The 40806-nt window shown below is 50.8% G+C and carries 46 protein-coding genes and 1 pseudogene; 42 read left to right on the top strand and 5 right to left on the bottom strand.

Annotation, left to right across the window (positions count from 1 at the left end; translation table 11 throughout):
* Positions 1 to 53 precede the first annotated feature (53 nt).
* Positions 54 to 242: a 50S ribosomal protein L28 gene (gene rpmB / locus JG50_RS0103765; RefSeq protein WP_033099779.1), complete on the bottom strand. Its 189-nt coding sequence runs from the start codon at positions 240 to 242 to the stop codon at positions 54 to 56.
* Positions 243 to 504: 262 nt separating this feature from the next.
* Between rpmB and JG50_RS0103760 the strand changes: the two genes are divergently transcribed.
* From JG50_RS0103760 to recG, 6 genes are all read left to right on the top strand, one after another.
* Positions 505 to 870 (top strand): Asp23/Gls24 family envelope stress response protein, encoded by a 366-nt coding sequence (locus tag JG50_RS0103760; RefSeq protein ID WP_033099778.1) that lies wholly within the window; start codon positions 505 to 507, stop codon positions 868 to 870.
* Between the two features lie 9 nt (positions 871 to 879).
* Positions 880 to 2571, top strand: a complete 1692-nt coding sequence (locus JG50_RS0103755; RefSeq protein WP_374057990.1) for a DAK2 domain-containing protein — start codon at positions 880 to 882, stop codon at positions 2569 to 2571.
* A 17-nt stretch (positions 2572 to 2588) separates the two neighbouring features.
* Positions 2589 to 3458, top strand: coding sequence for a DegV family protein (locus JG50_RS0103750; protein ID WP_033099777.1), 870 nt, complete (start codon positions 2589 to 2591; stop codon positions 3456 to 3458).
* Between the two features lie 35 nt (positions 3459 to 3493).
* Positions 3494 to 4150, top strand: coding sequence for an L-serine ammonia-lyase, iron-sulfur-dependent subunit beta (sdaAB, locus tag JG50_RS0103745; RefSeq protein ID WP_033099776.1), 657 nt, complete (start codon positions 3494 to 3496; stop codon positions 4148 to 4150).
* A gap of 69 nt (positions 4151 to 4219) precedes the next feature.
* Positions 4220 to 5104: an L-serine ammonia-lyase, iron-sulfur-dependent, subunit alpha gene (sdaAA, locus tag JG50_RS0103740; RefSeq protein WP_033099775.1), complete on the top strand. Its 885-nt coding sequence runs from the start codon at positions 4220 to 4222 to the stop codon at positions 5102 to 5104.
* 6 nt (positions 5105 to 5110) lie between these two features.
* On the top strand, positions 5111 to 7159 hold the full coding sequence (gene recG / locus JG50_RS0103735; RefSeq protein ID WP_033099774.1) for an ATP-dependent DNA helicase RecG: 2049 nt from the start codon (positions 5111 to 5113) through the stop codon (positions 7157 to 7159).
* Between the two features lie 82 nt (positions 7160 to 7241).
* Here recG and JG50_RS0103730 read toward each other — a convergent pair whose 3' ends face one another.
* Positions 7242 to 8228 carry a hypothetical protein gene (locus JG50_RS0103730; protein WP_033099773.1) on the bottom strand — a complete coding sequence of 329 codons (987 nt, stop codon included), beginning with the start codon at positions 8226 to 8228 and terminating at the stop codon, positions 7242 to 7244.
* A gap of 76 nt (positions 8229 to 8304) precedes the next feature.
* Positions 8305 to 8958 (bottom strand): YiiX/YebB-like N1pC/P60 family cysteine hydrolase, encoded by a 654-nt coding sequence (locus JG50_RS18625; protein WP_052153972.1) that lies wholly within the window; start codon positions 8956 to 8958, stop codon positions 8305 to 8307.
* A 191-nt stretch (positions 8959 to 9149) separates the two neighbouring features.
* Between JG50_RS18625 and JG50_RS0103720 the strand changes: the two genes are divergently transcribed.
* From JG50_RS0103720 to coaD, 4 genes are all read left to right on the top strand, one after another.
* Positions 9150 to 9497 carry a hypothetical protein gene (locus JG50_RS0103720; RefSeq protein ID WP_033099772.1) on the top strand — a complete coding sequence of 116 codons (348 nt, stop codon included), beginning with the start codon at positions 9150 to 9152 and terminating at the stop codon, positions 9495 to 9497.
* A gap of 88 nt (positions 9498 to 9585) precedes the next feature.
* Complete coding sequence (locus JG50_RS0103715) at positions 9586 to 10173, top strand: hypothetical protein (RefSeq protein WP_152568473.1); 588 nt, start codon at positions 9586 to 9588, stop codon at positions 10171 to 10173.
* A 298-nt stretch (positions 10174 to 10471) separates the two neighbouring features.
* Complete coding sequence (gene rsmD, locus JG50_RS0103710; protein ID WP_033099770.1) at positions 10472 to 11029, top strand: 16S rRNA (guanine(966)-N(2))-methyltransferase RsmD; 558 nt, start codon at positions 10472 to 10474, stop codon at positions 11027 to 11029.
* Between the two features lie 15 nt (positions 11030 to 11044).
* Positions 11045 to 11524 (top strand): pantetheine-phosphate adenylyltransferase, encoded by a 480-nt coding sequence (coaD, locus tag JG50_RS0103705; protein ID WP_033099769.1) that lies wholly within the window; start codon positions 11045 to 11047, stop codon positions 11522 to 11524.
* A 75-nt stretch (positions 11525 to 11599) separates the two neighbouring features.
* On the opposite strand, the gene ylbJ is transcribed toward coaD, so the two are convergent.
* The gene (gene ylbJ / locus JG50_RS0103700) at positions 11600 to 12841 is read right to left on the bottom strand and encodes a sporulation integral membrane protein YlbJ (RefSeq protein WP_052153971.1); all 1242 of its coding nucleotides are present in this window, start codon (positions 12839 to 12841) and stop codon (positions 11600 to 11602) included.
* Between the two features lie 105 nt (positions 12842 to 12946).
* Between ylbJ and JG50_RS0103695 the strand changes: the two genes are divergently transcribed.
* The 29 genes from JG50_RS0103695 (at position 12947) to JG50_RS0103560 (ending at position 36052) form a co-directional block, all read left to right on the top strand.
* Positions 12947 to 13744 (top strand): patatin-like phospholipase family protein, encoded by a 798-nt coding sequence (locus JG50_RS0103695; protein ID WP_033099768.1) that lies wholly within the window; start codon positions 12947 to 12949, stop codon positions 13742 to 13744.
* Positions 13734 to 14786: a SepM family pheromone-processing serine protease gene (locus tag JG50_RS0103690; RefSeq protein WP_052153970.1), complete on the top strand. Its 1053-nt coding sequence runs from the start codon at positions 13734 to 13736 to the stop codon at positions 14784 to 14786. Before JG50_RS0103695 ends, JG50_RS0103690 begins: the two co-directional genes overlap by 11 nt.
* A 77-nt stretch (positions 14787 to 14863) precedes the next feature.
* Positions 14864 to 15382, top strand: coding sequence for a YceD family protein (locus JG50_RS18620; RefSeq protein ID WP_052153969.1), 519 nt, complete (start codon positions 14864 to 14866; stop codon positions 15380 to 15382).
* A gap of 53 nt (positions 15383 to 15435) precedes the next feature.
* A complete protein-coding gene (gene rpmF / locus JG50_RS0103680; protein ID WP_033099767.1) occupies positions 15436 to 15618 on the top strand; it encodes a 50S ribosomal protein L32 in 183 nt (60 codons plus the stop codon).
* A 149-nt stretch (positions 15619 to 15767) separates the two neighbouring features.
* Complete coding sequence (gene fapR, locus JG50_RS0103675) at positions 15768 to 16349, top strand: transcription factor FapR (protein WP_033099783.1); 582 nt, start codon at positions 15768 to 15770, stop codon at positions 16347 to 16349.
* Positions 16349 to 17326 carry a phosphate acyltransferase PlsX gene (gene plsX / locus JG50_RS0103670; RefSeq protein WP_033099766.1) on the top strand — a complete coding sequence of 326 codons (978 nt, stop codon included), beginning with the start codon at positions 16349 to 16351 and terminating at the stop codon, positions 17324 to 17326. The genes fapR and plsX overlap by 1 nt, the downstream gene beginning before the upstream one ends.
* 15 nt (positions 17327 to 17341) lie before the next feature.
* Positions 17342 to 18331, top strand: a complete 990-nt coding sequence (locus tag JG50_RS0103665; RefSeq protein WP_033099765.1) for a beta-ketoacyl-ACP synthase III — start codon at positions 17342 to 17344, stop codon at positions 18329 to 18331.
* Between the two features lie 23 nt (positions 18332 to 18354).
* Positions 18355 to 19302 (top strand): ACP S-malonyltransferase, encoded by a 948-nt coding sequence (gene fabD / locus JG50_RS0103660; RefSeq protein ID WP_033099764.1) that lies wholly within the window; start codon positions 18355 to 18357, stop codon positions 19300 to 19302.
* 18 nt (positions 19303 to 19320) lie between these two features.
* The gene (gene fabG / locus JG50_RS0103655; RefSeq protein WP_033099763.1) at positions 19321 to 20064 is read left to right on the top strand and encodes a 3-oxoacyl-ACP reductase FabG; all 744 of its coding nucleotides are present in this window, start codon (positions 19321 to 19323) and stop codon (positions 20062 to 20064) included.
* A 64-nt stretch (positions 20065 to 20128) separates the two neighbouring features.
* Positions 20129 to 20362, top strand: a complete 234-nt coding sequence (acpP, locus tag JG50_RS0103650) for an acyl carrier protein (protein WP_033099762.1) — start codon at positions 20129 to 20131, stop codon at positions 20360 to 20362.
* Positions 20363 to 20457: 95 nt separating this feature from the next.
* Positions 20458 to 21702 (top strand): beta-ketoacyl-ACP synthase II, encoded by a 1245-nt coding sequence (gene fabF, locus JG50_RS0103645; RefSeq protein WP_033099761.1) that lies wholly within the window; start codon positions 20458 to 20460, stop codon positions 21700 to 21702.
* Entirely contained in the window at positions 21689 to 22414 is a 726-nt protein-coding gene (gene rnc / locus JG50_RS0103640; protein WP_033099760.1) for a ribonuclease III, read from the top strand. The genes fabF and rnc overlap by 14 nt, the downstream gene beginning before the upstream one ends.
* Positions 22415 to 22642: 228 nt before the next feature.
* Entirely contained in the window at positions 22643 to 22849 is a 207-nt protein-coding gene (locus JG50_RS0103635) for a hypothetical protein (RefSeq protein ID WP_033099759.1), read from the top strand.
* Positions 22850 to 23182: 333 nt separating this feature from the next.
* A complete protein-coding gene (locus JG50_RS0103630) occupies positions 23183 to 23521 on the top strand; it encodes a tRNA-binding protein (RefSeq protein ID WP_033099758.1) in 339 nt (112 codons plus the stop codon).
* A gap of 193 nt (positions 23522 to 23714) precedes the next feature.
* Positions 23715 to 27305 (top strand): chromosome segregation protein SMC, encoded by a 3591-nt coding sequence (gene smc / locus JG50_RS0103625; protein WP_033099757.1) that lies wholly within the window; start codon positions 23715 to 23717, stop codon positions 27303 to 27305.
* Positions 27306 to 27315: 10 nt separating this feature from the next.
* Positions 27316 to 28308, top strand: coding sequence for a signal recognition particle-docking protein FtsY (gene ftsY, locus JG50_RS0103620; protein ID WP_033099756.1), 993 nt, complete (start codon positions 27316 to 27318; stop codon positions 28306 to 28308).
* 177 nt (positions 28309 to 28485) lie between these two features.
* On the top strand, positions 28486 to 28818 hold the full coding sequence (ylxM, locus tag JG50_RS0103615) for a YlxM family DNA-binding protein (RefSeq protein WP_033099755.1): 333 nt from the start codon (positions 28486 to 28488) through the stop codon (positions 28816 to 28818).
* A gap of 24 nt (positions 28819 to 28842) precedes the next feature.
* A complete protein-coding gene (ffh, locus tag JG50_RS0103610; RefSeq protein ID WP_033099754.1) occupies positions 28843 to 30192 on the top strand; it encodes a signal recognition particle protein in 1350 nt (449 codons plus the stop codon).
* Positions 30193 to 30221: 29 nt separating this feature from the next.
* Complete coding sequence (gene rpsP, locus JG50_RS0103605) at positions 30222 to 30494, top strand: 30S ribosomal protein S16 (RefSeq protein ID WP_033099753.1); 273 nt, start codon at positions 30222 to 30224, stop codon at positions 30492 to 30494.
* A 33-nt stretch (positions 30495 to 30527) separates the two neighbouring features.
* Positions 30528 to 30755 (top strand): KH domain-containing protein, encoded by a 228-nt coding sequence (locus tag JG50_RS0103600; protein ID WP_033099752.1) that lies wholly within the window; start codon positions 30528 to 30530, stop codon positions 30753 to 30755.
* Positions 30737 to 31303, top strand: a complete 567-nt coding sequence (gene rimM, locus JG50_RS0103595) for a ribosome maturation factor RimM (protein WP_052153968.1) — start codon at positions 30737 to 30739, stop codon at positions 31301 to 31303. Before JG50_RS0103600 ends, rimM begins: the two co-directional genes overlap by 19 nt.
* Positions 31304 to 31313: 10 nt before the next feature.
* The gene (trmD, locus tag JG50_RS0103590) at positions 31314 to 32060 is read left to right on the top strand and encodes a tRNA (guanosine(37)-N1)-methyltransferase TrmD (RefSeq protein ID WP_033099781.1); all 747 of its coding nucleotides are present in this window, start codon (positions 31314 to 31316) and stop codon (positions 32058 to 32060) included.
* Positions 32061 to 32167: 107 nt separating this feature from the next.
* A complete protein-coding gene (gene rplS, locus JG50_RS0103585) occupies positions 32168 to 32512 on the top strand; it encodes a 50S ribosomal protein L19 (protein WP_033099751.1) in 345 nt (114 codons plus the stop codon).
* 84 nt (positions 32513 to 32596) lie between these two features.
* Positions 32597 to 32785, top strand: a complete 189-nt coding sequence (locus JG50_RS20615; RefSeq protein ID WP_235281602.1) for a hypothetical protein — start codon at positions 32597 to 32599, stop codon at positions 32783 to 32785.
* A complete protein-coding gene (gene lepB, locus JG50_RS18065; protein ID WP_235281599.1) occupies positions 32785 to 33147 on the top strand; it encodes a signal peptidase I in 363 nt (120 codons plus the stop codon). Before JG50_RS20615 ends, lepB begins: the two co-directional genes overlap by 1 nt.
* 140 nt (positions 33148 to 33287) lie before the next feature.
* Positions 33288 to 34184 carry a ribosome biogenesis GTPase YlqF gene (gene ylqF / locus JG50_RS0103575; protein WP_033099750.1) on the top strand — a complete coding sequence of 299 codons (897 nt, stop codon included), beginning with the start codon at positions 33288 to 33290 and terminating at the stop codon, positions 34182 to 34184.
* Positions 34159 to 34968, top strand: coding sequence for a ribonuclease HII (locus JG50_RS0103570; protein WP_033099749.1), 810 nt, complete (start codon positions 34159 to 34161; stop codon positions 34966 to 34968). The genes ylqF and JG50_RS0103570 overlap by 26 nt, the downstream gene beginning before the upstream one ends.
* Entirely contained in the window at positions 34965 to 35327 is a 363-nt protein-coding gene (locus JG50_RS0103565; RefSeq protein ID WP_033099748.1) for a YraN family protein, read from the top strand. The genes JG50_RS0103570 and JG50_RS0103565 overlap by 4 nt, the downstream gene beginning before the upstream one ends.
* Before the next feature lie 251 nt (positions 35328 to 35578).
* Entirely contained in the window at positions 35579 to 36052 is a 474-nt protein-coding gene (locus tag JG50_RS0103560) for an Hsp20/alpha crystallin family protein (protein ID WP_052153967.1), read from the top strand.
* A gap of 161 nt (positions 36053 to 36213) precedes the next feature.
* Here JG50_RS0103560 and ilvA read toward each other — a convergent pair whose 3' ends face one another.
* Positions 36214 to 37461: a threonine ammonia-lyase IlvA gene (gene ilvA, locus JG50_RS0103555; RefSeq protein ID WP_033099747.1), complete on the bottom strand. Its 1248-nt coding sequence runs from the start codon at positions 37459 to 37461 to the stop codon at positions 36214 to 36216.
* A gap of 169 nt (positions 37462 to 37630) precedes the next feature.
* On the opposite strand from ilvA, the pseudogene JG50_RS18060 reads away from it, so the two are divergent.
* From JG50_RS18060 to JG50_RS0103540, 3 genes and pseudogenes are all read left to right on the top strand, one after another.
* Positions 37631 to 39156, top strand: a pseudogene (locus tag JG50_RS18060) (YifB family Mg chelatase-like AAA ATPase).
* A gap of 511 nt (positions 39157 to 39667) precedes the next feature.
* Positions 39668 to 40552, top strand: a complete 885-nt coding sequence (locus JG50_RS0103545) for a hypothetical protein (RefSeq protein ID WP_152568471.1) — start codon at positions 39668 to 39670, stop codon at positions 40550 to 40552.
* Positions 40553 to 40563: 11 nt separating this feature from the next.
* Positions 40564 to 40800 carry a hypothetical protein gene (locus tag JG50_RS0103540; protein WP_033099745.1) on the top strand — a complete coding sequence of 79 codons (237 nt, stop codon included), beginning with the start codon at positions 40564 to 40566 and terminating at the stop codon, positions 40798 to 40800.
* Positions 40801 to 40806: the final 6 nt, after the last annotated feature.

The following is a 40806-nucleotide window of genomic DNA, read 5'->3' as shown; positions in this document are numbered from 1 at the left end:
GGGGTTTGTCATCAATCTCAAAGCACCCCAATCGGTGCTTTTTTCTTTTTCGGTTATACGCGAGTCACTTTACCGGATTTGAGGGCACGAGTGCTCACATATACGCGTTTCGGTTTGCCGTCAACGAGAATGCGCACTTTTTGTACGTTGGCACCCCATTTTTTTCTCGTTTTGCGGTTGGAGTGGCTTACCTTGTTTCCGGTGTGGCCTTGTTTTCCAGTGATAAAGCAACGACGAGCCATTCTTACACCTCCTCTTCGTTCCATACCATCATCCCCTGCCGAAAGTATCTTCCGTCAGGGTACATTTCAGGCAAGAGAGGACTCTTCTCTTTACGGTAACGGAATAAGGACTAAACACCAGCACATTTTAGCATACCTGAACTTTACTTGCAAGGAGAGAGCGAGTCCAGTATGATGAATGTTGTTAAGCTTTTATTCATTTAGGTATTATTGTACAATTGTCCTAGCAAAGCATGGAAAACCTCATCTGGGAGGAATTGGAATGAGCTTGGAAGTTTCGACGGAACTCGGTCAAATCCAAGTGGCCAATGAAGTGATTGCAACGGTTGCCGGAATTGCGGCCATGGACTGCTACGGCTTGGTTGGGATGGCTTCGCGCAGCCAGTTAAAAGACGGAATTACGGAACTTTTGGGCAGGGAGAATTTAAGCAAAGGGATCGAAGTGCGCACGGAGAGCGGAGAAGTCGTGATCGATCTGTACATCATCGTGGGCTATGGAACCAAAATTTCCGAAGTGGCACACAATGTGCAATCCAAGGTGAAGTATACGCTGGATCAGATGATCGGATTGAAAGTAAGTCAGGTGAACATCTATGTGCAGGGAGTTCGCCTGGTCAATGAAGAGTAAGGAGGAACACTGTTGACACAGCAAATCCATGCAGCTCTGTTTTTACAAATGATGCGTTCCGGTGCCGGGAATCTGAATAAACACGTGGAATCGGTCAATGCTTTGAACGTTTTTCCCGTACCGGACGGGGATACCGGAACCAATATGAATTTGACGCTGGCATCCGGTGTGAAAGAGATGGAAAAACAGGCGGCATCCGGCACGGTGGGAAAACTGGCGGAGGCGCTTTCAAAAGGATTGCTGATGGGTGCACGCGGTAATTCCGGTGTGATTTTGTCCCAGCTGTTTCGCGGATTTGCCAAGGCTGTTTCCGATAAAAAGGAGATCAACGCTCATCAATTGGCTGATGCCTTTCAGCGGGGAGTTGAAACTGCGTACAAGGCAGTGATCAAACCGGTGGAGGGCACAGTTTTGACAGTGGCGCGCGAAGCGGCTGACGCCGGTATGAAAAAAGCGTGGACGACGGAAGACACCGCTGTGATCATGGAGACGGTGTTGAATGAAGCACGGCGGACGCTTGCCCGCACCCCGGAAATGCTCCCCGTTTTGAAGCAGACGGGAGTAGTGGATGCCGGAGGACAAGGCCTGGTTTATATCTATGAGGGAATGCTGGCTGCCTTGAAGGGTGAAGAGATTGCCCCCGATGCTCCGCAAGCGAAACTCGACACGGAATCGCTCGCTTCCCTTGCTCACGATAACGCCCAGTCGAAAATGGATGCTTCGCAAATCGAACACGGGTATTGCACCGAATTTATTATCAATTTGAAAACGACGCGACGCAAAACCGAAGCGTTTGATGAAGCCAAATTCCGCAAAAGCATGGAGCAATTCGGGGATTCGCTGTTGGTCGTAGCTGATGATGAATTGGTTAAAGTACATATCCATGCCGAATACCCGGGGGATGCACTCAATTTTGCCATGAAATTCGGCGATTTGATCCGCATCAAGATCGACAACATGCGCGAACAATACGCCAGCGTGACGGAAGGAAAAAGCGCTGCCTCCACCCCTGTGCAGACCGGTGGGGAGCAGAAGGCGGAAAAGAAAAAGTACGGCATTGTGGCAGTGGCGGCCGGAAAAGGAATTGTCGACATTTTCCGTTCATTGGGCGTCGATCAGGTGGTGGAAGGCGGCCAGACGATGAACCCGAGTACGGAAGAACTGGTCGATGCAGTGAGAAAAATTGAAGCTGAAAATATTGTGATCTTGCCGAATAATAAGAATATCGTTTTGACGGCAAAGCAGGTGAGCCAAATTGTTGATACACCCGTCACGGTGATCGCTACCCGCAGCATCCCGCAAGGCTTGGCTGCACTGCTCGCTTTCAGTGCGGAGCGAAGCCACGAGGAGAACGAGCAGAACATGACGACGGCTTCTGGGGCGGTGCGCTCGGGGGAACTCACTTATGCGATCCGCGATTCACAAGTGGATGGGCAGGAAATCAGGAAAGGGGATTTCCTCGGCATTCAAGAGGGCAAAATCGAAATCGTCGGCCAGGACATGGTGCAAACGGCCAAAGCCCTGCTGCAAAAAATGATCGGCGAGGAAGCGGATGTGGTGACAGTGATCTACGGCCGGGATGTGACCGAAGAACAGGCGCATGCACTGGTTGAGTCACTTTCGCAAATCTATCCCGAGATCGAATTTGAAGTGCATCAGGGAGGACAACCGGTTTATTATTACCTGTTTGCCGTTGAGTAAAGAAAGGAGGGTGTTTGATGGGGCAGGTGAAAATCATAACCGACAGTACTGCCGATATTCCCAAAGATCTGGCGGAAGCCTTGGACATTTCCGTTGTCCCGATCAAAGTTCATCTGGCGGGGCAATCTTATTTGGACGGGGTTGATTTGTTTCCGTCGCAATTTTATCAAAAAATGAGAGAGATTACCGAGTTGCCAACCACTTCCCAACCTTCGCCGCTGGAGATTGCCGAGTTTTATCGCAAAGCGATTCAAAGCGGGGCAAAGCAAATCTTTTCCCTTCATATTTCTTCGAAAATGAGCGGCACTTACCAATCCTGCATGCTGGCCAAAGCGATAGTCCAGGAAGAGTATCCCGATGCGGAGATTATGGTATATGACTCCAAATCGGTTGCCTATGCTCTCGGGGTGATTGTCGTGCTGGTCGCCCGGGCCGCAAAAGAGGGAAAAACACTGGATGAACTGGTGCAGCTGGCAGATCGGGTTCGCGAAAAGCAGGGCCTGGTGGCGCTGGTCGATACGCTTGAATACTTGCAGAAGGGCGGCCGGATCGGGAAAGCGGCCGCGCTGGTCGGTTCGCTTCTCAGTATCAAGCCGATCATCTCCATCAGCGAAGATGGTGAGGTAACGGCGATTGACAAGGCGCGCGGCAAAAACAAGGCCTTCAGCAAAGTGTTTGAACTTTTGCAGCAGAAAGTTCCGGTCGGCCCGGTCTATGCGGCGATTCTGCATGCGGATCAGGAAGAAGATGCCAAGACCTGGCTGAACAAGGTAAAAATGATGTATGATGTAAGAGAAGAGATTGTGGTTGACATCGGACCGGCGGTTGGAACCCACGCGGGTCCGGGGACAGTCGGATGCCTGTTGGTGCCGCTGGAGCAGCTTTAATCTGGGAACGTTGTCGCAAAAGGTTGGGATGTCATATGAAATATCGTACCGTATTTGATATTATCGGTCCGGTGATGATCGGGCCTTCAAGTTCGCATACGGCGGGAGCGGCCCGGATCGGGCGGGCGGCGAGAACCATTTTTGGCCGCAAGCCGAAGCGCTCCGTTATCACCTTGTACGGATCATTCGCCCAAACGTATCGCGGCCATGGTACGGATGTGGCCATTGCCGGCGGTTTGCTCGATTTTGATACATTCGATAAGCGGATTGTGAACGCCCTTGAGATCGCGAAAGAAGAGGGAATCGAGATCACCTTTGTCGAATCGGATGAAGTGCCGGATCATCCCAATACTGCTCGAATCTATCTGGAAGATGAGCAGGGAAGCGTTGAAGTGGTCGGGATTTCCATCGGTGGCGGAAAAATGGAAATCGTCGAGCTGAACGGTTTTCAACTGAGCTTGTCCGGCAATGATCCGGTTTTGCTGGTATTGCACCAGGATCAGTATGGTGCGGTGGCCAAAGTTGCAAGTGTGTTGGCCGAACACGAGATTAATATTGCGTTTATGCAAGTGTCACGCAAAGAGAAAGGGTCACAAGCTTTGATGTCCATTGAGACCGATCAGCCGGTGGAAATGGAAGTGCAACATAAAATTGGCAATTTGCCTGGGATTCATGCTGTAATGATCTTATAATATGATGGAATAAAAACCGCCGCCTCAGGAAGGACCGGCGGTTTTCTGTGGGAAAAGGGGTCGGGAAAAATGAAATTTCGCACAGTAGCTGAATTAGTGGAAATAGCAGAAAAGGAAGGACTCAAAATATCCGAAGTCATGATTTTGCACGAAATCGAAGTGATGAACCGTCCGCGGGAAGAGATCTTTGCGGGGATGGAACACAACCTGACCGTAATGGAACAGGCAATCGAACGGGGGTTGACCGAAGAGATTCGCTCACATAGCGGATTGACCGGCGGCGATGCCCGTAAAATCAACGAATATAAAGAAAACGCACCCGTTCTGTTATCGGGTTCGACCATTCTGAATGCGGTTTCAAGAGCGACGGCAGTCTCCGAAGTGAATGCAGCGATGGGGACGATTGTGGCAACACCGACGGCCGGAGCTTGCGGCATTTTGCCGGGGGCGATTTCCACCGCGGCCGAAAAACTGGGCTCCGATCGGGAAACAAAGGTACGCGCTTTGTTTACGGCGGGAGCGATCGGGTTTTGTATCGCCAATAACGCTTGCATCGCCGGTGCAGCCGGGGGTTGCCAGGCCGAAGTGGGTTCGGCAACGGCGATGGCAGCGGCAGCTGTCGTGGAGATGGCGGGCGGAACGCCAACGATGTCAGGGGAAGCGGTGGCGATTGCTTTGAAAAACATGCTCGGACTCGTCTGTGATCCGGTGGCGGGCTTGGTGGAAGCGCCTTGTGTCAAACGAAATGCGATGGGGGCGGCGATTGCCATGGTTGCAGCCGATATGGCCATGGCCGGAGTGAAAAGCATCATTCCGACCGACGAGGTGATCGGGGCGATGTTCAAGATCGGGCAGATGATGCCGGTTGCGCTTAAAGAAACGGCGTTGGGCGGATTGGCTGCCACCCCGACAGGGCAGGAGCTGGAACGAAAAATTTTTGGAGCGGGAAAATAAGCAATCATGAAACTGACGGAAATTCCAGTGGAAAACCTGCCCGGTGTCGGTCAGCAGCGAAAAGAGAATCTGTCCGAGCTCGGAATCGAATCCATCGCCGACCTGTTGGAGTACTACCCATACCGCTACGAGGATTACCGTATCAGTGATTTGACGCGAGCGGAGCAGGATGAGCGGGTTACCGTCCGGGGGATTGTCTACGGACAGCCCAGCGTGAGATGGTATGGAAAGAAAAAATCGCGCATGTCCGCCAAAATTGATGTCAACGGAATTCATGTAAACCTGATTTGGTTTAATCAGGCTTATTTGCGTGAAAAAATCAATCCGGGACAAATCATCGTTGTATCAGGAAAATGGGATCGGCATCGGTTGCAGATTACGGTTGATCGCACCTTTCTCTCCCAAGCGGAACAGGAAAAGCATGTCGGCCGGCTCGAACCGGTTTATTCCGTCACCGGTTCCGTGAAAGTGAACGGGCTTCGCAAGCTGATTCATGAAGCGTTTATCCGTTATGGAAACCGGATTGAGGAGATCCTGCCTGAGGAATTGCGGCGGCGCTACAAGCTGATTTCCAGGCCGCGGGCGATGTACTTCCTTCATTTTCCAAAAGGGAGGGAAGAAGGCCGGCAAGCGCGCCGCCGGATGGTGTATGAGGAACTTTTTTTATATGAATTGAAGATGATGTGGCTGAAGAAACAGGCACGGATGGAGAACACAGGAATCGCCCATTCCTTTGCCGAGGAAAAGGTGGAGGAATTTATCGACCGGCTGGCCTTTCCGCTGACCAACGCGCAAAGGCGGGTGGTGCAGGAAATTTTGGCTGATCTGCGCTCCACGTCTCAGATGAACCGCCTGTTGCAGGGAGATGTAGGTTCCGGAAAAACCGTGGTGGCAGCCATTGTCCTTTACGCCAATTATCTCAGCGGTTATCAGGGAGCACTGATGGTGCCGACGGAGATTTTGGCAGATCAGCATGCTGCCTCGCTCAAGCAGCTGCTTTCCCCGCTGGGCTTGCAAATTGTCGCTTTGACAGGCAGGATGACGGCCCGGGAAAGGCGGGATGCCTTGGGGCAGATCCAAATGGGCCTGGCTGATATCGCTGTCGGAACGCATGCCTTGATTCAGAAAGGGGTCACCTTTCACAATCTCGGTCTGGTGATCACCGATGAACAGCACCGCTTTGGTGTCAAACAGCGGGCTACCCTTCGCGAAAAAGGGGAAGTGCCGGATGTTCTTCATATGACGGCGACGCCGATTCCGCGTACGCTGGCGATCACGTACTACGGAGAGATGGATGTTTCCACCATTGACGAAATGCCTGCCGGGCGCCAGCCTGTCGATACCTATTGGGTAAAAAAGGAGATTTGGCCCAGGATTGTCAATTTTATCGAAAAAGAGTGCCGGAAGGGCCGGCAGGCATATGTTATCTGCCCTTTGATTGAGGAATCGGAGAAACTGGATCTGCAAAACGCCGAAGAGGTTTATGGTCAGTTGACAATGGCCCTGGCCCCGATTCGTGTCGGTTTGCTGCACGGACGGATGTCCTCTGCCGAAAAGGAAGAGGTAATGGCCCATTTTGCCGCCAATGAGGTTCAGGTGCTCGTATCCACCACGGTCGTCGAAGTGGGAGTCAACGTCCCCAATGCCACGGTGATGGTGATATATGACGCGGACCGCTTTGGACTGGCGCAGTTGCATCAGTTGCGCGGACGGGTCGGGCGGGGCGGCGGTACGGCGACTTGCGTGCTGGTGGCCGATCCCAAATCGGAAACGGGTGTTGAGCGGATGAGGATCATGACGGAAACAACCGACGGATTTGAAATTTCCCGGCGCGATTTGGAGATGAGGGGGCCGGGAGATTTTCTCGGGGTGAAGCAAAGCGGTCTGCCCGAGTTTAAAATTGCCGATTTGAATGAGGATTTGCGTGTACTGGAGATTGCCCGTGCCGATGCCCAGGAGTTGGTCAACCGCCCTGACTTTTCGAGCAATCCGGAGACAAGGGCACTTTACGAGTACCTGCAGGAAGAAAATCTTGAATCGAAAAGCTTTGATTAGTGCGAAAACCCTGTTGACACTTGAGCAACAGGGTTTTTTCTGAAGAAGTGTGGCCAGCCATCTGCCATGCCCGCGGTTTCGCTCAGGGAAGCAAGGCAAAATCCTGAATGCGCATCTCACCTTTGCGCGGCAGGGAAATCCGCTTTATCTGATGCAAATGTTTTTTATCGTAGACGCCAAGTACGCCGGCTGTTTCCGCACTGTCAGACTGGGACAGGATATAGAGGTGTTGGGCATCCTGTTTTGCTTGAAATATCGGTTGTGAAACGGCAAGAGTTCGTTTCACCTGATCAGCATCGGGATCGAGAACAGTGAGAACCGCCTGCTGTTTATGGGTAATCCAGATTTCATTGGCGACGGGCAAAATGTACTGCGGTTTGGCAAACGGAAGTTCGATATAGCGGATTCGCTTTTTCTCCAGATCATATATGGCCATTTTTTTCTGTTCATCGGTTGAGGTGATAAGCAAGTCGTGACCGACGATTTTCAGGTCATCAGCCAGATCGATGGCGAGCGGGACGGTTTGGGCTACTTTTCCGCGTTGCCGATCGACCACATACAAAACGGCCCTTTTCGCTTCAATCAAGGAAGAGAACACATAAACATATGTATCATCCCAAGTAGCCGTTCGCAGGAATCCGGGAAGCTGAAGTTGTTTGCGCTGGTTGTTTTGCACGATTTCCAGGGTGTTGGAATGGAGTGTTGTATTAAAGGCGGACACAGTCACTCCGTCCCTTTGTTTGACAAAGATCGGAAACTCTTTTGTTTGTTCCGTTCGCAGCTTGCCTTCCGGGGAGAGGATGATGAGAGACCGGCCAAACCGCTCGGGTAAAAGCAATCCGTTTTTGTCTGATTTTTCGATTTGAAAGATCCCCATTGCCTTGATCGGGATCTCGCCGATTGCTTCTCCCTTTGCATCCAGCAGCATCAATGCGCTTTCCTTTTTGGCAGCATTGGTGTAGATCACAGCCAGTCTTGCATGCCGGAGCGGAAGTGCGTCTCGGGAACAGGCAGCGGAAAGAAGCAATAATCCCAACACCAGCACCAGGATAAAACGAAACCGAAACATGGCGACCTCCTTCATTGTGATGAGCGAAAGCGGAGCCTTTTTTCACCCGAAAGAGGAAAAAAAGCCCCGTTTGACATCAACCCTTTGAATAAAAGGCGTAAGTGAGCGGACTTTCAATCAGGTCAACGGGCCAGACCGCACCGCCGTCGTTCAGATCATAACCCAGATTGTAAAAAGCGCGCCAAGCCAGTTGGGAGCAATAAAATGAACCGGTTGTTGTAATATTGAAAAAATTGTAGTTATAAGGCTTGCCGATTTGCTGTCTTGCATATGAAGCGGCATAAGCATAGTCCCCGGAAGCGGCTCCGTTCACTCTGAGCCCTTTTACCTGATTATAGCGTGTATCACAGTCATTCGGCCAATGCCGGACACCGTTCAAATCCCCTTTGTTGCCAAACGATTCGACGACATATCCGCTCATGTCGGAAACGACTCCCGCATGACCGCCCGCCCACATGGATGAACTGCTCGTTCCGTCCAAAGTGACGAGAATATCCCCTGCCTGCCTGACGGATTCAATCGAGACTGAGCCAGAAACCGGATTCTTTGCTTGTTTGATTTCATCCCAGTGCGTGGCGACATACCGGGTTTTTTGCTTCGCTTTGGCGATTTCTTTCAGCTGATCGGGGGTGAATGAAGGGGAGGAGGCGGAAGCGATGTCGGGGAACACTGGTACAATGGACAAAAAAGCGAAGAAGAGAAACAGGGTTATTTTTTTTAAGCATTTCATGATGTTCCTTGACTTCTCCTTTCTCGGAAACAGGTGAATAATCATTTGCTTTCCTTGTTATTATTTTATAATACGGAATATTCAGTATATATTTTAATAAGATTACATTTGTGTATCAATCTTGTTAATTGTTAAGTCACGACCTTTTCCTTCTGCATAAGATACATTATTCGCAAGCAGGGGGGAAATGAATGAACAACAACGATGCGCTTTATCAGGATCTTGTGAATACCATCAATCAGACTGTTGGTCGCCGGGCGGTAAGCGTGAGGAAAATGAAGCAATTGATCGCCGAAGCGAGACGCATCCGCATGCAGTACGGTGTGATGGGGCTATGGTCCTATGCCCAACAGCTTCCCGAGCATTTTTTTACCCGTGAGGAACTTGAAAAGCTGCAGAACTCGCCGAGATTATATGAATTGTCTGATAAGATGGTGGATGCGATGGTTGTGGAACAAGTGATTACGCCGACGGAGGCGCGGATGATCAAACGCACCATCTACCGGAACTGGGGGAATTGGGCGGGAACTTATAGGTGATCCGTACAGACAAAGCAAGGGTGATCGTCATATGGTATAGTGCCTGTTAAAAAATGGGGTCAATATCTGATCGGGGAGAGGAAGAATGATGCATAAAAGCAGAAAAAGGCAGCCTGTGCGAAAAAAAACTGTGCAAGGAATTCGCAGTGCTGAACATCGTGAACGTGAATCAGGCCAATATTTCTATCCTAACGAAATGGATATGTTTGGTGAGCCGATGGGTCCCCCGCGTCATTTTTCTGACGATCGGGAAAGAAGAGAGATGCCGCCTCGCATGATGAGAAGCGAGTGGGAAGATGATTGGTTGTTCGGGCCTGTTCCCGGTCCGATGCGGAGGCAGGGCCCGATGGATCCGAGAGGATTTTTTGGACCGGGTCCTCATCCTGATGCCCTGCCGTTTCCGAGGCCGGACGAGTGGCCGCCTGAGGAGAGACAAGGGCGGAGAAACGTCCCGTATTCTCCCGCCTGGAGACCTCCGCATCCGGAGATGGAGAGATTTTCGGAATCGATGGAGTTTCGCGATACCTGGGGAGAACAGAGGGACCGGATGAGAAGGGAAGCGACATCCCGGCAGAATCGCAGAGAGAGCATGGAGGAGTGGCCGCCGGCATACGATGAAACAGTTTCCCTGGATGGCGTGAGGAGAAGGAGAATTCCACGCCGAGGATCCAGATAAGAAAGTAAAAAAATGGCTCGCGCCTTGTTACGCGAGCCTCAATGTATCTTTCACAATCGAGTTGTGAAAAATACTAAATGGGAGAGGAGAAACCGGAGGAAGAGCTTATGGGGAAACGTAAGTCTTCTCCGCGGTTCGACAACATCATAATCGACGCTGTCATCTATTATGTTTTCCTCCTTTTGATTTTTTATACCTTGCATTTGGTTTTTTTTGCGTTTTCATTTGCCTGTTCTTTATGGTAGGATTAAACGTGTTTTATTTTATTAATAAATGACAGAAGAGATAGGTGTCCATTATGCGTATCATTGCTGGATCGGCAAAAGGGACGCGCCTGAAAATGGTTCCGGGAAAACATGTGCGTCCGACTGCAGACCGAGTCAAAGAATCCCTGTTTCAAGTAATCGGCCCTTTTTTTGCCGGGGGAAATGTGCTTGATTTATTTGCCGGGACAGGTGCGCTTGGCTTGGAAGCGTTAAGCCGGGGCTTTGACCGGGGAGTTTTTGTTGACCAATCACGGACAAGCTGTGATATTGTTCGCATGAATGCAGAAGCGGCGAAACTGGCGGACCGGGTGGAAATCTACCGGCGGGATGCGAGAGCGGCACTGAAGATGCTGCAGGGAAAAGGCTGGCGGTTTGAGCTGATTCTGCTGGATCCACCTTATCATAAAAATTTGTTGCTCCCCGTGCTGAAGGAGATCGTCGGGACGGAGTTGCTTGGAAAAGACGGCATTGTCGTCGCGGAGCACCCGAATGATCTGGAATTGGAGGCAGAATTGGGATCGCTTGTTCAAATTCGTCGTCTCGCTTATGGGGACACCGGGATCACTCTCTACCAAAAGATAAACGAGTAAGAAGGAGGAGACGAGATGAAAATCGCCGTCTATCCGGGAAGTTTTGACCCGATTACATATGGTCATCTGGACATTATCAAGCGCGGGGCCAAAGTGTTTGACAAAATTATTGTGGCCGTGCTGACAAATTCCTCTAAAAACCCCTTGTTCACGGTTGAAGAAAGAAAAGAGCTGATCAGGGAAGCGACCAAAAATATGCCCGTCGTCGAAGTGGACAGCTTTGGCGGGTTGCTGGTCGACTATTTGCATAAACGGGAGGCCAATGTTATCCTGCGCGGTCTCCGGGCCATCTCCGATTTTGAGTACGAACTGCAAATCGCATCAACCAACCGCAAGCTGGATGAAGAAGTGGAGACATTCTTTTTAATGACGAGCAATCAGTATTCTTTTATCAGTTCGGCAATGGTCAAGGAAGTCGCCCGCTATGGGGCGGATGTGAAAGACTTGGTTCCGGAACATGTTGCCAAGGCCTTGCAGGAAAAGTTTGAAGCTTGATCCGTGCCCCGGATGATGCTCACATAAAAAGGGAAATTCCCCCCTCTGGCCGATTTTTTTGCCCGCTACGTTTTGTCACTGACGTTTGAGCGGGTTTTTATTATACGGCAAGCGATCTTTGATTTCAGCAAACAATAGAAAGAAAACCCAGAATAGCGCTATAATAATCGATATCCCTTTCAATGTTTGCCAGAGAGGGGAGTGAATAACCGATTCCCCGAGAAGGGAACTGTTCACGGCGACGACATCCAGCCGCGGCCGGAAAAGCGGGAATATAGCGACTGTGATGACCGCCGCCAGCACGCCATGCAGGATTTTCGCCAAAAAGTAAGGGAAATAACGGATATCCGTCCGGCTGATCATACTGGCGACCTGGGCGTGGATCGATAATCCGTTCCACCCGACGACAAAGCCGACCATGGCCAATTTATAGATCAGCGGCACGGTGGGACCGACGGCACTGGCCAGCTGGGAGCCCAAAGTGATTTCAAACAATCCGGCTAAAATCGGATTGGCCAGGTCCCCGGACAGGGAACAAAGGTGGAGAAGCCAGGAGATTCCGTGCACCAGGGGCCTGGTTATGCCTACATAGTTGATCAGGTGGGTTAAAACGGAAAACATCATGATAAAACCGCCAATCAGCAGCAAGGTTTGCACAGCGGAAGTCACCGATTGACCGATCAATTGTCCGAGTGTGCGTCCATCCTGAATCCTTGCCCGGTGCATGGCTCTCAGGGCGCGAATGAAGATGAGGCCGGTTTTTTTTCCTTTTGGATTGGAGGGCGGGGCTTTCGGTTCGTGAAAACGCATCAAAAATCCAACGAGGAAAGCACTGGCATAATGAGCGGTGGCAAGGATCATGCCGAGCGATTCATTTTCAAAAAAACCGACTGCCACCGCGCCAAACAGGAATAAGGGGCCGGCAGTGCTGGTAAAAGCGACAAGGCGTTCCCCTTCCTCGCGGGAGATGAGGTCCTGTTCGCGCAGACGGGCCGTCAGTTTTGCCCCCATGGGATTTCCGGAGATCAAGCCGACGGCCATGACAAACGCGCCCGCCCCGGGAACGCGAAAGATCGGGCGCATCAATGGTTCCAGGAGGACTCCCAGGAAATGGACGACTCCGAAGCCCATCATCATTTCGGCTGTTATGAAAAAAGGCAATAAAGCAGGAAAGACGACATCCCACCAAATCGTCAACCCCCTAAGCGATGATTTAACAGCCTGTTCAGGATACAAGACGAGCAGGATGGCAATAAAAAAAGCGAAAGAAGCAAGTGCCAGCGTTTTAAATTGACTTCGGAGAAAGGGTCGGATCATATTCATTCTCTCCTCATGGACAACAGCATCAATAACATGTCTACGCTTGGGGGAGGAAATATATGCCGGTGGTTTGTCCAGTGAAACGAAAGGAGCGAATGCTGTTTGCACCCGAAGATCGGTTTGGCCCTCAGCTCTGGCGGAGCGCGCGGTTTTGCTCACTTGGGTGTATTGAAAGTCCTGAAAGAGGAAGGAATTGAAATTGATTTTGTTGCCGGGAGCAGCATGGGGAGCATTGTCGCGGTTCTGCTGGCGAATCAGCTGGATCTGGAAATGTGCGAGCAAGTGGCGATCTCCCTGAAACGGAAGCATTGGCTCGATCTGACGATTCCGAAAATGGGCTGTGTCATCGGGAACAAGGTGAGAGAATTGATTCGCCTGCTCACGCACAACAAGAGATTGGAGCAACTGGCGATCCCGACAGCGGTGATCGCGACGGATTTGACAAGAGGGGAACCCGTGGTGTTCACGGAAGGACCTGCAGATCTGGCGGTAAGAGCGAGCATCTCGATACCGGGGATTTTTGAACCGGTTCGCCTCGGAAACCAACTGTTGGTGGACGGAGGGGTGATCGACCGGGTTCCGGTTTCCGTCGTGCGGGAGATGGGGGCCGATCTGGTTATAGCCGTTGATGTGATTCCGCGGGTGAATCAAGCGAAGATCGAAAATATTTTTGATGTGATTGCACAAACTTTAGTTATCATGGAGAAAGAGATTACCAGCCAGCGGATTGTGGCGGCCGATTTCGTTTTTCATCCCGATGTCGGCCATATCGGACCCACCGCGTTTATGAGGGCGGAGGAATGTATTCAAAAAGGAGAAGAAGAAGCGAGAGCCAAAGTGAAAAAACTGAAAGAACTGATCCGAAACTGGCAAGGAGAGGAAGTATGGGATGGGATATAGAGACTCGAATGGAAAGAGAATCGTCGGAGTTGTTGTTATATCACTGATTTTTATCATAATCGGGGTTCTCTTTCTCGTCCGTATACCTTATTTTGTCATGGCGCCCGGCTCGGCCCAGGATGTGTCGCCAATGGTGCATGTTGGCGGGATCAGGCCGCATGAAAAAGGGTCATTTATGCTGACCACCGTTTCCTTAAAAGACGGAAACCTGTTTGATTATGCTTATGTGAAACTGACCGGGCACGGTGAATTGGTGCATGAAACGGAGATTTTGGCGCAGAATGAATCGGAAGAGGAGTATCAGAGAAGAGAGGCAGAAAATATGACTGCCTCACAAAATCAGGCGATTATCGCTGCTTTTCGCTATGCCAAAAAGCCGGTTCGCGTCCAAATGACCGGAATTGAAGTATTTCAGCTGCTCCGAAAACAGCCGCAAGGACTGCGGGAAGGGGATATTATTCAAAAGGTGGACGGGCGGCCGGTTGAGTCCGTCGATCAGCTCGTTCAATACCTGAGCGCCAAAAAAGCGGGGGACACCGTTGTCGTCAGCCTCCTTCGGGACAGAAAAGCACAAACCCTTAAGCTGAGCCTGTACACTTTGCCCGCACAGCCGGGTGAAAAGCCGCATGTCGGACTGGGCATTGTTCCGGTTCCGCGGATCCAGGTGATCACCTCCCCGCCCGTCCGGATTGAAGCCGACGAGATCGGCGGACCGTCGGCCGGGTTGATGTTTACACTTGAAGTTTTAAACCGGTTGGTGCCCGAAGATCTGACTCATGGACACCGCATTGCCGGTACGGGAACGATTTCCGCTGACGGAACCGTCGGGCAAATCGGAGGGATTCAGCACAAACTCGTTGCCGCTGAACGGGCACATGCCCAAATCTTCTTTTGCCCGGAAGATGTGATGCCGGGGGATCAGAATGAAAAAATTGCCAAAGAAACGATCAAAAAGGAAGGCCTGCATCTGAAGCTGGTGCCGGTCAAATCTCTGGCCGATGCCGTTCAATATCTTCAGCGGTTGCCCGAAGCCGCCGCATAGACTTTCAAGTCAAAAACGTTGACAGGGATTGCAATCGTGTCTTATAATAACCCTGTTTTTACACAAGGAGTGGAATCATGCAGATTTCCCTGCACAAGTTAAATCAAGCCAAAGCCGGGCAACTTGACTTGCGTGAGACCGTAACGCTGGATGCTTTGCCGGGCGAAGTTCCAGGGTTGGTTCGGCTTGAGCCCGTTCAAGTAAAAGCCCGTGTGTCGCTCCTGGATCCGCATCTGATCGAAGCCGATACGGAGCAGTCGACCGAAGCGACATTTTCCTGTTCCAAGTGCTTGTCGGAATTCACCCTTCCAATTCATGTGAAATGGAAGGAATATTTTACGGATGAAGCACACCGGGCGGTAGAAACAGAGGAGCAAGAGATCCATTTGATTGATGGAAATGTGCTGGATCTTGACCCCATGATCCGGGAGGCAGTTCTGCTCCAGTTTCCTTACATTCCAGTATGTCGGGAAGATTGCAAAGGTCTATGTCCCAAATGCGGAACGAACAAAAATGTGGAAACCTGCAACTGCCAGATTGAAAAAATCGATCCCCGGTTGGCGGCATTGCAGGATTGGTTCGAGGACAAATCTTAGGTGTATGAAAACTTCCCCGACTTGTGTTACATTCTTAGAGGGGGTGAAACAGCATGGCAGTACCTTTTAGACGTACATCGAAAACACGCAAACGCAAACGTCGCACCCATTTTAAACTGGCTGTGCCAGGTTTGGTGAAATGCCCGCAATGCGGAGCGCCCAAACTCTCTCACCGTGTCTGCAAAGAGTGCGGTTATTACAAAGGCTCTGAAGTGGAAGGCGTTGCAAACGAATAATGGATTTGCCGGAGCCGTAAAAGCAAGAGCCGGCATCTTGGTCTGGCTCTTGTTTTTTCATATTGCCAATACGCCCTTTTTTTTATATACTGATTTAGTACCTGGTATTAATACATGGTAATAAAAAAGGTGGTGGCTCCGCTGTGCGCATGTCCAAGAGAGAAAGACAGCGCCGAATCAAACAAGCTTTTATGGACGATCCATTTCTGACGGATGAAGAGATGGCAAAGCGATGCAAGGTCAGCATACAAACAATCAGGCTGGATCGTTTGGAGCTTGGCATTTCGGAATTGCGCGAGCGTATCAAACACATGGCGGAGAATCATTTTGACCGTGTCCGGTCATTATTGGTGGAAGAAGTGATCGGGGATATCGTAGATCTGCAATTGGATCACAGCGGTGTTTCCGTTTTGGAGATCAAGAAGGAACATGTTTTTGCACGAAATCAAATCGCCCGCGGACACATCCTGTTTGCACAGGCCAATTCACTGGCCGTTGCGCTGGTGAACTCGGAAGTGGCACTTACCGGTTCAGCCGAGATCCGGTTTATCCGACCGGCCAGGTTGGGGGAAAAGTGCATTGCCCATGCCACGGTAATCAAAAAAAAGGCATCCCGTTTACAGGTGGATGTAAAAACGAAAATCAATGGAGAAGTCGTTTTTCAAGGAATTTTTTACGTTTATCGCCTAGAAGACGATGAACTTGTTCCAGCGAATGAGGAGGAGCATTGATGCGAATTGCGATTGATGCGCATGGAGGAGACCATGCTCCGACAGCGGTAGTGAATTCATTGCGGCTTGCTGCTTCCCAATGGCCGGATACCACCTTTATCTTGATCGGTCGGGATGAAAAACTATTGCCTGAAGCATTTGGCAATCTCCAATTTGTCCAGGTCAGCGAACAAATTGAACCTGATGATGAGCCGGTCAAAGCGGTACGGCGCAAAAAGGATTCTTCCATCGTCGTCGGATGTCAGATGGTGAAAAACCGGGAAGCGGATGCGTTTATCAGCGGAGGAAATACAGGTGCTCTGATGGCAGCCGGTCTTTTCCATACCGGGCGGATGAGAGGTGTGGACCGTCCGGCATTGGCTCCCGTTTTTCCCACTCTGACCGGCAAAGGGATTCTGGTGCTGGATGTGGGGGCAAATCCCGAAGCCAGACCGGAACATTTGCGCCAATACGCGCAGATGGGAAGTATTTACGCAAATAAGGTGCTCGGATTCAAGGAGCCGAAAATCGGACTTCTCAATATCGGAACCGAAGCATGCAAAGGAACAGAGCTGACCAAGGAAGCATTTTCCCTTTTGGAACAAGAAAGATCCATTTCTTTCATCGGAAATGTGGAAGCGCGGGACATCCTTTACCGTCCCTGCGATGTGCTGGTTTGCGACGGATTCAGTGGAAACATTTTGCTGAAAAACATGGAAGGTGTCGCTAAAGCCATTTTCGAACGTTTTAAACAGGAACTGACCGCCAGCCTGCTGAACAAGTTGGCCGCTGCGATCCTGAAGCCGGGTCTGAAGCGGTTTGCCCGGGATATGGATTACAAGGAGCACGGAGGAGCACCGCTCCTGGGTCTCTCGGGTCCCGTGATTAAAGCCCATGGCTCTTCGGATGAAAAAGCTTTTTACAATGCGATTCGCCAAGCACACCTGTTTGTCGAAAATGGCGTCATCCAGAGAATTGAAGAAGAACTGTCTCATTAAAAGGGGAGTGGAAGGATGAGAGCAGTAGGGATTTTAGGGACAGGGGCCTATGTTCCGGAGAAAGTACTGACCAATGCGGATCTGGAGAAAATGGTTGATACCAGTGACGAATGGATCGTCAGCCGGACAGGAATTCGTGAGCGGCGGATTGCTGCTCCGGAAGAGGCCAGCTCCGACTTGGCGGTCAAAGCGGCGGAAAAGGCGCTGGAGGCTGCCGGGATCAGTGCCGCTGACATTGATCTGATCATTGTGGCGACCGTAACGCCTGACATGGCTTTTCCAGCGACAGCCTGCCTCGTTCAGGATCGGTTGAAAGCAGAAAAAGCGGCCACTTTTGATCTTTCTGCAGCATGTACCGGTTTTATGTACGGTGTGGCAACAGCATCCCAGTTTATTGCAACCGGAGTTTACAAGTATGCGCTCGTGATCGGGGTGGAGTGTTTGTCCAGAATCACGGATTGGACAGACCGCAATACCTGTGTGTTGTTTGGTGACGGTGCCGGAGCGGCTGTATTGGGCCCGGTTGAAGAAGGTTACGGCTTCCTTTCTTTTGAATTGGGTGGAGACGGTTCCGGCGGCGAATTGCTGAAACTTGAAGCAGGCGGTTCCCGGCAGCCGGCATCGGTTGAAACGGTTCAGCAAAAGCTGCACACCATCTCCATGGCCGGACGCGAAGTGTTTAAGTTCGCCGTTCGCGTTTTGGGGAACGCAACCGATGAAGCGCTCGTAAAAGCCGGATTGAGCAAAGAGGATATCGACCTGCTCGTTCCGCACCAAGCCAATATCCGCATCATCGACTCGGCGATCAAGCGCTTTGGATTGACGGAAGATAAAGTGGTGATCAACCTCGACCGCTACGGAAACATGTCTTCCGCCTCAATTCCGGTGGCTCTCGATGAAGCAGTGAAAGAAGGAAGAGTCAAAAAAGGGGATACTCTGGTTCTCTGCGGTTTTGGCGGCGGACTCACCTGGGGGGCAACAGTGCTTAAGTGGGCGCTTGACTAACCGTATGAAGGAGGTTTTTTCAAATGGGCAAAATCGCTTTTCTCTTTCCTGGCCAAGGATCGCAAAAAGTGGGCATGGGTTTGGATATCTACCAAAATAATGCCCGGGCGAAGCAAATCTTTGCCGAGGCCGATGAAGTACTCGGGTTTTCGCTTTCCCGCCTCTGTTTTGCAGGGCCGGAGGAAGAGTTGCGCCTGACGGCCAACACACAGCCGGCGATCCTGACCACCAGTGTGGCATTGTTGAGCATGCTGAGAGAAGAAGTGGATCTCGTCCCCGATTTTGTGGCGGGGCACAGTTTGGGAGAGTACTCGGCTTTGGTTGCGGCAAATGCTCTTTCATTTGCTGATGCGGTTCTTACCGTACATAAGCGTGGAACCTATATGGAACAAGCCGTTCCTGCCGGGCGCGGGGCGATGTCAGCCGTGATGAATTTGCAACGCGATTTGCTTGATCAGGTATGTAAAGAGGTAAGTAAGGAAAATCATGTAGTAGAGCCGGCAAATTACAATTGTCCCGGACAGATTGTGATTTCGGGTCACCGGGCTGCTGTGGAAGATGCCGGAGAAAAGGCGGTTGCCGCCGGAGCCAGAAGAGTGATTCCGCTTTCCGTAAGCGGACCGTTCCACTCGTCTCTGATGAAGCCTGCTGCGGAGCAATTAGCCGCACATTTGCAATCCATCCAAATCTCCCCTGCGCAGATTCCGGTTATTGCCAACGTGACGGCAAGACCGGTGGCCGAACCGGCGGAGATCGGCCGTCTACTGGTCGAGCAAGTGGCTTCCCCGGTATTGTGGGAGGACAGCGTCCGTTATATGCTGGAGCAGGGTGTGGATACATTTGTTGAGATCGGACCGGGGAATGTCTTGTGCGGGTTGGTGAAAAAAATAAACCGCCGTGTAGATACCCTTTCGATCCAGGACGAAGAAAGCTTGAAACAGGCCGTCGAAAAATTGAAGGTATTCGCATAGACAAAGGAGAGTCGAACGATGCTTGCAGGGAAAGTAGCTGTAGTGACGGGCGGTTCCCGGGGAATTGGACGCGCAGTCGCCATCACTTTGGCTGAAGCTGGGGCGAATGTGGCCATTTTCTATGCGGGAAATCACGCCGCAGCAGAAGAGACGGTTGCCAGGATCAAGGAGACCGGGCAAGAAGGGATGTCCCTCCAGGTGGACGTGGCCGACAGCGGGCAAGTCGACGCCGCGATCAAGCAAGTGCTGTCCACTTTCGGCAAAATTGATATTCTGGTCAATAACGCCGGGATCACCCGCGATAACCTTTTGATGCGCCTGAAAGAGGAAGAGTGGGATCAAGTGATCAACACCAATCTCAAAGGTGTGTTCCTTGCCACCAAAGCGGTAGTTCGTCCGATGATGAAACAGCGCAGCGGCCGGATCATCAACATCAGTTCTGTCGTGGGGGTCATGGGCAATCCGGGGCAAGCCAACTATGTGGCTGCCAAAGCCGGAGTGATCGGCTTGACCAAATCAACGGCCAAAGAACTGGCTGGCCGCGGGATCACGGTCAATGCGATTGCGCCCGGTTTCATCGATACGGATATGACATCCGTATTGGATGAAGAATTGAAGAAGCAGATGCTCAACCACATTCCGCTGGGCTTTTTCGGTGAGCCGAAAGATGTGGCGGAAACGGTGAAGTTTTTGGCCTCGGATTCCGCCAGATACATCACGGGACAGACGATTCATGTGGATGGCGGCATGGTGATGAGCTAGTTTTGGATAATTTCGTTGCTTGTCAATTGACGATTCCGTATAATACGAAAGGGAGGTGAGAGATATGGCAGATACGTTGGAACGCGTAAAGAAAATCGTTGTAGAACGCCTGAACGTTGATCCGTCCGAAGTAACGATGGAGGCATCTATCAAAGACGATTTGGGCGCAGACTCCCTCGATGTAGTCGACCTCATCATGGAATTGGAAGATGAGTTCGACATGGAGATCTCCGATGAAGAAGCGGAGAAAATTTCGACGGTTGGAGATGTAGTGGATTACATCAACAAACATAAATAAATTTTCCATCCGTACTTACGATAAAGTCCCGTGTTTTGCGGGACTTTATACACATCATTTTTCTACAGTATTGTGAGGAAAGGCGGTGGACCAGATTGAAAAATCGAGTTGTGATTACTGGTCTTGGAGTCATTTCTTCTCTTGGCAATGATATTGATACATTCTGGAATAATCTCATTCAAGGGAAGTCGGGAATCAGCCATATCACCCAGTTTGACACCAGCGATTATGCAGTAAAAATTGCCTCAGAGGTAAAAGACTTTGATCCCTTGAATTTTATTGATAAAAAAGAAACACGCCGGATGGATCGCTTTGCTCAATTCGCTGTCGCCGCTGCCAAGATGGCTGTCAGCCATGCCGGTCTGAACATCGATGACCGGAATGCGGAACGGGTCGGCGTCTACATCGGATCGGGCATCGGCGGTCTCGCCACATTGGAAAAACAGCATCGTGTTTTGATGGATCGCGGTCCGCGCCGGGTCAGTCCGTTCTTTGTCCCGATGATGATCGCCAATATGGCTTCCGGTATCGTATCGATTCAGTTGGGCGCCAAGGGGCCGAACAGCGCAGCCATTTCCGCTTGTTCGACCGGTACCCATTGTGTCGGGGATGCATTCAGAATTCTTCAGCGCGGGGAAGCGGACGTGATGTTGGCCGGTGGAGCCGAAGCAACGATCATGCCGTTGGCAGTTGCCGGTTTTTCTGCGATGACGGCTCTGTCCACCCGCAATGACGAACCGGAAAAAGCGAGCCGCCCGTTTGACAAAGACCGTGATGGCTTTGTCATGGGGGAAGGAGCCGGGGTTCTCGTGCTGGAGACGCTGGATCACGCCTTAAAACGCGGAGCTAACATTATCGCCGAAGTGGTTGGTTACGGGATGACCGCAGATGCTTATCACTTAACCAGCCCGGCTCCGGAAGGGGAAGGGGCAAAACGGGCCATGGAGATGGCGATGCGGGATGCTGGACTTGCCCCTGAAGAGATTGATTATATCAATGCGCACGGCACTTCGACCGAATACAACGACAAGTTTGAAACGATGGCCATCAAAGGTGCGTTCAAGGATCACGCCTATAAACTGGCTGTCAGCTCCACCAAGTCCATGCTCGGTCACTTGCTTGGAGCCGCAGGCGGCGTGGAAACCATCATCAGTGCTCTGGCAATCAAAGAACAAATTCTCCCGCCGACGATCAACCTGGAAAATCCTGATCCGGAGTGCGATCTGGATTATGTTCCAAATGAAGCGCGCAAAACACGCGTTCGCACTGCACTGTCCAATTCGCTTGGCTTCGGGGGACACAACGCTACGATCTTGTTGAAAGAATATGAAGAAAAGTAATGGCAAAAGGGTGAATGAGATGGATTTTTCGCGCCTGGAAGAATTGACAGGCTTTGCATTTAAAAATCGAAAACTGTTTCAGCAGGCATTCACCCATACATCTTTTGCACACGAACGGAAGAACGGCACCCATGCAGACAATGAACGGTTGGAATTTTTAGGTGATGCCGTTCTCGAACTGGTTGTCTCCGAGTACCTGTTTCAACGCTACCCGAAGATGAGCGAAGGGGAACTGACACGGATGCGGGCCCGGATTGTCTGTGAACCTTCATTGGCTTCTTTTGCGCGTGAATTGGGGTTTGGCAATTACGTGCGCCTCGGAAAAGGGGAGGAGATGACGGGAGGGCGCAACCGTCCCTCCCTTTTGGCCGACTTGTTTGAAGCTTTTATTGGCGCCTTGTTTCTTGATCAGGGACTGGACGGTGCCAAAAACTTTTTGCATACGTTCATGTTCCCGAAGATAAATGAAGAATGGCTTGCCAGCATGTTGGATGCGAAAAGCCAATTGCAGGAGTTCGTGCAGCATGAACGGCTCGGAACCCTTGCCTATCGAATTGTCGATATGCAAGGACCGGCCCATGACCGGCATTTTGTGGCTGAGGTGTATTTGGATAACCAGCCGCTTGGCCGGGGCTCGGGACGATCGAAAAAAGAAGCGGAACAACACGCTGCAATGGAAGCATTGAAAAATTGGCAAGCCAAACAGAAATGAAACACACCCCTTAAATCGGAGCGGGAAAATCCAGACTGGTTACCGTTTCTTTTAAGGGGTGATTTTTGTTTTTTCGGATTGGAACATGAAGTGTCCGGCAAACCCTTCCACGTATACAGACGCACTTTGAAACAAATTCGTTGCATGGACAGCAAAATGTTTTTGTTGCTTTTGGGATATGTTATTTTAAAATAAAATGAAAACTACAAAAAGGGGCTGAAGGGAATTTTGCGATTTTTTAGTTATATCGCTCCCTATTTGTTTCAGTTATTTTCGCTGCTTGCGATCATTCTGCCGGTTGCCGGCGGAGTCCTTGCCCTGGTCATTTTATGGCGCATCATGAAATCGCTTGAGAGAATCAGCCAGTCTTTGAGCCGGCTTGTCGAATGGAAAGAGCGGGGACAAAAGAAGGAACAGGGAAGCGATGAAACTTGACGGCACCGCAATGGTCATACGGAGGAATCCGTGGTATGAAGGCGATCACGGAGTGGCGGAGAACGAATTATTCAGGAGATGATTTGAAACAGCCCCTTTGCGCCCGGAGGCGTGCTGTGGGAAAATGCTGTCGTTCCAGTGTCGATGGACTGCCTGCTTTATCCGAGTGCGTTTCAATGTAATCTCCCGAAGAAGTTCCTGCCTGTTTCCCCGCGTTTGTTGCTGTCGCGGGAAAATATGGTGACTGTTCGTTTATTGCTGAAAGAAAGGTATTAAGCCTCCAGGGGTGAATGAATAAGAAGGGTTTGAGCTTGGGAAGGGAGAGAAGGATGGATGAAATTTTGTTCGTATGATGATTTTTTAAAAGTGGAAATGCGGATCGGGGAGGTGGTGCGCGCCGAACCGTTTCCCAAAGCGCGCAAACCCGCCTATAAGTTGTGGATCGACTTTGGAGAAGAAATTGGAACCAAAAAATCGAGTGCACAAATCACCCATTTGTATTCAATTGAAGAATTGGTGGGCAAACGGGTTGTCGCGGTCGTTAATTTTCCGCCCAAACAGGTGGCTGACTTTATGTCGGAAGTCTTGGTTTTGGGGGTTGATTCAACCGAAGGCGGCGTTACCTTGCTCCGGGCGGATCATCAGGCTCCGCTTGGAACACGGGTTTACTAAGCCGTACCAATTGATTTCAAAAACGGTAAGGGAGCCTTCTTTCAACGAGAACTGGCTTCCTTTTTTATAGAAAAACGATTTTTCTCTTTTTATGCTAAAATAAATCAGTTCCCCGGATTTTGTACAGGCTGTTGCTGAAGCAGAAATGGAAAAATCAGCAAAAGGCCTCGATTAAGTGAGAGGAGGGTGGTTCATGTATCTGAAACGATTGGAGATGAGCGGTTTTAAATCGTTTGCCGATCGCACGGAGTTGGAATTTGTTCCCGGCATCACCGCGGTCGTGGGGCCAAATGGCAGCGGGAAGAGCAATGTGACGGACGGAATTCGCTGGGTTCTGGGGGAACAAAGCGCCAAATCGCTGCGGGGAAACAAGATGGAGGATGTGATTTTTGCCGGGAGCGATACCCGAAAGCCCGTCGGCTATTGTGAAGTATCCATCACCTTTGACAACAGTGACCGGCGCCTGCCGCTGGACTATGCGGAAGTAACGGTGACACGGCGGGTTTATCGTTCGGGTGAGAGCGAATATTTGCTGAACCGGCAGAGCTGCCGGCTGAAGGATATTCACGAACTGTTTCTCGATACGGGAATTGGCAAGGATGCCTACTCGATGATCGGGCAGGGAAAAATCGATGAGATCCTCAGTTCCAAGTCGGAAGACCGCCGCATTATCTTTGAGGAAGCGGCAGGGATCAGCAAATATAAAACGCGCAAGAAAGAAGCGGAAAAGAAGCTGGATAACACGGAGCAAAATCTGGCCCGCATTCACGACCTGATCCATGAGCTGGAGACGCAGGTGGAACCGCTTGCGGAACAGGCGGAGAAAGCCCAGCGGTTTAAAGAATTAAAAACAGAATTGCAAAATGTGGAAATCGGGTTATACGTACATAAAATTGAGGCGATTCATAACGAGTGGCAGCAAGCGGCACAGGAGGTTAAACAGCTGAAAGAGAACCAGGTTTCGCTGGCCGCGGAAGTGAGCACCAAAGAAGCTGCGCTCGAGGAATTAAAGGGAAAATTGCAGGAGCAGGAACAGCGATGGGAGGAAGTCCAGACGCAACTGCTTTCCGTCAGCGAAGAACTGGAGAAAGCGGAAGGCCAGAAAGAAGTGCGCATGGAGCGCGTCCGTAACCGAACCGAAACGCAGCAACACCTTCGGGAGCAGATTCGGGTTTTGGAAAGCGAATGCACCCGGCTGCGCGAGGAAGAAAACAAGGTCAAGGAGCGGCTGAAGGAAAAGAAAGAAGCGCTCCGGCATGCGGAAGACCAGCTGGCCGTTTTAAAACAGCAACTTTCCCTCTCCAGCGATGATGTGGCCAAGAGGCTGTTGGAACTGACCGAAAAGCACAACCTGCAAGGGCAGAAACTGGCGGCCCTAACCAGTGAAAAACAATATGTATCCGAGCAGCGGGAAGAACTGAGTGAACGGATTAACGCCTTGGAGGCGCAGGAGAAGCAGTACGTGCAGGAGAGGCAGGAGCAAGACAGACAGGCTGAAAAATTGTCCGTTCAGCTCAAAGAAGTGGAAGAGGATCTGAAGCAGGCGGCACAGGAAGTGCGCACGTTGGCCGGGGAGCGCACCGAGATGGAGCAGGAAGAGAAGGCTCTCACCCTGCAAAGCCGCCAAGCGGAGCAACAATTAAACCGCCTCCGTTCCAAATGGGAGTGGATGAAAGAGATGGAGGCGGAACATCAGGGCTTTATGCAGGGGGTTAAAGAGGTTTTGCGCGCCCGGGACCGCGGAATTCCGGCCCTTAAAGGAGTTCACGGCGCCGTGGCCGAGCTGATCCAGGTTCCGGCAGAGATGGAAGCAGCGATGGAAACAGCGTTGGGCGGAGCGTTGCAACATATCGTCGTGGATGATGAGGCGACAGCGCGCAGCGGGATAGTTTACTTAAAAGAAAAGCGGCTGGGGCGGGCCACTTTTTTACCGCTCGATGTCATGAGAGCTCGCTCGCTCTCCGCGGCCGAATTGGAGCGGTGCCGGTCAGTCCCCGGGTTTGTCGGAATCGCGGCCGACCTGATCCGGACGGATGAGCGTTATCGCGCCTTGATGCAAAATTTGCTTGGGCTGGTCGTCGTCACGAAAACGCTGGAGCAGGCAAACCAGATGGCGCGGACGCTTTCTTACCGCTATCGCATTGTCACGTTGGACGGTGATGTGGTAAACCCGGGCGGTTCAATGACGGGGGGGAGCAGGCAACAAAGCAAAAGCAATCTGCTCGGGCGTTCCCGTCAGTTGGAGGAATTGGAGAAACAGATAAAAGAGGCGGAACGGGTTAGTGAAAAAATCCAACAGCAATTTGCTGCCTTGAGAGAACGGAAGCAGAAGCTGGAACAGGATTGGGAACGGGTTCGCCTGCGCGGGGAGGAGAGACGCGTCAAGGAACAGGAACTGCATGGACGGGAGCGTGAACTCGCCGTGCAAAAACGGGCGGTGGAAGAGCAACTGAAAAGCATCGCCGCCGAGCGGAAACAGGCGTTGGCGAAAAATGAGCAACTCACCCGCCATTTTCAAAGACTGGAGCAGGAGATCGAGCAACTACGCAGGGAACAAACCCGCTTGGAGCAAATGATCCGCGAAGCGGAAGATCTGGCCAAACAAGCGGCCAGTGATAAAGAAGAAGCCGGAGAGCGGATGACCGAACTTCGTGTCACTGTGGCGCAGCTAAGGCAGGAACTGGCCAACCTGGAGGAAATCGGGCGCCGGCTGGCTGAAGACTACAAGCGTTCGTCCAAGCAGCTGGGCATCGCCAAAAAAGAGTGGGAGTCTTTGGGCTCTCAGCAGGAATTCAATCAGCAGGAAATGGGCCAACTGGAGCAGAGGATCAACGACCTTCGGCAGCAGAAGGAAAAGATTCAGTCCCAGCTGGCCGAAACGAGACAGTTGCGCGAAGAAACCTTGCAGCGTCGCGAACAGCAAGAAAAAGAGGTGCGCACCTTGAGCCAATCCTACCGCAAGCAGGAGAACCGGCTCCATGAGCAGGAAGTGCGCGTGAACCGCCTTGATGTGGAGTTAAATCATCTTTTGCAAAAGTTGGCCGAAGAATATGAGATCAGTTACGAACGGGCCAAACAAGAATATGAGGTCCCTGCCGAACCTGCCAAAGCGGAGCGGAGGGTTCGCTCTCTCAAATCGCAGATCACATCGTTGGGGGATGTAAACCTGGGAGCGATTGAAGAGCACAACCGTCTGATGGAACGACTCGATTTCCTGAAGACCCAGGAAGCGGATCTCCTCGAAGCCAAGGAGAAACTCTATGAAATCATCCGCCAGTTGACGGAGGAGATGGGGCGGCGTTTTCTCGAGAGTTTTGAAATGATCCGCACCGAATTTCAAGATGTATTTGTGAAGATGTTCGGCGGCGGACGCGCTGATTTGCAACTGAGCGAACCGGACAATCTGCTGGAAACGGGAATTGACATCGTCGCCCAACCGCCCGGAAAAAAACTGCAAAACCTCAATCTCCTGTCGGGCGGGGAAAGAGCGTTGGCCGCGCTGGCGCTTCTTTTTGCCGTTCTTCGCATCAAACCGGTGCCGTTCTGCGTTTTGGATGAAGTGGACGCAGCGCTCGATGAAGCCAATCTGACCCGCTATACCCATTACATGAAAGAGTTTTCCGGCAAAACGCAGTTTATCATCATCACCCACCGCAAGCACACCATGGAAGGAGCGGATGTGCTGTATGGAATTACCATGCAGGAATCGGGTGTGTCCAAACTGGTATCAGTGAAGCTGGAAGAGTATGATGGAAGTATGGAAGTTGCCAGTAGCCAGAGCTAGGAGGAACAAGATGAGTTTTTTCAGGAAATTAAAAGAGAGTGTTTCCAAAAAAACCGATTCGGTCACACAAAAATTTATGACCGGACTGAAGAAGACGAGTACGCAGTTTGTCGGGGCCATATCCGACCTGTTCGCTGGTCGCAGCAAGATCGACGAGGATCTCTATGAGGAACTGGAAGAGATTTTGATCGGTGCAGATGTCGGGGTGACAACGACAATGGAATTGACGGAGCGTCTCCGTTCGGAAGTGAAGGAGAGAAAAATCAAAGAGCCTTCGGAATTGCAGCCGCTCCTGATGGAACTGATCAGTGAAATGCTGTCGGATAAACAGAGGGAGAGCAAGTTAAACCTGAATGAAGATGGATTAACCGTTATTTTGTTTGTGGGAGTGAACGGGGTCGGAAAAACGACCACGATCGGCAAACTGGCCCACCGCTTTAAAAGCGAAGGCAAAAAAGTGGTGCTGGCGGCCGGGGACACGTTCCGCGCCGGGGCGATTGAACAGCTGGAAACCTGGGGAGAACGTGTGGGAGTTGATGTGATCAAGCATCAGGCAGGTGCTGATCCCGCGGCAGTGATCTACGACGGCATTCAGGCCGCCCGCGCGCGCAAGGCGGATATTCTGCTCTGTGATACGGCAGGCCGCCTACAAAACAAGGTGAACCTGATGGAAGAACTGAAAAAAGTATACCGCGTCGTGAAACGGGAAGTGCCTGACGGCCCGCATGAAGTGCTTCTGGTGCTTGATGCCACCACGGGACAAAATGCCCTGATCCAGGCGAAGCAATTTGGCGAAGCTGTCAATGTATCGGGCATCGTCCTGACAAAATTGGACGGCACGGCCAAAGGCGGAATTGTGATCGCCATCAATCACGAGTTAAACCTGCCGGTCAAACTGGTCGGACTCGGTGAAAAAGCGGATGACCTTCAGGACTTTGATGCCGATCAGTTTTTGCACGCCTTGTTCAAAGAAGCGATGGAAGAAGAGATGCAGGCGGAGTAATCGGCTTTTTGCAACAGGCATGGATGAGCGATCGGGCATGAGGGGAGAGGGGGTTTTTCATTCCCCCGCTTCCTTTTGGGTATTGATCAAGGAAAAAGCCTTGACATGATTATTTTCCTGGGGTATAGTATACACCTGTAAAGGTTAGCGCCTTGACGGTGCGCGGAGGTGTCTCCCGTGCTAGACCAGACAACGGAAATGAATCTGTTGTACGACTTTTATGGTTCGCTGTTGACCGAAAAGCAACGGGCCCTGCTTGAGATGTATTATGCGTTGGATTGGTCACTCGGAGAAATAGCCGAACATCAAGGTGTTTCCCGGCAAGCGGTATTTGAGGCGATCAAGCGGGCGCAAGCGACCATGTTGGATTTGGAAAACAAGCTGGGGCTTTTGCACAAGCACACAGAGCGACAACAGATTGCAGAGGAAATTTTGCGGCGCCTGGATGATGAGCCAGAAGCGCGTTCGCGAATTGAACCGCTCATTAAGAAAATGGTCGATCTTGATTAAGGGCCATGTGAGGAGGGGGCACCCATGGCATTTGAAGGACTGTCAGAGAGACTGCAATCGGTCATGCGCAAGTTGCGCGGCAAAGGAAAAGTGACGGAAGCGGATTTGAAAGAAGCGATGCGGGAAGTCCGTCTGGCGCTGTTGGAAGCAGATGTCAACTTTAAAGTTGTCAAAAGTTTCATCGACCGCGTCAAAGAACGGGCGATCGGACAGGAAGTGCTGAAAAGCTTAACCCCCGGACAGCAAGTCATCAAGGTGGTCAATGAAGAGTTGACTGCGCTGATGGGTGGGGAACAAAGCAAACTGGTTCAATCCGCAAATCCGCCGACGAAGATCATGATGGTCGGTCTCCAAGGTGCCGGTAAAACGACCACTTCTGGCAAATTGGTACGTTATCTGCAAAAGCAAAACCGCCGCGCTCTCCTGGTGGCTGCAGACGTCTACCGCCCTGCGGCGATCAGGCAGTTGGAAATTTTGGGCGCGGATTTAAATACACCCGTTTTTTCCCTTGGGGATAAAGAGGATCCCGTTGTCATCGCACAGCGCGGTGTCGCCAAGGCGAAAGAAGAAAATTTGGATTACGTAATCATCGACACTGCGGGCCGCCTTCACGTCGATCAGGAAATGATGGACGAGTTGAAGCGGATTCGTGAGCAGGTGGAGCCCGATGAGATTTTGCTGGTCGTCGATGCGATGACCGGTCAGGATGCCGTCAATGTGGCAGAAACGTTCCACAGCGAACTGGGGCTCACCGGGGTGGTTTTGACCAAGTTGGACGGTGATACCCGCGGGGGTGCAGCCCTTTCCGTCAAAGCGGTCACCCAGTGCCCGATCAAATTTGTCGGCTTGGGCGAAAAAACCGATGCCCTTGAACCTTTTTATCCGGATCGCATGGCTTCCCGCATCCTGGGCATGGGCGACGTGCTCACCCTGATTGAAAAAGCGCAGGCAGCAGTTGATGCTGAGAAAGCAAAAGAGCTTGAACGAAAGATGCGCACGCTCTCATTTACGTTTGACGATTTTTTGGATCAGCTGCAGCAGGTTCGCAAGATGGGCCCGCTGGAAGACATGCTTGCCATGCTGCCGGGAGCCGGCCAGATCAAAGGGTTGAAAAACCTGCAAGTCGATGAGAAGCAGCTTTCCAGGGTCGAAGCGATTATCCGCTCGATGACCCCGCAGGAAAAAGAGAATCCTGAAATCATCAATGCCAGCCGGCGAAAACGGATTGCCAACGGCAGCGGCACGACGGTTCAGGATGTCAACCGCCTGTTGAAGCAATTTAATGACATGAAAAAAATGATGAAACAATTTTCGCAGATGAGCAAAGGCGGAAAAAGGAAAAAACGAGGCTTCCGTTTTCCGTTTATGCAATAGATGAAACCTTGTGCAGGAGGTGAAAAAAGATGGCAGTGAAAATCCGTTTAAGACGCATGGGAGCAAAAAAAGCCCCGTTTTACCGCGTCGTTGTGGCTGACTCTCGTGCACCGCGCGATGGCCGTTCCATCGATGAGATCGGATACTACAATCCGACAACTCAACCGGCCACGGTGAAAATTGACGAGGAAAAAGCCCTGAAATGGCTCGCTAACGGTGCACAACCTTCCGATACGGTACGCAGCTTGTTCCGCCAGGAAGGCATTTTGCAAAAAGTGCATGAGCAAAAACATCAAAAATAAGACTTCTGGGCATACCCTGGAGGATTATAAGCGATGAAAGAACTGATTGAATACATGGTGACGGCGCTGGTGGATCATCCGAAGCAAGTAAACGTCAGTGAACGAACAACCGAAGACGGCATCGTTTACGAGCTGTCGGTGGCGAAAGAGGATTTGGGCAAAGTGATCGGGCGACAAGGCCGGGTGATCAGAGCGATTCGCACGGTTGTAAGGGCAACAGCATGGAAGGAGAAGCAACGCGTATGGGTGAAAATCGTTTGAATCACAGAAAAGGCGGGGATTTCGGCTCCGGGTACTTGAATGTGGGCCGTATCGTCGGAACCCACGGTATTCGCGGTGAAGTTCGCGTTCTGTGCGATACCGACTTTCCCGAGCTGCGTTTTGCTCCAGGGAATCGGCTGTTGCTCCTCCGGTCTGATCTTAATGAGCCTTTGCCGCTGACTGTGGAAAAAAGCCGTCCGCATAAATCCGCACTGCTGGTGAAGTTTCAGGAGTGGAACAGCATTAACGAGGCTGAAGTTTACAAAAACAGCCGGCTGGTCGTTCCAAAAGAGGACTTGGCTCCGCTCAACGAAGAGGAAGGCGAGTTCTACTTTCACCAGATCATCGGATGTGAGGTAATCACCACGGAAGGCAGGAAGATCGGCAAGGTTAAAGAAATTTTGCCTCTGCCGGCCAACGATGTGTGGGTTGTTCGTTCTGATGATCAGGATAAGGAGATTTTGCTCCCCTATATTGAGCCGATCGTGAAGGATGTAGACCTCCAGCGGCAACAGATTACTATTCAGTGGATGGAAGGATTGGATTAATGTGGCAAAGATCCGTTTTGACGTGCTCACCCTTTTTCCGGAGATGTTTACCGGCTTCTTGCAATCGAGCATCATCAAACGAGCACATGAAAAAGGATTGATCGCAACCAATCTCATCAACTTCCGGGAATATGCAACCGATAAACACCGCACGGTTGATGATACCCCTTACGGGGGCGGCGGGGGGATGGTGTTGAAGCCGGAACCGCTGTTTGCTGCCGTTGATGATATTCTCGCACAAGTTGATGAACGTCCACCTGTAATCCTGATGTCGCCACAGGGTGTGCCTTTCACCCAGGCAAAGGCGGAGGAGCTGGCACGCCATTCTCATCTCGTTCTGCTCTGCGGCCATTACGAAGGTTATGATGAGCGGATCCGCCAACACCTGGTGACGGATGAGATCTCGATTGGCGATTATGTTCTGACTGGCGGCGAATTGCCGGCCATGGTGCTCATGGACAGCGTCAGCCGCTTGATTTCCGGTGTGCTGGGCAATGAATCCTCGGCTGTGGATGATTCCTTTTCCAGCGGTTTGCTCGAATATCCGCAATATACCCGCCCGCCTGAATTTCGGGGAATGAAAGTACCGGATGTTCTGTTATCCGGCCATCATGCCCGGATTGAACAATGGCGGCGTGAGCAATCCTTGCTTCGCACATGGCAGCGGCGGCCGGATCTGTTGAGAACGGCGGCTCTGACGGAAGAGGATCGCGCATTTTTGCGGGAATTGGAGCGTAAGTATTCCCATGAACAGTAATTGTATTCAATCAGGTCGTGTGTTACAATATTCTCCGTCTATCCGCCCGTGAAGTGCGGAGAAATGCGGAGTTGAAGATTCTTGATGAGAAAGGGGGTTTGTGAGGCATGCGTCCGATCATTCGTGAAATTACGGAAGAACAATTGAAAAAAGATATCCCCCAATTCCGTGCCGGGGACACTCTTCGTGTGCACGTGAGAGTAAAAGAGGGACAACGCGAACGTATTCAGGTATTTGAAGGCGTTGTGATCCAACGTCGTGGCGGGGGCATTTCCGAGACGTTTACCGTGCGCAAGATTTCCTATGGTGTAGGGGTTGAACGTACATTCCCGTTGCATTCGCCGCGCATTGAAAAAATCGAAGTGATCCGCCGCGGTAAAGTTCGCCGTGCGAAACTGTACTATCTGCGTAAACTTCGCGGTAAAGCAGCGCGCATTAAGGAAATTCACTAATATACCATTGGGTTTGAAGGGCTTGGACGGGTTCAAGCCCTTTCTTCGCATCTATCTATGTTTCTGCCAAGTGGAGGGAAGCAAATGGATGAATTTGTCCCTCGTTCAGAACAGTCCCTGCAACCGGATCAGAAAAACGGCAAAAAGAAAATATTGGATTGGGCAAAAGCAATTTTGCTGGCGCTGATTTTAGCCGTTCTCATTCGCATGTTTGTGTTTGAACCGTTTCCGGCCCTTCCATGCAGGATACCTTGTTTACGGGCGATTTGGTGATGGTGGATAAATTGATCTACGACTTTCGTGAACCGCACCGGGGTGAGGTGGTTGTGTTTCACGCCCCGGAACAGCAGGATTTTATCAAACGCGTGATCGCCCTGCCAGGAGAGACAATCGAGGCAAAGAACAATAAAATTTTCATTAACGGCAAAATGATCAATGAACCCTACATATCCGAAGATAACCGGACACTTGATTTTGATCAGGTAAAAGTGCCTCCCGGCGATGTGTTTGTGATGGGAGACAATCGCATCAACAGCAAGGACAGCAGGGATATCGGCCCTGTTCCGATCTCGAAGATCGTCGGTCGGGCGGAGTTTGTTTACTATCCATTTGATCACATCCAGTTTTTATGGTAAAAATCAAATAACAGACTGCTGCGGAAAGAGCTTGAAACCATCCGCTCCGGATTGTGATATCAAGCTCTTTTCTCCTTTACGAAAACCTGGTTCATGCAGCGGGAATATCGGGTCTGTAGAATGAAGAAGGTGACTGACAGTTGACGATTCAATGGTTTCCGGGGCATATGGCGAAAGCGCGCAGGCAAGTGGAAGAAAAATTGAAGCTGGTGGATATCGTCTTCGAATTATTGGACGGCCGCTTGCCTCTCTCGAGCCGAAACCCGATGATGGATGAGATTCTCAAACAAAAACCGCGGCTAATTCTGTTCACAAAAAGCGATTTGGCGGATGAGAAGGCGACCGGGCGCTGGACCGATTATTTTCGGGAGCGGGGTTTGACTGTTTTGCCGATTGACGCACAGACGGGAAAAGGGGTGAAGCAAATCATTCCCGCCAGTGAGCGTCTGCTGGCGCCCCTGTTTGCGCAGAGGGAGAAAAAAGGAATTCAGTCGCGAAAATTTCGTGCGATGGTGGTGGGGATTCCCAATGTCGGCAAATCTTCGCTGATTAATCGTCTGGCCAGGCGAACTGCGACGGTGACGGGCGACCGCCCCGGAGTAACCAAGGCGCAACAATGGATTCGGGTGGGAAAAACCTTGGAATTACTCGATACCCCGGGGATTTTGTGGCCCAAGTTCGATGATCCCGAAGTGGGTTACCGCCTGGCCGCCAGCGGTGCGATCAAAGAGGAGATCTTGCCTCTGGAAGATGTCGCACTTTATACCATCCGCTTTTTAAAAGAGCGTTATCCGGAAGCACTGCGCAAACGTTATAACCTGAACGAAGTTTCCGCTGCGGATGGCGTCCAACTGATGGAGATGATCGGAAGGAAACGGGGTTGTCTGATTCGCGGAGGAGAGATCGACTATGAAAAAGTAGCGGAGATTCTCCTGAATGACCTGCGTTCGGGACGGCTTGGGCAGATTACGTTGGAGTTGCCGGAAGACCTGCAGAAAAAGGAGGAAACGGATGAAGGGAACGATAGCGGAGATTAAGGCTTGGCTGAAATCCCAAGAGACGATTTCCGGAGCGGAGCTTGAAGCCCTGTTGCAAGATTCACGGGCGGGTGTGCGTCAACTCGCTCGTTCCTGCATAAAAGAACAAGAACGAAGAGAAAAAGAACGCGCACGGTTGGATGCGATGTGGAAATATGAGCGCGAATGCCGCGCCCGGGGGATAAAATGGATTGCCGGGGTGGATGAAGCGGGCAGGGGACCGTTGGCTGGTCCGGTTGTTGCCGCTGCCGTGATTTTGCCGGCCGATTTTCCCGTGGAAGGTTTAAATGATTCAAAACAGCTGACGGCAAAAGAACGAAATGTGTTAAAACAACGGATCGAGCAGAAAGCGATTGCAATCGGCATCGGGTTGGTCGATGTCGCGTACATAGACCGGCATAATATTTTGCAGGCGACATATGAAGCGATGCGGACGGCGATTCGGCAATTGGAACCGGTGCCGGAAATAATTTTGGCCGATGCCGTGACCATTCCCAGCATTTCCATCAATCAGCAGAGAATTGTCAAGGGAGACGCTCTCAGCCATTCGATTGCCGCCGCCTCCGTCATTGCCAAAACGACCAGGGATGAATGGATGATTGAAGCGGCCCGAAAATATCCGGAATACGGTTTTGACCAAAACATGGGGTATGGAACCCCGGAGCATCTGGAGGCACTCAGGAAATGGGGACCGACTCCGTTACATCGCCGCAGTTTTGCCCCGGTTCGTGAATGGTTTACGGAAAATGAGATGACGCTGGCCATGGCCGGGGAGGAAAGATGAAAGACCGGCGCAAGGAAGTAGGGCGGATGGGGGAAAAGCTGGCTGCGGACATGTTGCGGGATAAAGGATATGAGATTGTGGAGCGCAATTGGGCCAGCCGCCTTGGGGAATTGGATTTGATCACGCAAAAGGACGGACAATTGGTGATCGTGGAAGTTCGCACGACTTGTGGCGGAAAATACGGTTACGGTTTTCAGTCGGTAGATGTGCGCAAGCAACAGAAAGTGCGGCGTTTGGCCATTCAGTACATTCAACGGAAGCAGCTGGGGCACATGCCGGTGCGTTTTGACGTCGTCTCCGTCCTGTTGAACCGGGAGTTGTTGCCGCTGCAAATCGATCATATTGAAGGAGCTTTTTGAAGGAAGACAACCTCTTTTCCGGCAGGAGAGGTTGTCTTTTTTTGTGAAAGTGTTTTGCCGCAGCATGACGGCGCTCACCTGACTCTCCCGGGTTCCTGCTGGTCTCCGCTCCTGAATTGATTTGGTTTTTCTTCCCTCGCCCCGAAAGGTGATGTTTGTTTTTGTTTAATCCCTTTTTTGGGAATAACTTTTTTACAGAAATTGCACACTATGAATATAGAGAAGATCAAGGATGTAAGGAGGGAAAAAGGATGGGAAAACTTGAGCGCTACGGAGACCGTGGAGGTTTCCCCGATCCGTTCGCTTATCCGTTGGCACAGATCCATTCCGAAATAAACCGGGCGTTTGAACGCTTTTTTGAGAACCCTGCCTGGACGCATCCCATGGCGATGATGCCGGCGATCAATATGAAAGATGACGGGAACCAATATCAAATTGAGGCGGAAATGCCCGGAATTGAGGAAAAGGACGTTGAGATTGAAGTACATGGACGTCAACTGACGATTAAAGGGGAACGTACACAGGAAGAGAGAAAACAAGGCGAACGAATGTACATCTCCGAACGAAGATACGGTTCTTTCCACCGGACGGTGACACTTCCGGAAGATGCCAATCTCGATCACATCACGGCCGATTATGAAAACGGCGTCTTGCTGATCACGGTTCCAAAAGTTCCGGGAAAAGAGCCGAGGAAGATCAGAATCAACCGCAACCGGCGCTCATGACAGAAGCACTTCCAATTCGGAAAGCGGGCGGAAATCGGAAACGCCGTACTCTGGTGAAGAGGATGGGTGTTTTTCTGCCGGAATTTTTGCGACGAAGGAGCCGGGAACAAGCGGCAAGAAGGAAACAAGCTGAAGCACCTCTGCGTTTGAGGTGCTCTTTTTCAGATCAACAGGTGGAACAATTGTTCGTCTTTATTGATCTCCAGATAGGAGATTCCCTTGTTATTCATCCGTTCAATCAAAGGGGCATAATCTTCCCGATGTTTCAATTCGATTCCCACCAGGGCCGGGCCGTTATCTTTGTTATTTTTCTTCGTGTACTCAAAGCGGGTAATATCATCGTTCTCCCCCAGCACATCATCTAAAAATTCGCGTAATGCACCGGCGCGCTGCGGAAAATTGATGATGAAATAATGCTTGAGCCCTTCATAGATCAAGGAGCGTTCTTTGATCTCCTGCATGCGTTCGATATCATTATTGCCACCGCTGACAATGCAGACCACGTTTTTTCCCCGGATTTTATCTTTATAAAAATCGAGTGCGGCAATGGATAATGCACCCGCAGGTTCTGCCACAATCGCATGGCGGTTGTAAAGATGAAGGATGGTGCTACATACCTTTCCTTCAGGGACCGCGACAATGTCATCCACATGTTCCTGGCAAATTTTAAAAGTTAAATTGCCGACCTTTTGCACGGCTGCCCCATCGACGAACGGGTTGATCTGTGCCAGCGGAACCACTTCGCCCGCTGCAAAGGATTGCTTCATTCCGGCGGCCCCTTCCGGTTCGACCCCGATCACTTTTGTATCCGGATTTACGCTTTTTATGTAGGAACTGACCCCCGCCGCAAGTCCGCCACCGCCTATCGCCACAAACACATAATCGGGAGGCTGATTCATGTCGTTCAAAATTTCAATCCCGATCGTGCCCTGCCCCACAATCGTCCGGTAATCGTCAAACGGGTGAATAAAGGCCATATTTTCCTCTGTGGCGCACGCGACCGCCTGGTTAAAAGAGTCATCAAAGGTGTCTCCCGTCAAAATGATCTCGACATATTCACCTCCGTAATGTTTAACCTGGGAAATCTTCTGTCTGGGTGTCGTCGTCGGCATAAATATTTTGCCCCTGATTTTCAGCATGTGGCAGGAATAGGCCACCCCTTGTGCATGATTGCCTGCACTGGCACAGACAACGCCCCGTCCCAGCTCCTCGCTGGACAAGCGGCAAATCGTATGATAAGCGCCGCGGATTTTAAAGGAGCGAATCACTTGCTGATCTTCCCGTTTCAGGTAAAGATTGCAGCCATATTGCTCCGAGAGTAACGTGTTTTTCTCCAGAGGTGTTTTATTTAACACTTCTTTCAATGTTTGATGGGCAATAATAATATCCTCAATTTTTACTTTTCCCATATGACTACATCCTTTGCTATTTTTCTAATTGATAGATAATTTTAGCACAGGAAATTCTGATTGCAAGGGTTTCTTTGGAGATGGTGCTGAACAATCCCGGAAAAGCAGAAGGAGATTGTCGAGAGAGCACGAAAAAAGGAAGTATCCAAATATTTCCGGGGGAATAAAGATGTACGCAAAAATGGTAAGTGCCAGTGTATTTGGCATTGACGGACTGATCGTCGAAGTGGAAGTCGACATAAGCAACGGTCTGCCGGCTTTTGAAATTGTCGGATTGCCGGATTCGGCAGTCAGGGAAGCGAGGGACCGCGTTCGGGCAGCCGTAAAAAACAGCGGTGTCAGCTTCCCGTTGCAACGGATTACTACGAATTTGGCTCCTGCAGATATAAAGAAAGAAGGTTGGTTTTGATCTGGCGATTGCCATTGGTGTGCTGATCGCCAGTGAACAGTTAAAACCGGAAGTTTCCATGGATCGCATGTTGCTCGTCGGTGAATTGGCCTTGGACGGTTCATTGAGGCCGCTCAACGGCATTTTGCCGATGGTGATGGCGGCGAAGGAAGCGGGAATCGAACAAGTGATGTTGCCGCTGGCCAACAGCGAGGAAGGGGCTTTGGTCGACGGAATGAGGGTACTGCCGGTTGAATCGTTGCAGCAGGCGATCCGATTTTTCCGCGGGGAGTGGCAGCCGGATTGGCAACCGCAAACCAAGGAGCAGGAAGAAAGTTCGTTTCCGCATGATTTTGCCGATGTGCAGGGACAAGCCCATGTGAAACGGGCGATGGAAGTGGCGGCGGCCGGCGGTCATAATCTTTTGCTCATCGGACCGCCGGGATCGGGAAAAACGATGCTGGCACGCAGAATTCCCTCCATTTTACCCAATATGAGCTTGCAAGAGGCATTGGAAGTCACCAAAATTTGCAGTATTGCCGGACTTACGGCTGACCGGGGCCGATTGATCCGGGAACGCCCTTTTCGCTCTCCTCACCATACCATATCCCAGGCAGGGCTGGTCGGGGGTGGGGCAATTCCGAAACCGGGTGAAGTCAGCCTTGCCCATCGCGGTGTGCTGTTTCTGGACGAGTTGCCCGAGTTTTCGAAGTCTGCGCTGGAGGTGCTGCGCCAACCGCTGGAGGATCACGAAGTAACCGTTGGGCGGGCCCGTGCTGTCTTTACATTTCCTGCGGAGTTCATGCTGGTGGCTTCGATGAATCCGTGTCCTTGCGGTTACTTTGGTTATGAAGAAGACCGCTCCTGCACCTGTACACCGCATCAGGTGGGCCGGTACCGCTCCAAAATTTCCGGTCCGCTGCTTGACCGCATCGACATTCACATCGAAGTGCCCAAAGTGGATTATAAGACGTTGATCCCCGGTCAGAGGAGAATCCTCGGCAGAAATACGCAAACGTGTAAACCAGGCGCGCGAGATTCAACAGGAACGGTACAAAGGGAGGGGAGGGATCTCCAACAGCAGCATGAGCCCGGACGATATAAGCCGCTATTGCCGGCTGGATGCTCCCTCCCGTCAGATCCTGAAGCAAGCATTCGACACCCTTGGCTTAAGCGCCCGGGCCCATGACCGCATCCTCAAGGTGGCCCGTACCATTGCTGACTTGGCCGGTAACGAAATGATTCAAATGGAACACATCGCCGAGGCGATTCAGTACCGGACACTGGACCGGAAGTTTTGGGAATGATTTGTCTCAGACAAAGAGATTGGCTAAAAGAGGTTTAGCTTGTTTCCTGGTATTATAAATGAACAACGAATGATGACAGTTTCTCAAGCCTCAGGTGCCTCAGTTCGATGAGCGGGGGATGGAGAGCGGAGTTGTGAGTCTATCTTGACACACTCTCCGCTTTTTAATCAGAGCGCCTCCATAAAAAAGCAAGTTTTCAAGCAATTCAAGCCGGCTCAGATGCCACCTCATTATCATGGAGATTCAGCTCTACAAGCCAGGAACACAAAAGTGTTTGCGATTAACTTGAAGCTTCAATGAATATGGATAAGCACAACCATGTTGATGCTGGCTAATCAATCGTCGGTTACGTTTTGGACGACTGTCAATGATTATGGTGCTGCAGGAACAACTGCTTTCTACTATTTAACTATTGACATAAAAAATTACTATACAAAAATACAAAACGAATGGGGGGATAGACTTGAGAAAATTATTTAATAAAAAATATTTATTATTTTTCTATTAGCATTTGTTTGTGTGGGTATTTTGGGGGGGCGGCTCAGCTTTAGCCGATGGGAACAGTTTTAACATTCCTCACGTAAATGATCATTTTGACAAGGTCAAGCAAGGGCCGCCACCAACGAAAGAGACTCCCGACACTTCAACTTCCCAAGAGGAAAAAGAGCACGGATCCGGGAATTGGTTTACAAAAGCATGGAATTGGACGAAGGAAACCGTCTCCATTGCCTGGAATAAAACAAAAGAATTCTGTTCCGAATCATGGGACTGGATATGTAAGGTCTGTGGCCAGATCACAAAAGTCGTTGTAGATGGGTTGTCTTCTGCATGGAATTGGATTAAGGATAATATCGTCACCATTGGATTAACGGTCGGGATCATCGTGTTGGCCATTGCGGCTGTGCTCTTGATTGTTTTTGGTAGCGAATTCGTGCTTGGTGCGCTCGTAATCTCAGGAGAAACGCTGGGAGAAGGGATTCTGGCCGGTATTGTCATCAGTGGTCTTTTTTCCTGGCTTTCAGGAAATGATTTTTTTGGAACAGAAATGCTCTCAGATATGTTTTTTGGAGGTTTGTCCGGAGGCATTGGGGGAGCTATCGGCTCCTGGGTATCCTCAAGTGTTGCCGGATCGGGCTTTGTTTCCTGGCTTGGTTCAAGGATTTCCTTGTTAAGAGAAGCCTTTCCCAAAATTCTGGGTGGAGCAGCAGGCGGCGGGGCAGGTCAATCTCTTTTTGATTGGTTTAAGACCGGGAAGGTGAATCTCCGAAATACGTTTGTTGCGACCGTCTTTGGTGGATTCTTTGCACTTACGGGCTGGTCCATTTCTAACCATACAGGCCCGATCCTTTCCAAAATCAATGAAATTCCGATCCCGAAACTTGAGGTAGGCGTATAGACGCATCGGGAATGAAAATCCCAACCATTGGTTTTGGTAAAATAACCGTTGGAGATACTGAATTCGGTGCGTGGTTGCAGAAGTTTCCTTCTAATGGCGAGGGTAAGGGGACGGGTAAACCTACGAAATTTAAATTTGATTTTGCTAAAGCGCGTAAAGAAGGAATTAAGAGAATTGAAGATGAGTTTGGTGGGGTAAATGAGAACGTTGCAAACAGTAAAGCAATACTTAAAGTTAAGTCCGTATAATTGTGT

The organism is Thermoactinomyces daqus, from assembly GCF_000763315.1.
GTDB lineage: Bacteria > Bacillota > Bacilli > Thermoactinomycetales > Thermoactinomycetaceae > Thermoactinomyces_A > Thermoactinomyces_A daqus.
Note: the sequence above shows the minus strand (reverse complement) of the source record. Positions and strands in the feature narration are given on the sequence as shown.

What these genes read in the sequence shown, in the direction of transcription:
- rpmB (WP_033099779.1), bottom strand. Translation starts at nt 242, where the DNA reads ATGGCTCGTCGTTGCTTTATCACTGGAAAACAAGGCCACACCGGAAAC.
- JG50_RS0103760 (WP_033099778.1), top strand. Translation starts at nt 505, where the DNA reads ATGAGCTTGGAAGTTTCGACGGAACTCGGTCAAATCCAAGTGGCCAAT.
- JG50_RS0103750 (WP_033099777.1), top strand. Translation starts at nt 2,589, where the DNA reads ATGGGGCAGGTGAAAATCATAACCGACAGTACTGCCGATATTCCCAAA.
- sdaAB (WP_033099776.1), top strand. Translation starts at nt 3,494, where the DNA reads ATGAAATATCGTACCGTATTTGATATTATCGGTCCGGTGATGATCGGG.
- sdaAA (WP_033099775.1), top strand. Translation starts at nt 4,220, where the DNA reads ATGAAATTTCGCACAGTAGCTGAATTAGTGGAAATAGCAGAAAAGGAA.
- recG (WP_033099774.1), top strand. Translation starts at nt 5,111, where the DNA reads ATGAAACTGACGGAAATTCCAGTGGAAAACCTGCCCGGTGTCGGTCAG.
- JG50_RS0103730 (WP_033099773.1), bottom strand. Translation starts at nt 8,228, where the DNA reads ATGTTTCGGTTTCGTTTTATCCTGGTGCTGGTGTTGGGATTATTGCTT.
- JG50_RS18625 (WP_052153972.1), bottom strand. Translation starts at nt 8,958, where the DNA reads ATGAAATGCTTAAAAAAAATAACCCTGTTTCTCTTCTTCGCTTTTTTG.
- JG50_RS0103720 (WP_033099772.1), top strand. Translation starts at nt 9,150, where the DNA reads ATGAACAACAACGATGCGCTTTATCAGGATCTTGTGAATACCATCAAT.
- JG50_RS0103715 (WP_152568473.1), top strand. Translation starts at nt 9,586, where the DNA reads ATGCATAAAAGCAGAAAAAGGCAGCCTGTGCGAAAAAAAACTGTGCAA.
- rsmD (WP_033099770.1), top strand. Translation starts at nt 10,472, where the DNA reads ATGCGTATCATTGCTGGATCGGCAAAAGGGACGCGCCTGAAAATGGTT.
- coaD (WP_033099769.1), top strand. Translation starts at nt 11,045, where the DNA reads ATGAAAATCGCCGTCTATCCGGGAAGTTTTGACCCGATTACATATGGT.
- ylbJ (WP_052153971.1), bottom strand. Translation starts at nt 12,841, where the DNA reads ATGATCCGACCCTTTCTCCGAAGTCAATTTAAAACGCTGGCACTTGCT.
- JG50_RS0103690 (WP_052153970.1), top strand. Translation starts at nt 13,734, where the DNA reads ATGGGATATAGAGACTCGAATGGAAAGAGAATCGTCGGAGTTGTTGTT.
- JG50_RS18620 (WP_052153969.1), top strand. Translation starts at nt 14,864, where the DNA reads ATGCAGATTTCCCTGCACAAGTTAAATCAAGCCAAAGCCGGGCAACTT.
- rpmF (WP_033099767.1), top strand. Translation starts at nt 15,436, where the DNA reads ATGGCAGTACCTTTTAGACGTACATCGAAAACACGCAAACGCAAACGT.
- fapR (WP_033099783.1), top strand. Translation starts at nt 15,768, where the DNA reads ATGTCCAAGAGAGAAAGACAGCGCCGAATCAAACAAGCTTTTATGGAC.
- plsX (WP_033099766.1), top strand. Translation starts at nt 16,349, where the DNA reads ATGCGAATTGCGATTGATGCGCATGGAGGAGACCATGCTCCGACAGCG.
- JG50_RS0103665 (WP_033099765.1), top strand. Translation starts at nt 17,342, where the DNA reads ATGAGAGCAGTAGGGATTTTAGGGACAGGGGCCTATGTTCCGGAGAAA.
- fabD (WP_033099764.1), top strand. Translation starts at nt 18,355, where the DNA reads ATGGGCAAAATCGCTTTTCTCTTTCCTGGCCAAGGATCGCAAAAAGTG.
- fabG (WP_033099763.1), top strand. Translation starts at nt 19,321, where the DNA reads ATGCTTGCAGGGAAAGTAGCTGTAGTGACGGGCGGTTCCCGGGGAATT.
- acpP (WP_033099762.1), top strand. Translation starts at nt 20,129, where the DNA reads ATGGCAGATACGTTGGAACGCGTAAAGAAAATCGTTGTAGAACGCCTG.
- rnc (WP_033099760.1), top strand. Translation starts at nt 21,689, where the DNA reads ATGAAGAAAAGTAATGGCAAAAGGGTGAATGAGATGGATTTTTCGCGC.
- JG50_RS0103630 (WP_033099758.1), top strand. Translation starts at nt 23,183, where the DNA reads ATGAAATTTTGTTCGTATGATGATTTTTTAAAAGTGGAAATGCGGATC.
- smc (WP_033099757.1), top strand. Translation starts at nt 23,715, where the DNA reads ATGTATCTGAAACGATTGGAGATGAGCGGTTTTAAATCGTTTGCCGAT.
- ftsY (WP_033099756.1), top strand. Translation starts at nt 27,316, where the DNA reads ATGAGTTTTTTCAGGAAATTAAAAGAGAGTGTTTCCAAAAAAACCGAT.
- ffh (WP_033099754.1), top strand. Translation starts at nt 28,843, where the DNA reads ATGGCATTTGAAGGACTGTCAGAGAGACTGCAATCGGTCATGCGCAAG.
- rpsP (WP_033099753.1), top strand. Translation starts at nt 30,222, where the DNA reads ATGGCAGTGAAAATCCGTTTAAGACGCATGGGAGCAAAAAAAGCCCCG.
- JG50_RS0103600 (WP_033099752.1), top strand. Translation starts at nt 30,528, where the DNA reads ATGAAAGAACTGATTGAATACATGGTGACGGCGCTGGTGGATCATCCG.
- rimM (WP_052153968.1), top strand. Translation starts at nt 30,737, where the DNA reads ATGGGTGAAAATCGTTTGAATCACAGAAAAGGCGGGGATTTCGGCTCC.
- rplS (WP_033099751.1), top strand. Translation starts at nt 32,168, where the DNA reads ATGCGTCCGATCATTCGTGAAATTACGGAAGAACAATTGAAAAAAGAT.
- JG50_RS20615 (WP_235281602.1), top strand. Translation starts at nt 32,597, where the DNA reads ATGGATGAATTTGTCCCTCGTTCAGAACAGTCCCTGCAACCGGATCAG.
- lepB (WP_235281599.1), top strand. Translation starts at nt 32,785, where the DNA reads ATGGTGGATAAATTGATCTACGACTTTCGTGAACCGCACCGGGGTGAG.
- JG50_RS0103570 (WP_033099749.1), top strand. Translation starts at nt 34,159, where the DNA reads ATGAAGGGAACGATAGCGGAGATTAAGGCTTGGCTGAAATCCCAAGAG.
- JG50_RS0103565 (WP_033099748.1), top strand. Translation starts at nt 34,965, where the DNA reads ATGAAAGACCGGCGCAAGGAAGTAGGGCGGATGGGGGAAAAGCTGGCT.
- JG50_RS0103560 (WP_052153967.1), top strand. Translation starts at nt 35,579, where the DNA reads ATGGGAAAACTTGAGCGCTACGGAGACCGTGGAGGTTTCCCCGATCCG.
- ilvA (WP_033099747.1), bottom strand. Translation starts at nt 37,461, where the DNA reads ATGGGAAAAGTAAAAATTGAGGATATTATTATTGCCCATCAAACATTG.
- JG50_RS0103540 (WP_033099745.1), top strand. Translation starts at nt 40,564, where the DNA reads ATGAAAATCCCAACCATTGGTTTTGGTAAAATAACCGTTGGAGATACT.